The sequence below is a fragment of the Asticcacaulis sp. P4_H10 genome, from assembly GCF_056400965.1.
Genome location: NZ_JBFUKH010000002.1, coordinates 338,752 through 396,422 on the forward strand (window position 1 = coordinate 338,752; position 57,671 = coordinate 396,422).

The following is a 57,671-nucleotide window of genomic DNA, read 5'->3' on the forward strand; positions in this document are numbered from 1 at the left end:
CAGGATCGAGCCGGTCAAAGCCGTCTTACGGCCATAGCGGTCGGCATACATGCCCAGAAGCCAGCCACCGATCGGCCGCACCAGAAAGCCCATGGCGAAGATGGCAGCCGTGTTCAGCAACTGCGCCGTCGGATCGTCCTTCGGGAAGAAGGATTTCGAGAAATAGAGGGCGAAGGCCGCATAGGCATACCAGTCGTACCATTCGACCAGGTTGCCGATGGTGCCACCCAGCATGGATTTCAGTTTGTTCGCTTTGGCCATGCCCGGAGACTTTCACACACCGGCGTTTCCGACAAGGAAATTGACGAAAGGACCGGCTTTGCTTAAGGGTTGAGCAGGTTCATCCGCAGGTCCGAATATCCATGAGCGCCATCATCCCGCCCCCCGAAACCATCTATGTCGACGGCCACAAGGTGTCGTGCAACGGCGGCGGTGGCGCGCTGGGCCATCCGCTCGTCTATCTGGAGCTGGGCGAGGACGGCGAGGTCGAATGCGGCTATTGCGACCGCAAGTTCGTCCATAAGGACCACGCCCACGACTATGTCGATCCGGCGCCCCGTCCGGAAGGCGATCACTGATGCGTTTCCTGCATACCATGGTCCGTGTAAAGGACCTGGATGCGTCGCTGCGCTTCTACTGTGACGGCCTGGGCCTGAAGCAGGTTCGCCGCATGGACAACGAAAAGGGCCGGTTCAGTCTGATCTTCCTGTCCGCCGACGAAGACGCCCATATGGGGCCGCACGATGGTTTGCGTGGACAGGCCGAGCTTGAACTGACCTACAACTGGCCGGACGCAGACGGTAATGTCGAAGACTATGGCGGCGGACGAAACTTCGGTCATCTGGCCTATGAGTTCGACGACCTCTACGCCATATGCCAGCACCTGAGCGATATGGGCGTGGTCATCAACCGCCCGCCGCGCGACGGCAGCATGGCTTTTGTCCGCTCACTGGATGGCATCAGTATCGAACTGCTGCAAAAGGGCCCGGCGCTTGCACCTGCCGAGCCCTGGGTCAGCCTGCCGAATATCGGCAGCTGGTAATCCGGTCTAAGTTTTTGCTTTGTCGCGATATTTAAGGCAAAAACCCAGAAGCGCTTCTTGGCACTTTTTGCCATATCGCTCTAGGCGAACTCCGCGCCGCGCCAGAAACCCACGCTGTCAGCCGTCACCACGCTGGCGAACGGACCTGAGAGCGTCGCATTGTGATGCGCGATAATCATGTCGGCGGGCAGTACCTCGCCATCAAACGTCGTGTGGGCATCCCCCGCCAGAACCACGTCAAAGCCGAGATCGGCTGCCGCCCGGCATGAGGTGTCGATAGAGGTATCGGTGCGCGCGCCGGCCAGAATCAGGCGCGATATGCCGACGGCCCTTAACTGCGCGGCCAGATTGGTGCCATGGAAGATGCTGGGGCGCGTCTTGTCGATAACCCAATCAGGAAAGCGTGGCTCCAGCGGAGCCAGCAACCGCCAGCCAGCCGAGCCACGGGGATAGGCGTCCGACACATTCTGGACGAAGACGATCTGCACATCATCGCGGCGCGCCCGGTCGATCAGCGTGCACACCCGACGGGTGACGAAGTCTGCGTCGTGCGGCGGCACGTGCGCGGCGAACACGGCGCGTTGCATGTCTATGACGATCAGCGCGGATTGAGGGGTGCGTTGAGAGGGCATGCGTGGCTCCGGAGCAGTGCGGCCGGAGCGATCCTTGCGTCCCCGGCCTTTTCGATGAAAGGAACGGGGAGTTTGCGAAGAGTGCTTTAGCTCGAGGCCATGCACCAGCAAAACGCCCCGCCACTGGCGGCGGTCGTTGTTGCGGCTACTTTAAGGGCTCGGCTGTTCAGCATGGCATTAAGGTGGCACAGGGATGTGTCGAGGTCAATGGGCCTGATGGTACTGCGCCGCCAGCAGACCAGACTACTCCCCCAGGCCCGTCTGGCTGGCTGACGGCTGGCCGCTGAGGTTATGGGCCAGTATGGCGTCGAGCCGCTCCGGATTGAACGGCTTGGACAAATAGTCGTCCATGCCGACGTCGAGGCATTTCTGACGGTCGCCATTCAGCGCGTGCGCCGTCATGCCGACGATCTTGACCGCCTGCATCTGGCCTGCCGCCTGGAGCTTGCGGATCAGGGCTGTGGCCGTATAGCCGTCCATGACCGGCATCTGCACGTCCATCAGCACCAGATCGAAGGACTCGGTCTCAAGCTTCGAAACGGCCTCCTTGCCGTTATTGGCGACAACGACCTCGTAGCCGGCGTCCTGAAGCAGGGTCAGGGCGACAATGACATTGCCTTCATAGTCTTCCACCAGCAGGATGCGCTTACGGTGGCTGGTCTTCCTGAGCGCGTTCTGGACCTCCGCCGGTGGCCGGCTTGTGCGGAAGCGCGGGTCGTCGTCGTTCTCGGCTATGTGTTCGACGTGTTGCAGCGGCAGGCCAATGCAAAAGCGCGACCCCATGCCTTCCTGGCTCTGGACGTTGACCTCGCCGCCCATCATGGTGACGAGGTTCTTGACGATGGCCAGACCCAGCCCCGTGCCGCCGAAGCGCCGGGAAATGGTCTCGTCGGCCTGGACGAACTTGTCGAAGACGCGCTCCATCTGCTCCTTGGTCATGCCGATGCCGGAATCGACGACATCGATGCGCACGCGCTGCTCGCTTTCGATCTTGACCAGGATATTGACGAAGCCTTCTTCGGTGAATTTCAGCGCGTTCGACACCAGGTTCAGCATGACCTGGCGGATGCGCGTGACGTCGCCGACGAAGTTCATCTGGGCGCGCGATGGCGCCTTGATCGATAGCAGCAGATCCTTCTCGACGGCGCGGACATTCATGATCGAACGCACCTCTTCCAGCAGGTCCGACAGGTTGAAGGGCCGGTTCTCGATCTGCATCTCGCTCGATTCGATCTTGGCGATATCGAGCAGGTCGTTGATCAGGTTCAGCAGGGAACCCGAGCTGACATTCAGGGTCGAGATGAACTGGCGCTGTTTCGGCGTCAGGCTCGGGTCGCGGTCGAGAATATTGACGATGCCGATAATGGCGTTCATCGGCGTGCGCAGTTCGTGGCTCATATTGGCCAGGAATTCGCTCTTGGCCAGGCTGGCCTCTTCGGCCGCCATGCGTTCGGACTGATTGAAGATATGGATGATGGACTGAGCCATCTCGACATCGTCCCGTGCCCATGGCCGGGAACGGCTCTGGACCTCCTGCTTCCACAGGTCGAACGATGCGCGCGGGACCAGACGGTGGCCGGCCTTTTCCTCGACTGCTTTTTTCTCCGGATTGCCCGCCCAGTGGACATTCTTGGCGATGGCGTCGCGGAACCATACGACATAGTCCTTGCGCATATGGCTGATCGGCGCGGCCAGGAAGCCGCCCTTGAGCCCTTCCAGGCCCGGAACGCCGGCGCAGAAGGTTTCGGCGTCATTGGTCTTGACGATGCCGCCGGGATGCCGGCGATGCAACCAGTCGGCCAGTCGGACCATGGTCTCTTCGTTGGGCGCGGAATCGAAGCTGTGAACGCGCTTCTTGTACTGGACCGCCATGCCCTGGGCCTTCATGGCGTCGAGCGCCAGTTCCTTCTTTTCGACCAGCAGGTCGTACAGGTCGAAATGGGTGCCCAGCGTTGCCGACAGCCGCTCGACGATCAGCTTGCGCTTTTCGGTTTCGGCGCGATCGACGATCTCCTCCAGCGATGACAGCTGCGCCGAGAAGATGTGCCCCATGATTTCCGACACCAGCCGGATGCGGTATGGCACGTGGTAGGGGCTGTTATGGTGGCAGGCGACCAGACCCCAGAAGCGGCCGTTCTGCATGATGGTGATCGACATCGACGCCGACACGCCCATATTGGCCAGGTACTGGACGTGGATCGGCGACACGCTGCGCAAGGCCGACATCGACATGTCTAGCGGCCGGTTGGTATGCGGATTGAGCGCCGGCAGGACCGGCACCGGCGCGTAGTTGATATCGGCGATCGCCCGGATGAAGTTCTTGGTGTAGAGCGTGCGCGCCTGGGCCGGGATGTCGGACGCCGGGAAGTGCATGCCCTTGTAGGACGCCATGTAGTCGGCGCGGCTTTCGGCGATGACCTCGCCATTCCAGTCCTCGTCGAAGCGGTACAGCTTGACGCGGTCGAAGCCGGTGATCTTGCGTACCTGAGCCGTGACGAAGTTGTAGAGTTCCTCATGGCGGCGCTGATCGCGCATGCCGACGGCGAACTGACGGAGTTCGTCGTAGAAGTAATCGCGCTCAAGCACCTTGGGATCATCGACGACTTCCAGTTCGACGATGATGTAGCCGTCGGACAGGTGCGCGACGGCGTCGAAGGTTTTGCCATTTAGCCGGATGACGCTCGACTGCGTCGGCTCCAGTTCACGGATGACGACGATATGGCGGATGATGTCGGCCTGTTCGGCCCCAAGAATCACGTCGAGTTTGGCGCCCAGTGCTTTGGCGTGCGGGACGCCGGTCCAGGACTCAAGGTTTTCACTGGCCTGCAGGACGATGTGGTCCTCGCGATTGAGAACCAGCATGACGCCGAACGGCTGGATTGAGCCGGGTGTGTGGATAGGCTCCTGCTCGCAACCTTGCAGGGCTTTCTCCAGCTGAGTCTCGGTCAGTTGTTCACGGGGTTTGAAGGGCATCTTCGTCTTTCAGGCGGAGCACGACGTCGCAAATACCGGCGATTCCCTGAAAGCACGCCACAGCCGTCTCGATGGTTTCGTTCGATTGCAAGGAAGGGGCGACTGCGAATAAATTTTCAATAAAGTTTTGCCACCGCTTACCATTTTCCTCGCCATCACCGGCAAAAAAGCGTTGATCTGCCATGGGTTGCAGGCCCAGGTGGCGTCGGAGCGCCTTTGACATTACATTCCCGCCGAGCGTCGATCCCTGTTTGACATAGAGGTAGCCCCATAATTGGGAGGGGGTGGTGAGCCGGGGTAGGGCGATGGGAAAATCAACGGGCGGCAGGTGTTCACGCGCCATGTCGGCGTGAAGCCATTGCAGAACCGGCGCGCCGGGTTCAGTGACCTGAGGCTCCATCGTCCGGTAGAATCGCTCAAAGGCCAGCAGCGCGTAGCGGTAGTCCCGCAAGGTCATGTCCGGTGACACCAGTGGCGCCAGAAGCGGATGAACGTGCAGCGCTTCGTGCGCGTCGCGTGTCTCGGTCCTCAGGCGTTCCAGCAGGGTCATCAGCGTCTCGTGGTCTCCGGCAATTAAACACGATTTCACACACAAACAAAGAGCGGAGGCGACGGTTAAGCCGCTTCCGCTCTTGTCATCTCCGATTCGGCGGAACCGGAGACTTGGCGCTAGAGCTGGTCGTTGCGGATCGTGCCGTCATCGACCAGATCGTTGTTTTCGTCGTTCCAGCGGCGCACCTGAAGCTCAGCTTCGTCCTGGGCTACGCCATAGCGTTCCTGGATTTTGCCGGACAGGAGCTTACGGTTGCCTTCGATGACGTCGAGGTCGTCATTGGTCAGCTTGCCCCAGGCCTTTTGCACGCGGCCCTTGACCTGTTCCCAGCTGCCTTCGATACGATCTTGGTTCATAACTATCTCCTTTGGAAATCAATGTGTTGATCGGAGAGTATCGTTTGCCCGCTAAGGTTTCCACGCGGGAGGCGGCAGTGTTCGTAAAGAATGAATAGTCAGGCTTCCAACGGTAAAGTCAGAACAGTTTCGCCGGCAGGCTCTGCGGTGTACAATAACCGCTTTCGCCGGGATGACTGCCCTTCTTGTTACCGCCGATCAGGCCCAGCACGCCGCTGTCGATTTCTTCGGCATAGAAGGCACCGCGCGACCGGTCGAGCGTGATGCGCAGCGCTGCGCCGCGTTTGGTGACCTTGTTGACAAGGTAGTAGGCGCTTTCGGTCACATTGGCCGAGCACATGGTGTCGAGACAGACCGAGCCGCGGATCAGCGACTTGTGCGCCGGATCGACGAACAGGAATTTGAAGTCCGCATTCTGGTCGGGAAAGACGGCCGACGGGAACAGGTCGATATAGAAGGTGCCGCGGCTGACCATCTGCTTGCCGTCAACAACCTGGGTTTCGCATTTCAGGCTGATCTGCGCCTGGCTTCCGACTGTCGGGGCTGCCTGGGGGATTGCCCGGGCCACGACGGGCGGCGGTGGCGGTGGCGGTGCGGTATCCACTTTCGGTGCAATGGCGACGTCGGACGGCGGGGCGACCGGCACATTGGTCTCGGCCGGCTGCGGCATGACGTCGTGCGTCAGAGCGTGCGCGGGGGGACCGATCGTTACGGGCTGGGCAGTGGGCGCAGGAGATGGCGTCAGTGTCGTGTAGGGTACCGGGCCGGCAGGCTTGGCGGGCGCTGCGGCCTTGGGTTTGGCTTTCTTGCGCGCGACTTTTTTCTTCGCCGGCGCGGAGGCTTCGGGCGCGCCGTCTTCGGCGTGCACGGCAGCAGGCGTCGCGAGCGACAGGGTAACGGCAAGAGCGAGCCAGAGCGGTTTCACGTTACGCCTCTTCGTCGAAGCGGTTGGCGACCAGTTCGCTGAGCGCCTTGACGGCGGCCTCGGCTTCCTCGCCCTCAGCTTCGATTTCGATCAGCGAGCCCTTGGCCGCGCCCAGCATCAAGAGGCCCATGATCGACAGGGCGTCAACGCGGTTGTCGTCCTTGATGACGTGGATCTGGGCTTTTTCAAAGCTCGACGCCAGTTTCACGAACTTGGCCGAGGCGCGGGCGTGCAGGCCCTTGTTGTTGCAGATTTCGACCTGGGCTCGCACCGGTAATGCCGTCTCACTCATTGAACCTCCTTCGGAGGCAGAAGCATTTCCCGGCGAAGTGCCAAAGCGGTTCGCCGTTAGGAAATGCGACAAAACGAAAAATAAGAGCATAGCTTCGCTTCAGCCGAAGCGGGCGATGCTCTGTGTTTTGCCAATGATGCGAGAGTTCTGATTCTGAGTCCAGTCAAAATCCCGTACTTGGAGTCTCAGAGATGGCTTAGTTATCGCCCGACAGCACGTATGAGGCGACAGTGACGTATTTGCGCCCGGCTTCCTGGGCATGACAGACGCAGGCACCCAGATCTTCGTTGCGGCGCAAGGACGCCAGCTTGATCAGCATGGGCAGGTTGATGCCGGCGATGACTTCGGCGCGCGTCTGTTCCATGACCGAAATGGCCAGGTTGGAGGGCGTGCCGCCGAACATGTCGGTCAGCAGGATGACGCCGTCACCTGTGTCGTTCTCAGCCGTCGCCTTCAGGATTTCCTGACGGCGCAGGCTGACATCGTCTTCCGGCCCAATGCAGATGGGGGTTACCTGGCTCTGTGGCCCAACCACATGTTCCATCGCCGCGACGAACTCTTCGGCGAGCCTGCCATGCGTAACGATCACCAGTCCGATCATGTATGCCTTAACCTTACTGCCGCGCTTATGCGATCGGCCGAATACGCGATATTAGTCCTCTTTGCTTCGCACTGCAAAATGAGAAATTCTGAACTACCCAGCAAAACCCGCACCACAGCGAAAACCGTGTCTTATGTGTCACTTGACGTAGCGGCACGGTCAGGTTGTGTCTGTGCGCCCGCGCCTGTCGAGGCCTGTTTCTCCCGCAATGCCTAACGAAAAACCGCTTACACTTTTTCGGGCATTGCTTAGTTTTGCCGCAGGCGCGTGATGAGTTTGGGCACCGATGACGCTTCACGTGGATTGAGACGGGTCGTCGGGAGGTTCAGTCCCAATATGGGAGTGATCTCGTTCTCCGGCAAGCGGTCGACCGGATCGGTCTGCGCCATGGCCACCAGGGTGATGCGCGTCATGGGGCGGCGTTGTCCCTGGCCGATGATGCCAAGGCCGCGGACTTCCATCAGCCCTTCTATCGTTTCGGGCGGTGCGGCGTAGAGATGACCGCCGGAGACCCAGATACACGAATAATCGTCCGAGACCAGATGGCAGCCAGCTTCGATGGCGCGCAGGGCCAGGTCACTCTTGCCAATACCCGATGGTCCCACGATCAGCACGCCCCGCCAGGTTTGGCCGACGAGCAGGGTCAGGGATGTGGCGTGGAGGATCAGTTTGCTCATGCAGACGCTTAGGATTTCCGGGGTGCAGGGCCAAAGAACGACCTTGGGAACTTACGTTATCTTTCTTTTCTTGAAGCCGCCATGTTGGTGACCTCAAGAAAAGAAAAAAGTTAAGGACTGTGGGGTCGCGGACCCCGCACCCCGGAAATCTTATGCAGCCGGCAGGACAATACTGAATCTCGCTCCCACCACCTTGTCACCTTCTGTCCGGTTTTCCGCCCAGATCTTCCCGTGGTGCGCCTCGACGATCTGCCGCGAAATCGACAGGCCCAGCCCGGAATTGTTGCCGAAGCTCGTGCCCTTCGGCCGTGACGTATAGAAGCGCTGGAAGATGGTCTCGAGGTTTTCCTCCGGAATTCCCGGGCCATCGTCCTCGATAATAACCCGCAACTGCCCGGCCTCGCCCGCAAGCAAGGCCACGCGGACTTCACCGCCCTCGGGCGAGAAAGAGCGTGCATTGTCGATGACATTGCGGAATACCTGGCCCAGCGGGCCTTCACGGCCATTGACGGTTGCGTGGGCGAGTTCACGGCTCAGACGGACGCGGACGCTACCCGTATGCTCATATAGCGACGCGATGTCTTCCATCAGCACGCCGACGTCGATTGCCTTCGGCACATCACGCGACAGTTCGGCATCGAGGCGCGATGCGTTGGAGATGTCGGTGATCAGGCGATCCAGCCGCCGGACGTCCTGATTGAGAACCCCCATCAGCCGGTCCTTGGCATTGTCATCCCTGACGATCGACAGGGTCTCCAGCGCGCTGCGAATCGAGGTCAGCGGGTTCTTGATCTCGTGCGCCACATCCGCAGCGAAGCGGTCGATCTCCTCCATCCGCCGCCACAGCGTGTCGGTCATGCTTTCCAGTGAGCGCGCCAGCCCGCCGATTTCATCCTGACGCTCTTCGAGATCGGGCAGGGAGATGGCACGCGCCTGGTTCGCACGCACCGTATCGGCGGCCAGCGACAGCCGCTGGATCGGCCGCGTGATCAGGAAATGCAGCATGATCGACGAAATAAAGGTCACACCCAAAGCCACCAGGATAAACGGCACCATGGCCTGGCGTTGCGCCTGGACGATCTCATCGACATTGCCGCGTTCCAGCGTCAGCACGCCCAGCACTGTCTTCACCCGCTTGATCGGGATCGACACCGACACGACCTTCTTGCCATGCTCATTGCGGCGGACGTGCGCCACATCGGTGCCGCTGAGCGCCATGGCCAGTTCGTCCTGCAAGTCGGTCTGGCCCTGGGCGCGCAGCCTGGCCATTTCGGACGAATTATCCTTCGGCTGCGGGTCCGTGGACTTGCGCGCCGGCGGCAAGGGCGTGACGTCGATCCGGTCGGACCCGGCCAGGGAATCGGCGATCCACGTGCCGTCCGACACCAGCTTGCCGTTGATGTCGTACAGCCGCGCGCGCTGACCCTGCGGGATAAAGCGGTTCATTACCTGCGCGGCATAGTAGGGCTGGAGGTGTGGGGCTTCGTTCTCTTCGCCCGTCGCCACGGCGCCGATCAGGTTGCCAATCGTCTGGGCCTGCGACTTCAGCGAGTCCTCATAGGCGTCGATCAGGCCGCGCCGGAACTCGTTCACCACCAGAGTACCGCAGACCAGGATCAGCAGGCTGATAATGTTCAATCCGACAACCAGCCGCCCGAGACGCGAATGGATAAACGGCAGCCGCTTGTACCAGGGACCGGTTGTCATCAGATTGTCCTATCGGCCGGAAGCCTGCTCAGGCTTCACGGTAACGATAGCCGACGCCGTACAGCGTTTCGATCGAATCGAATTCCGGGTCGACGACGCGGAACTTCTTGCGCATGCGCTTGACGTGGCTGTCGATCGTACGGTCGTCGACATATACCTGATCGTCATAAGCGGCATCCATCAGGTTGTCGCGGCTCTTGACGAAGCCGGGACGCTGGGCCAGGGCGTGCAGCAGCAGGAATTCGGTGACCGTCAGGCGGACGGGCTTGCCGTCCCAGGTGCATTCGTGGCGAGCGGCGTCCATGACCAGTTTGCCGCGCTTGAGCGACTTGGCGTTCAGCGCTTCCTGGACCTCGGGGGCCTCGCCCTGTTCGATAATGCCGGCGCGGCGCAGCACCGCCTTGACGCGTTCCAGCAGCAGGCGCTGCGAGAACGGCTTGTGCATATAGTCGTCGGCGCCCAGGTTGAAACCCAGGATCTCGTCGATCTCGTCGTCCTTGGAGGTCAGGATGATGACCGGCAGGTTCGACGTCGCCCGGATGCGTTTCAGCACTTCCATGCCGTCCATGCGCGGCATCTTGACGTCGAGAATGGCAAGGTCAGGCGGGTCCTTCTCGAGTGCGGCCAGGCCGGTGGCCCCGTCGTAATAGGCCTGGATCGTATGACCGCCGCTTTCCAGCGCGATGGATACGCTCGTCACGATGTTTTCGTCGTCATCGACCAGGGTGATGCGGGCCATGAATGCTCCGGTTTTCAAGAGATAGAATAGGATACGCCACTGCTACAGTTCTAAGAGCGCAATATAGTCCATTTCAAGGCGTGAACACGGCTCAAAACAGGTCATATCGGGACCGAGAAGCGTCCTCAATGGGATTTTAACCCCATTTGTGTAAATTTTGCAGGAATTTCAAGGCCCAATGGTAGGGGCTGACCAGGAAAACAGATGAGCGGCTTCGCGCACAGTCAGGTCCACTATGAGATTTTCGCGCGCAAGACGCCCTCATCGTCGTGGGCCTTGCAAATGGCGCTGGAAAACCGCGATGTCGCCATAAAGTCGGCTGAGACCCTGCTGGTCGAAAAGAGTTTCGCCGCGGTGATGGTCAGCAAGGAGACGCTAGACAACAATTCCGGCGAATATCGCTCACTGACCGTCTTCACCAAGGGCGCACCCGAAGAGAAGAAGAAGGTCAAGACCGTCTCCTCGGTCGACAGCATCTGCACGGCGCCGCAGGATCTCTATACAGCCATCGCGCGTGAAAAGATCGGCCGTCTGCTCGAAGAATGGCTGAAGCGCAACGCCGTCACGCCGTTCGAACTGCTGCACCGCCCCGACCTCGCCGAACGGCTTGACGCGACGGGCACCGAGCTTCAGCATGTCGTGCAAAAACTAGCCGTGCCCGAAAGTCAGGACACTGGCCAGGACCTGCACGAACTGATGCGCCGCTGGCGCGCCTTGATCGACAAGGCTGTGCTGCGTTTGATCACCGATGGCCGCAAGAAAAGCTTCCCTGACGTCGTACCGTCCAACTGGCTGGGCACGATCGACAAGCTGTCGAGCCATCCTGAAAAGGCCTATATCCTGGGTGGCGCCCTGGCCAAGGTGCTGGGCGAGGACCGGCGTCCATCTGTCAAGCTGGAAAAGCTCCTGCTGTTCGCCACGGTCCTGGCCGATCATATCGATGGCCGCGAGTGGGCGATGCACGTCATCGAAGCGCCTGTGGTCGAAATCTTCTCGTCGCGCAATTCGCTGTCCGATGTCCTGGGCCAGGAAGCCGATCTCGGCACCTCACTTGCGATCATGACCCGCATGGCCGCCGGCCGCGAGGTCGACCTGGTCGCCAGGATCGACCCGCAGGTCGCGCGCGTCATTCCGCCGCTGAAAGACGTACTTGAGGGCTATCACAACCTCATTCTGCGCGATTGCTTCAAAGCCCTGGGAGCCAGTATTTCCAAACGGCTGATGCAGGAGATCAAGGGGTTGCGCCGCCTGAAGCCGGGTGATCCGGAAGGCGAGATTGAGATCCTGCGCGCGCTTGCCATGTGCCTGACGGCCGCCGGCAAGGAAGAGTCGCAGCGCGACGACGTCAAGGACGCCTTTACCGAACGCTCCAAGATGCTGGTGTCGTCGGACTTCGTTGCCAGCCTGACTGGGAACGCCAAGACGTCGGCCGAGGAAATCGAAAAGCTGATCTGGCTGTGTGAAAACGTGGCGGGCGCCGCCAACAAGCGTCAGGCGGCACGTTGGGTCGTCTCGGCGATCACCAGCCTGAAGTTCGAACGCGAAATCCGCAACTCCAATACGCCGGCGCCGCAACGCCTGCAGCATCTGGCCCAGATGCAGAAGAAGGTGCTGAAGGCTGCCCTTGGCGACGCTGACCGCGACGAAATCGTCGGCAAGCTTGGCCAGATCGGCGCTCAGATCGCCAATGACATCCACCTAATTCAGCAGACGCTGAAGGCGCCCGTACCGCCGATGCACAAGGTGGCCATGCTGCTCAACTTTGCCGCCGGCAATGCCGCGCCGCTGGGCCCGGTCAGCGAACAGGCCAAGGCGGAGGTCATGCGCCTGCTGCGGATGCCGCAGATCCGCGAGAGCCTGCTGGGCAATCCCCAGGCCATGGCGGCGCTGAAACCGATGATGCAGGCGGCGGGACTTGCTGCCTGACTTGGCGGCTTAAAGCGATTTTTGGGGTTATCCGCTTTTTGCGGTTGAGTGCGGCCAGGGTTTGGCTTAGGTTCCGCGCCACCTGAGGCCGGCGTCCGGCAAAGCAGGCACCCGTAGCTCAGCTGGATAGAGCGTTGCCCTCCGAAGGCAAAGGTCGTACGTTCGAATCGTATCGGGTGCGCCAGGTTTTCCAAAGACTTAAGATCAATCGTGAGTCTTGTGCTCTTGGTGGAGACACTAGGGGGATGCTATTGTCTTGTTTAGCGCAACTAAAAAAATTCCTAAGCTGTAGCTGCAAGGCTATGAAAACCGCCGCCCCGTCATGCAAAATGGAGAGGGTGCCGACCATCTGCGGTATTTCGACAAGCGGCTGAAACGTACAAGCAGCATTGGCTGCACGTCTAACGCTTGGCGCATGGTTGATGTCAACCTCGGTCGATCGTTCTCACCCTCACAGGCAATTATTGGTAGAAATAAATCATAAAATTATTCTCAGTCGTCGGGGATAATTTTTTGAGCCACGCGAGTTTTCACTGGAACCCATAACGTTTGCACGATGCGTAGTGCACTGCTTTATTTTAATAAATTAGATTACCATTTTTGCGTTCCGGAGGTAAGCAATTAACGATATCGAAGTTGCAATCGCTCAATCTATAATTTACATGTAAAATTTAATTTTGCATATGACGTTTTGATGTGTATCTCTGTTATGGGTCTAACAATAAGGCCCGCCTTTGGTAGGGAGTGTCGACCCTAGTCCTCTTGTGGTCGTGCGCCTGCTTCGGGCTCAAAAAAACAGGAAGGACGTCATGAAAAAAACCTGCGTCATGCCCTTTTAAAAGGGCTGGCTGTCAGCCTGCTTGCCATTTCGGCGGCGGCGATTTCCACAGTGTCCCCCGTCAGCGCACAGAGCTACACCTGGCAGACCGCAAAGATCGGCGGCGGCGGTTACGTGCCCGAAGTCATCGCCCATCCGGGCCAGCAGGGCCTGTTTTATGCCCGTACCGACGTGGGCGGCGCCTATCGCTACAATTCGTCGAACAGCACCTGGGTACCGCTGCTCGACTGGTTGACCCCGGACCAGGCCTCCTACGACTTCGTCGAAGCGATCGCCGTCGATCCCAACAACACCCAGAAGCTCTATATGGTTGCCGGCGGCGGCCATGACTGGCAGACCAACTGCTGCGGCGCCCTGCTGATCTCGAACAACCAAGGCGCCAGTTTCACCATCTCGCCGTTCACCTTCGAGGTCAACGGCAATGAGGCCGGCCGCAATGTCGGCCCGCGCCTGGCGGTCGACCCCAACCTGGGTTCGGTACTGTTCTACGGTACGGCCAACACCTCGGCCTGGGCCTCGAGCAACGGCCTGTGGAAGAGCACGAACAGCGGCACGACGTGGACGAAGGTCACGGGCTTCCCGGCCATGTCCAATAACGACACCGGCGCGGGCGTCAGCTTCGTCGCCATGCACAAGCCGTCCAGTTCGTCGGGCCAGAACACGAAGACCATCTTCGCCGGTGTCAGCACCCCGGCCGCAGCTACCAATGGCGCCACGCTTTACCGTAGCACAGACGGCGGCAATAGCTGGTCGCTGGTTTCGGGCGCACCGACGGGCCTGATGCCGCAACAAGGCCAGATCGGTCCTGACGGCAACCTCTACATCACCTATTCGCGGCAGGCTTCGGGGTCGAACGGCGGCGGTCCCAGCGGCTTGGACCATGGCCAGGTGTGGAAGTACAATGTTGCCGGCGGCAACTGGACCAACATCACGCCCCCGAACGACAGCCAGCAACTGGCCGGCTGGTTCGCTGACTATGGCTTCTCCGGTCTGTCGGTCGATCCGGCGCATTCGGGCACTGTCGCCGTCATGAGCGTCAACCGTTATGACGGCCACGGTGAGTCCCTGCATCGGACCACCAACGGCGGCCAGTCCTGGGTCGACGCCACCGCCAATGTCAACGTCAACCTCACGGCGGCGCCCTGGAACGGAACCCGCGCCTATATCGGCAACTGGGCCGGCGTGGCGCTTGATCCGTTCAACACCAACCACGCCTTCGTGACCTGGGGGGGCGGCATCATGTCGACCCAGAACTTGACGGCGTCGGCCAGCGGTGGGACCGTCAATTTCGCGCTCGATGAAAATGGCGTCGAAGAAACCGTCCCACTCAGCCTGGCGTCTCCGAGCACCTTCCCCTGGGGTGGTTCGGTGCCGTTGGTGAGCGGGATGGGCGACGTGTGCGGCTTCTTCCACTCCAGCATGACACAGGCCCCCGCGGCCGCGCACTCCAATCCCACCTGCGGCAACACCACCTCACTCGACTGGGCCAAGAGCGCCTCGAACATTATGGTGCGGGTCGGCATATGGGGCAGCGCTCCAGGCGCCATCTCGTATAATGGCGGCTACAGCTGGTCTCCCTTCACCAGCACACCGGCCGGTGTCACGAATGACAGTGGCGGCACCATCGCAATCAACGCCGACGGCAGCTCCATCGTCTGGGCGCCCGGTGACAGCGGCGTCGTGCCGGTCGTCTCGACCAACAGCACCTACAGCTGGTCTTCGACATCGTTGCCCGCAGGCATCGCCGTGGTGGCCGACGGCGCGAACGTCAACAACTTCTATGCCTACGATCGCTACACCGGCAAGGTCTATGTCAGCACCAACAAGGGCGTTAGCTGGACCCAGCCCGTTACGCCGATTGCGTGGCACACTATGATCACGCCGTTCGGCAAGTCCTGCGACGTCTGGCTCTACGGCTACAGCGGCCTGATGCGTAACACGACCTGCGGCTCGGGCACCTGGAGCCAGGTCTCCGGTCCGACGAGCATTCAGGCCATGGGCTTCGGTAAGGCGGCGTCCGGCCAGTCCTACCCGGCCATGTACGTCGCCGGCACCTACAACAATGTCAAAGGCGTCTTCCGCTCGGTCAACGGCGGCAGCACCTGGGTGCGGATCGACACCGCCCAGAATCAATACGGCGGCTTCCGCATGCTTGTGGGCGACCCCAAGACCTTCGGTACGGTCTATGGGGCCACCAATGCCGGCCGTGGCGTCGTTTACGGAACGTCTCCGAACTGACCCTGATACCCGGGACCAGCGGCCGCCGCGCCGCTGGTCCCATCCCCTGCTGCGACACGCAATCCACAAGTTCTTACCTGAGTAAAACCTATGAAAGCGATACAACACTTGTCGGGCACCATTCCGGCCCTGGCCCTGGTTGCCCTGCCGGCCCATGCCCAGGCTTACGCGGATCCTGAAGGCTCGGGCGCGATTGTCGGCGCCCTCCACTGGATCCAGGGAACCTTGCTGGGCACGACGGCGACCGTGGTTGCTGTGATCGCCGTGGCCTTCTGCGGATATATGATGCTGACAGGCCGGTTGAACTGGCGTCACGGCGCTGCGGTCATCCTGGGGTGCTTCATCCTCTTCGGTGCGACCAGCATCGTCGCGGGCATTCAGACAGCGGCCAGCGGCGGCTTTTGAACCATGGACACGCTCGACCGCGACCGCCTTTTCGTAGCCCTGACCAAGCCGCAGATGTTCCTGGGCGTAACCTACAGCTTTTTGATAGCGAACGTCATCATCACGACGGAACTGTTCCTGGTCTTCAAGTCGCTCTGGGTCATCGCCGCCGCTCTTGTCATCCATGCCATCGGCTGGGTCGCCCACCTGTACGATCCGCGCATTTTCGATATCTGGATCGTTACGAGCTCACGCTGTCCGCACATCGCGAACCGGTCGCTATGGGGGTGCAATTCCTATAGTCCATGACCAGAGTAGCTTACGAAAAAGAAACCCGTGGCGGCGATCGCCTGCCGTATCTTGCGCATGTCGACGACAATACGGTGATGCTGCACGACAGGCGTCTGATGCAGACCATCGTCCTGAAGGGACTGCTGTTCGAAACCGCGGACACCAGTGAACTCAATTATCGCAAGGACCTGAGGGACGCCGCGCTCAAGGCGCTCAGTGCTTCGCGCTTTGCGCTATATTACCATATCGTCCGCCGGCGCATCGAACCGGCGCTTGATGCCTCTTACGACGACGCATTCAGCCGCGCCCTGAACGACCGGTGGCGCAAACGGCTGGACGCCAAGGCGCTCTATGTCAACGATATCTATGTCACGCTTCTGCGCCGGCCGACCCAGGGCAGCAAGGGCCTGGTTCAGCGATTCTTCGAAAACGTGTCCGCTGACGCCGGCCGCGCCGACAGCGAACTGCGCGAAGGCCTGCGCGACTTGAACGAGGCCCGCGAGGTCCTGATGGCTTCGCTTGCGGCCTATCGGCCGCGCGTCGTCGGCGTCTATGCGCGGGACGGCAGGCGCTATTCCGGAATTCTTGAATTCCTGGCGCAGATTTACAACGGCTTCAGCCAGGCACGACTGCTGCCGGAGGGCAAGCTGGCAGCGCACGTGCCGGCCCGCCGCCTCAGCTTTGGGCGCATGACCGGTGAGCTGGCCCCCTATGCCGAACAGGACCGACGCTATTTCGGCATCCTGTCGATCCGGGACTATCCCGGAACGTCGCGGCCGGGCATGATCGATGAATTGCTGCGGTTGCCGGCCGAATTCGTGCTGACCCAAAGCTTCGCCTTCGTTGATCGCGACCCCGCACTGCGCCGCGTCAACCTGGCCCTGCGCCGCATGCGCGCCAGCGACGACGAGGCGATCACCTTGCGCAATGAACTGGCTGGCGCCAGTGACGACCTGGCCGCGGGACGTGCGATCTTCGGCGAACATCATATGACCCTGATGCTCAGCGCCGCCGACGAAGGCCAGGTCGCGCAAGGGTTGGCCGACGCCCAGGCGGTGCTGGCGGACCTCGGCATCGTCGGTGTGCGTGAGGACCTGGCGTTGGAGCCAGCTTTCTGGGCACAGTTCCCCGGCAATATGCAGTTCATCACCCGGCGCGCGCTCATTGCGGGACGCAATTTCGCCAGTTTCGCGTCGTTCCACAATTTTGCGATTGGCGAGCCGCGCGGTTACTGGGGTGAGGCGGTGACCGTCCTCGAAACGACGGCGGCGGGACCCTGTTTTTTCAACTTCCACCACGGCGACCTCGGCAATTTCAGCGTCATCGGCCCCTCCGGCTCGGGCAAGACGGTGGTGCTGAACTTCTTGTTGGCCCAGGCGCTGAAGTTTCGGCCACGGCTCGTCTTCTTCGACAAGGATCGGGGCTCGGAAATCTTCATCCGTGCGGTCGGCGGTCGTTATCGCAGTTTGCGCCCCGGTGCGCCCTCAGGCCTGAATCCCCTGGCCCTGGAGGCATCTCCGGCGAACCGTCGCTTTTTGATTGAATGGGTATCGCGCCTGGTCTCGGCGGACGAGACACCGAGCGCCGAGGACCTAACGGTGATCGAGGCGGCGGTCGACGCTAATTTTTCGGCGCCGCCCAGCCTGCGCCGCCTGCGTGCCTTCGCGGACCTGCTGCGCGGCGCGGAGCGGCCGAGGGCCACCGACCTCCATGCCCGGCTGCGTCCCTGGTTCGGTACCGGAGAGCACGCCTGGCTGTTCGACAATGCAGAGGACGAGGTCGGACTGGATGCGGCGGTCGTTGGCTTCGACATGACGCAATTGCTGGACGCACCGGCGACGCGGACGCCGGCCATGATGTACCTGTTCCATCGCGTCGAAGAACGGCTGGATGGATCGCCGGCGATTATTGTTGTCGACGAGGGCTGGAAGGCGCTGGATGACGATATCTTTGTGGCCCGCATTCGTGACTGGGAAAAGACCATCCGCAAGCGCAACGGACTGGTGGGCTTCGTCACCCAGAGTGCCCAGGACGCTTTGGCCAGCCGCATATCCTCGGCGATCGTGGAGCAGGCCGCCACGCATATCTTCCTGCCCAATGCACGTGCCCAGGCGGCAGACTATGTCGACGGGTTCGGGCTGACCCAGCATGAGTTCGACCTGGTCCGGTCCTTGCCCGATCACGCCCATTGCTTCCTGATCAAGCATGGCCGCGAAAGTGTCGTGGCGCGCCTCGACCTGACCGGCGAAGCGGAAATGCTGCACGTTCTGTCCGGCCGCGAAAGCGCTATCCGACTACTGGATGAGGTGCGTGCCGCTGTCGGCGACGACCCAGGCGACTGGATGCCTGTCTTCCTGGAGAGACTGACATGAGCGGTGCCTGTCCTGCCGTGGCCGATGGCGCCGGTGTTGTCGAGCGCCTGGCCAGCTATGTCGAATGCCAGTCGCGGCAGATCGAACTGGCGGGCTTCCACGGAGGCCTGTGGCATGGCCTGCCGACGGCCCTGGTTGCGGTGTTGCTGGTGCTCTATGTCGCTGGCATTGGCTATCGCCTGATCCTGCATCATCACCTCGATGCCGCCAGCCTGGTCTACGCGGTGCTCCGGCTGGGTTTTGTCATTGCCGCGGCAACGAGCTTCACCACCTATTCCGCGCTGGCCTATACGGTCTCTACCCAGGGGCCGGGGGAATTGGCGGCCATGGCCCTGGCTCCCACAGGATTGCGGGCGCCTTCGCTGACCGAGGCCAGCCACGCCGCGGCCGGTTATCTGGACGCATTGGCCGCGCCGGCCCAAGCGGTGCCGGTCCCTGTGACGCCGCAGCCCACGGGCGGCGATCCGTCCGTTGCCCCCGCCGTACCGGGGCCTTCGCCTGCCACTCCGGGCCAGGACCTAGGTAATGCCATATTGATGCTTTCTTGCGTCGGGTTCAGCCTGGCCACGCGGCTGGCTCAGGCGATCGTACTGGCCGTCGGGCCGCTGTTCATCGCCGCCGCCCTGTTCGATATGTCGATTGGACTCTTCGTCGGGTGGCTGCGGGCGATGATCGCGCTATTTGTGGCCCAAACAGGCTATGCGGTGAGTGCCGCACTCGAACTGTCTTTTTTGACAGGAGATCTGTCGCGCCTGTCGCAGACGTCTCCTGATGCCGGCGCCCCGTTGCTTATCGGGCTGTTTTTCCTTGCAGGGTGTGCAGCCATAACCGTGGTCGCGGTGCTCGCGGCAGGTGGGTTCCTGCCTGTCGACCTTATCCGGCGCGCCGGCACCTTCGTGACCGCGCGAACGGGAACCGAAGCACCGTCGGTCCCACGATCTCCCTGGCCGGTCCCGGAAATTCGGACCGATCCCCCGGTTTCGCGGGCGCAGCGCGTGACGGACGCGGTCGGCGCATTGGCCGTGGCCGACGAGCAGCGGCAGAACAATAGCCGGGGAGGGGGCGGCGGCGGCGCTTCAGCTTGGGCCGGCTCCACGGAATCTTTGGCAGGTGCGGGGCCGGGATTGCGGCGGCCGACACATATGCGGGCGTCAACAGGTGCGGCGAAGCGGGACTTGATTTCATGAAAACAGACACGCAATCCTACTATCCGGACAGCGCGAGCTGGGCGCAAAGCGAGGCCGACGGCGCGCGGCGCGCCCGTAACCGGGCCTGGCTCGTTGCCGGCGCGGCGGCCCTGATCGCTGTTGCCGAAGCTCTCGCCCTGGCCAGCCTGGTTCCGCTCAAATCGACAAATGTCGTGCCGGTCCTCGTCGACCGGCAGACCGGATTTGTAGAGGTGCTGGACAAAGACGGCAGTCAGACCCTGCGCGCCAACACCGCCCTCACGCGTTCAATGCTGGCGCAGTATGTCGTCGCCAGGGAAGGGTTCGATATTACGGCCCTGCGCGCCGACTACCGCAAGGTAATGCTTTGGTCGGGCGGCCAGGCGCGTGGCGAATATGCTGCCCTGATGCCCGCGCAGAATCCGCAAAGTCCCCTCAAACTCTATCCGCGTTCAGCGGTGGTGGCAGTCAATATCGAGTCTATCTCGGAACTGGGGCCGAAGACGGCTCTGGTGCGTTTCACCACGACCCGAATGAACGAAGGCACCGCAAGCGGGACATACGGTTATTATTCTGCAGTCATCACCTATCAGTTTTCCGACGGGCCGCTTAGTGCAGAGGACCGGCTGGTCAATCCGCTGGGCTTCCAGGTAACGCGCTACAGGCGCAGCGACGAGACCGCGCCGCGACCGACTCAGGGCTTCACAATGGCGATACCCCTCGAGGCGCCTGATGTGGCGACAGCCCTAAGCGACATTCCGCCGTCCGAAGATAGTACGGCTTCCCCTACGAGCGTGAGAGAGCCGTGACGATACGCCGCTATCTCCTTGCCATGATTGCTGTTCTGTCGGTCGCCGTCGGTGCTCCTGCTCAGGCGTCGGTCACGCCGACCCCGGGCGTTAAGGACCCGCGGATACAGACGGTCGACTACGATCCGGACGAGGTCGTTATCCTGCGCGTGGCGTTGGGCTATGCCGTGGCCGTCGAGTTTTCATCGGACGAACGCATTGAAAACGTGGCGCTTGGGAACAGCGCCGTCTGGCAGGCCGTGGCCAACCATCGGGCTGATCGCCTGTTCATCAAGCCGATGCAGGGCGCGACCAACACCAATCTCACCGTCATCACCGATAGCCGCGAATATAATTTCGACCTGACCGCGATTCCGACTCCGGACGCCGCGACGCCGATATCGCTGCGTTTCGTCTATCCGGTATATCTGGACCAGTCGGCTCCTCAGGATACGCCGAGGTCGGACTTTCGCTTCACAGGGGCCACGTCTTTGCGTCCGTTGTCCATGTATGAGAACGGCTCTGCGACCTTCGTGGAATGGCGCAGCGAAGGCCAGGTTCCGGCCGTCTTCATGATCAACGACCAGGGGGCCGAGGTCCTGATCAACGGCGCCATGCGTGATGGCAAATATGTCATCGACCTCGTCGCCGACCGGTTCGTTTTCAGACTTGGGAATCAAAAGGCGACAGCGACACGCGTTATCGAGAAGGGACGGAAATGACCGGTACCGGCACGCAAGGACCCGACGATCGTGCGCCCCGGGTGACCCTGCCGAAAGCGGGGCCTTCACCGGTCATCGTGGCCGCACTCCTTTGTCTCATAGGTGGAGGGGTGATCTGGGCCAGCCAGGCCCATATCGGCGGACGCAAGATGGTACCGCGCACCGTACCGGCTGCCATGACGGTTCCGCCGCCTATTGCGCCATTGGTCATTCCGCCGCCGCCGCCCGAGCCGGCTTCCCAGTCGCTCCCTGAAATTCGCTATGTCCCGGCTCCACCGCCGCCGCCGGTCATCCAGTATGTCGAGCGCCCCGGTCCGCCTCAAATACCGCCGGCGCCCGAACCGCGGCTGTCCGAGCCCGTCATGACGATCGACCTGCCTTCCGCGTCGCCGGCCGAGACCCCGGCGCCGGACGACACGCCAGCGCGCGCCGTGATCATGCGCAATCGCGCCATGCTGGTCCCCCAGGGTGCACTTATTCCAGCCGCGATCGAAACGCCGGTCGATTCCAGCCAGGGCGGCGCCGTGCGCGCCATCACGACGGGTGACACACGCGGCTTTGACGGAACGCGCGTTCTCATCCCGCGTGGCAGCCATCTGATCGGCGAAATCCGTGCCGGGACACAGGCCAATCAGAGCCGTGTCGCGATCCAGTGGACACGCCTGATCCGGCCCGATGGCGTTGCCATCAAGCTGACGGCGCCGGGAGCGGACCTGCGGGGTGGAGCAGGTGTTGCGGGGAAGGTCGACAATCACCTGATGGCGCGCATCGGGTCCGCCACTCTTCAAACGGTCCTGACGGTAGGCATCGCGTTGGCGTCGCGCCCTGGCGATGGTTCCGTGGTTCTGGGCGTTCCTGCCCAAACGGCGGGCAACGTCGCCCAGGCAGGTTCCCCACAAGGCGTAAATGCGCCGACGGTCAGGGTCGAGGCCGGAACGCCGATCATGGTCTTCGTCAACCGGGACATGGACTTCACGGGGGTCTTGCCAAGACGATGACCGGTCAGGTGAACATCGATTACCCCGGCGACTATCTCAGTCACTATCTCGAGCCGCTTCGGCCATTGCTCGCCGATGCGGAGACGACCGATATATATATCAACCGGCCGGGCGAAATCTGGCGGGAGCGGCTGGGAGGCGACATCGCGTGCCTGCCCATGCCCGTACTCGATAGTGACTACCTGCAGCGCCTGGCCCGTCAGGTTGCCGTTTATTCGCACCAGGGACTAAGCCGGGCCCACCCGCTGCTCACCGCCAGCCTTCCGGACGGCGCGCGCATACAGATCGTCATGCCGCCGGCGACGCAAGCTCATATCGCCATGGCCATCCGCCGACATCGCACGGCAGTGATGCCCCTGACCGCTTATGCACTTGAGCCGGCACAGCGTCGCAGCGTTGTGCCCGCCCCTACTGGCGAACTGGCGGCGTATCTGGCCGGTGCCGTCCGGCAAAGGCGTAATATTGTTATCTCCGGCGGGACATCGAGCGGCAAGACAACCCTGCTCAACTCATTGCTGGCTGAAATCCCGCTGTCGGAACGGTTGATCACCATCGAAGACGCGGCGGAGCTGCGGCCGGGTCACGCCAACAAAGTCCAATTGATCGCCACCCGCGGCGGACAAGGCGAGGCGAGCGTGACGCCGAACGACCTGCTGGAGGCCGCCCTGCGCATGCGACCGGACCGGATATTGCTCGGGGAAGTGCGTGGTGCCGAAGCCTATACCTTCCTGCGCGCCATCAATACGGGGCATCCGGGCTCGATGACGACCGTCCACGCCGACAGTGCCGAAGGCGCCCTGAGGCAACTGGCAATCATGATATTGCAGGGCGCGTCCAACCTCGACTATGCCAATGCTTATGTGCTGGTGAAGTCGATGGTCGACATCGTGATCCAGATAGATCGGACGGACGGGCGCCGTTGCGTCTCCGAAGTCCTGAGCCTGGGCGCCAGTGTCGGAACATGACGATCGACGGTTAGGCGGCTTGCAAAGCTGATCCAATGTGTACCAGGCAACATGATGACTCCCGAATGTCCGCTTTCGGGCGTCGTTTGAAGAAGCGGGCCTATTACAATTTTACTTCCGCCTTTGGCGCTTTGTTGAATTTATCTCTATGTATGCGCAACAAGAGATGTGTTATTAATCATAGGGTTATGGTGAGGCGAAAGTTCTCATTTTCATTGTCCCCGGTGCGCCAGGTTTTTCAATGACATGGTTGTCTTAGTGACGTGCTGGAATGCCAATCCAGCGCGCAGTGTCACGTGCACACCCATATGGTGGTGCGGGCCGGTTAAATTCCTACTCAATCACATGAGAATTTCTACATTGCCAAATCAACACCAAATTTATAGAGTTTAGATGTCGCGCTAACGCACATACGAAGCGCAGCCAATTGACCGGCTGGACCACGGGGTCGCCGTCACACACCATCACCCATTCCCGAAGCTGCGCGGCCAGATGAGGCCGCGTGAAAGCCTCCCCACACGCTTCGAAAGGTTTTGCCATGAGCGCGACCTACAATCTCCCCAATCTCTGGTATACCCGCTGCCCGGTGCCGACGCCGCTGGGCCTGGCCGTTCAGCTTGGCTACTTCCGTGATGAATTCGCCCCTGAGGGCCTGGAACTCAAGTCGCTTCAGGAAAGCCTCGATCCGGCAATCAAGGAATCGCACTTCGACCACACGCTTAGCAATTCCTTTCGGCAGGGTGGTAATATCCCGGCCATCTGGGCACGCGCCAATGGCCGCCAGACGCGGGTCATCGGCCTGAACTGGACTGACGAGTCTCTCCTGGTTATTACCCTGCCGGGTTCGGGCATCAAAGGTCCGAAGGACCTGAAGGGTCGCCGCCTGGCCCTGCCGGTCAATCACGGCTCGATCGACTTCAACCGCGCCACCGCCCTGCGCGCCTATGACAAGGTGCTGGAGCTGGAAGGCCTGGCTCTGAAGGACGTCCAACTCGTCGATGTCGTAGCCGCGCCGCAAGCCGAGGGCGGCAGCGATGTCGATGCTTCGGGCAAGCGCATCCGTCGCCGTTCGGGTTACCGGGCCGAAATCCGCGCCCTGCTGAATGGCGAAGTCGACGCCATCTTCGTCAAGGGCGTCTACGGCGTCGAAATTGCCCGCGCCCTGGCCGCGCACATTGTCACCGACATCGGCTTCCATCCCGATCCGAAGGTGCGCATCAATAACGGCGCGCCGCGTACCCTGACGGTCGATCAGGACCTGCTCGATGCCCGCCCAGATATCGTCGTCCGCTTCCTGAAACGGATCGTCGAAGCCGGCGAGTGGGCGCGCAGCCACCCGGCCGAAACGCACAGTTTCATCGCCAATGAAACCTCCAGCTTCCCGGATCTGGTCCGGGCCGCCTACGGCGAGAACGTTCATCAGAACCTCGATACCTTCCTCAATGCGGAATCAATCGATGCTCTGGTCGACTTCAAGGACTTCCTCTTCCGCCATGGCTTCCTGAAGGCCGATTTCGATGCTCGCCAATGGGTGTCTTACAAGGCCATAGAGCAGCTCGAGCCGGCCATAGCCGCACAGTAATTTTCTCAAGAAAACAAAGACAAAATGACCTCCCTCCTCCCCGGACGGCGGGCCCTGTGGCTCGCCTCGGCAACGCTGCTTGCCTCCACGTCTCCCGTATTCGCTGCCGACGTCGTGGCGGATAGCGCCGTCGCCGACGACCAGTCCATCACCCGCCAGGCCGCCGAAGCGGCCGAGCTTCGCCGCAACGACAAGGACGGCTCCGTCGAGACCGTCATCGTGACGGCCAACAAGCGTTCGGAAAGCGCGCAAAAGGTGCCGACAGCGCTCAGCGTTGTGTCGGGCGCTGCCCTGGAGCGCCAGGAAATCCGCTCGGCCGCTGACGTCGTGCGTTTCATCCCGAACGCCTCGGCGGCGCAGACCGAGTCGCGTAACCGTCCGCGCTGGTTCATCCGTGGTATCGGCTCCAACGACCCCGGCGCCAATGTCGTCAATCCGGTCGGTGTTTATATCGACGAAGTCTATCTCAACGCGCCGTGGTTCCAGGCCTTCCCGGCCTTCGACCTCGACCGCGTCGAAGTCCTGCGCGGCCCGCAAGGCACGCTGTGGGGCAAGAACACCGTCGGCGGCGCTATCCACTATATATCGCGCAAGCCGCAGTTCACGACCGGCGGCTTTGCCCGCGCCGGCATCGGCAACCTCGAATCCTATAATGCGCAGGGCGCCGTGACCGGCCCGCTGTCCGACAAGCTGGCGGCGCGCCTGTCGTTCGCATCCGAAAAGCGCGGTGGCATCGCCACGAACGCCGTCACGGGTGAGGATGATTTCGGCAAGATCAGCGACAGCGCGGCGCGCTTCCAACTGCTGTATCGGCCCAATGACGACTTCGAAGCCCTGCTGTCCTTCCGCGCCCGCAATTCTGACGGCACGCCGATTGCGCGCTACATCGAGCCGGCCTTTCCCGACAACGCGACCTTCAAGGGGGCTTCAGCGCCGTTCGACGACTACGGCAATGCTGCGACAGATGCCCCCAGCATCGGTGCGTCCAATGTCGACGGTTCTTCGAAGACCGAACAGACGGGCGCGACCCTGACGCTGAACTGGGATCGCGGCGGCTATACCTTTACCTCGATCACCGCCGCCGACAATGGCCGCCAGGTGTCGAAGTCCGACGGCGACTTCACTGCCTTCGAAGGTTCGCGCTCCTTTGCCGACATCGAAAGCCGCCAGTTCACCCAGGAATTCCGCATCACTTCGCCCAAGGAAGGTCTGTTCGACTGGATTGTCGGCGCTCATTACTTCCATGAAGACTTCTCCTCGGACTCCTCGACCGCAACCATCCAGACGACGGCCTATCTCGATCGGGGCACAGGTGCCCAGCGCTGGCGTCACACCTACTTCCAGAACGTCAAGTACGACCAGGTCGCTAAATCCTATGCGCTGTTTGGATCGGGCACGTTCAACTTCACAGACAAGTTCTCGCTGACCGGCGGCCTGCGCTACACGTCCGAACAGCGTGACGCCCGCATCGATATCCTGAATGGCGTGGGTGAGGCGGCCAATCGCCGCCTGAACACGGTCGATCCGGCGACGGCACCGACCACTGCACGTCCGCTGATCACCTTTACCAATACCGGCCAGTGGTGGCTGCGTTCGTCGGTGACTTCATCGACGCCTTACGTGCCGTTCGTGTCCGAGCCGTCGAAGACCTGGAACCGCTGGACCTGGGACATCACCCCGCAATACAAGGTCTCCGAGGATTTCCTGGTCTACGCCAAGCACGCGCGCGGCTTCCGTTCCGGCACCTTCCAGGCCAGCGCCACGCAAGCCAACCAGTTCGACGCCAACGGCATCGAGCCGGAGGACCTGTTCTCCTACGAAGGCGGTTTCAAATCGCAGTGGTGGGACAAGAAGCTGCGCGTCAACCTGTCGGCCTTCTACTACGACTACAAGAAGGCCCAGGTCCTGGTGCAGGGCGTGCCCATCGTCACGGCAGGAACCACCTCGTTCGCTGCCCGCCTGATCAATGCCAAGGGCTGGTCGAAGGGGCTTGAGCTCGATATCTCGGCGCGGCCGACACCCAACCTCCGCATCGACGCGGCGCTGGGCACGCTCAAGACTGAATATACCGAAGACTTCATCCCGAACAATCCGAACACCGGTCTGTTGTTCGGCAGGGGCAACGAGTTTACCCGCGCGCCCGATTTCTCAGGTGCGGTGGCGCTCGAATATCGCATCCCGACCAGCTTCGGCGACGTGACCCTGCAAACCGACTGGAGCTATCGCACCGACCAGTGGTTCACCGTCAACGCTCAGGAAAGCGACCCGTCCAAGGTCGACTACCTGGTCAGCCAGTACCAGAAGCAGGCGGGCTATGCGCTCGGCAATGCCCGCGTCACGGCGGCGTTTGGCGAGCGCTACGAGGTCTCGGCCTATGTCCGCAACCTTACCGACGAAACCTACAAGATCCTGACCTTCGGCACCCAGCAGGGCGCCCGCCTGACCACCTATGGCGAGCCGCTGACCTACGGCCTGACCCTGTCGGCCAAGTTCTAAGGAGAGAATGCAATGCTCAGACGTACCTTCATAGCGGGCCTGATGGGCACTACGGCGGCGCTGACCGCCTGCGAAAACAAGGGGGGCGCCGTGAAAACGGCGTCCGCCCTGCCGCAGACCGTAACCATCGCCGCCATCTCCTACCCCTTTCAGGGCAAGCAGACCTATAACGGCCTGACCCAGGTCGTCATCGAACAGGGTTGGCTGGAAAAAACACTGGCCGACAAGGGCGTGAAACTGGCCTTCTTCCCGGTGTCGACGGCGGTCGGCGGGCCTTTGATCAACGAAAGCTTCGCCGCCAAGCGCATCGACTTTGCCGGCTATGGCGACTTCCCGGCGCTGATCGCCAAGTCTGGCGGCGTCGACATCCGCGCCATCACCTCATCGGGCCCAGGCAATAACGCCTACCTGATCGTGCGCAACGGCCTGAACGCCACCTCGATCGAGGACCTGAAGGGCAAGTCGCTGGCTATCCATCGTGGCCGCCCGTGGGAACTCACGCTTGCCAAGCTTCTCGACTCCAAGGGCCTGAAGCTTGACGATTTCAAGATCTACAACCTGAACCCTCAGGCGGCCTATTCGGCGCTGGCGGCGGGCAAGGTCGATGCCGTCTTTACCCTGTCCGAAGCCATCCTTCAGGAAGACAAGGGCGCCGGCAGGATCATCTGGTCGACGACGCAGAATCCCGACTGGAAGATGCGCACCGGTATCTTCGCACGCACCGCCTTTACCAATGAGCATCCCGAACTGACCCAGAGCGTTGTCAACGCTTACATCAAGGCCGCGCATTGGGCAGCGCAGCCGGAAAACCGTCAGGCCTATCTGGAACTGGCGTCGCGCGGAAATAATCCGACCTCCGTGGTTGAGCGCGACCTGGCCAATAAGGGCGGAGAATGGCGCGACAACTTCTCGCCGGTTATCGACCGCAACTTCGTCAGCCATTTCGACGACGTGTCGAAATACACTTTTGCCAACAAGCTGGTGCAGAACCAGGTGGCGACGCGCGACTTTGTCGATCCGCGCTTTATCAATGCCGGCCTCGACGAACTGGGCCTGAAGGGTTTCTGGAAGGAAACCCCGGTGGCAGCGGTATGAGCGCCGACCCCGTAGCCCCGGATGCGATTGCTGTGACGGCTGAGGCCGGGCCGTCGCCGTGGAGCTTCCTGGCGGGCTTTACGACTCTGGCCCTGATCAGCGGCATCTCGATTGGTCTTGGTAAGGTGGTGACGCAGTTCTTTGCCTTGTCGATCGGCGCCGATGCCTTCCAGATCGGCCTGATCATGGCGATGGAATCGATCGGCATGGTGTTGGTCACCGTGCCGGCCGGCTTTGTCATCGCCCGCTTCGGCGCCCGTCGCGTCTACGCCGTCGCCTCGACCGGGCCGCTGATCGCCAATCTGCTGATGCCGTTTGCCGGCAATTGGATCGCCCTGGCCGTGGCGCGGTTGACCATCGGCCTGTGCATTCCGTTCCGTATCGTGTCGATGAATTCGACCTTCCTGGCTCAGTTGCAACGCATCGGTGTCGGCAAGGCCGGGTGGTATCGCGGCGCACTGACGGCGGGTCTGGCCCTGATCGGTCCGGCGCTGGCCACTGTCCTCGTCGCCAACGTCAACTACGTCTGGGCTTTTGTCGTTATCGCCGCCCTGTTTGGCGTCATGGCGATCGGCTCGCTCTACTTCTTCACCGACGAAGCCGCGCCTCCGCAAAAGGGCCTGACGGCCGGGCACATCTACGACGAAGCCCGCACCCTGCTGCGCAACCGCAATGTCTCGGAATCCTGCCTGATCGAGTTCATCTCGTCGGCGACCGGGTCTTTGTTTGGCGCCTTTGTCATCATCGTCGCCGCCCAGATCCACGGCCTGACCAAGGAAGACGGCGTGCACATCATGCTGTTCCACGGCGCCACGACCGTGCTGGCCCTGTTCGGCGCCGGCCGCCTGACGCAAGGGCTCAACAAATGGCTTGCCTACGGCGGGGGGCTGATGCTGGCCACGGCGGCCTTGCTGTTGCTCGGCACCGCCCAGAGCTTCGGGCAACTGGCGTCGGGCGCGGTCCTGCTCAGCGCAGCATCTTCGCTGGTCCACCTCGTCAATATGCGCCTGCTCAGCGACCACCCCGGCGAAAAGTCGAAGATTTCCGGCCTCTACAACCTGTCCTCGATGACGGGTTCCAGCCTCGGCGCCCTGGCCGGCGGCTTCGTCTCCAAGGTCGTCGCCATCCAGACCGTCTACCTCCTGTGGCTACCCGTCCTGTGGTTGGCCGCTGCCGTCCTCTACTTCGTCATCAAGGGAACAAACCCCGATGCCTGATATCAAACTCAATTGGCGCGTCATCCTGTCGGTCGGCTCGCCCCTGGCCCTCCTGCTGCTGTGGCAGGTCGTCACCGCGCTAAAACTTTTTCCGCCTGAAGTTCTGGTGTCGCCGGCCGCAGTCGTTGCCGCCTTTGGCGAGATCGTCGCCACGGGTGAGCTGCAACGCCACCTGTCCGAAAGCCTTACACGTCTTGGCTGGGGCTTCGGTTTTGGTGCCACCTTCGGCCTGGCCTTCGGTGTGGCGCTGGCTCTGTCCAAGACGGTCGAGCGCATCTTCGGGCCAACCTTTCAAGCTTTGCGTCAGGTGCCGGTCCTGGCCTTCATTCCGATGCTGATCCTGCTGCTGGGTATCGATGAGGTCTTCAAGGTCGTCATCATCGCCAAGGCCGCCTTCTTCCCGGTCGCTTTGGCTGCCTATGACAGCATCAAGGGCCTGCCCAAGAGCCATTTCGAAGTGGCGGCGCTTTACAAGACGCCGTGGTGGGTTCTGGTCGGCCGTATCCTGATCCCGGCGACCCTGCCGAACATCCTCGCCGGGGCGCGCCTCAGCCTAACCCGCGCGTGGCTGGTTCTGGTCGCCGCCGAACTGATCGTCGCCGACTCCGGTCTGGGCCAGATGATGGAGATGGGCCGCCAGATGTTCCGGCTCGACATCGTCATGGTCGGCGTCATCGTCGCCGGCGTCATCGGTTTCGGGCTCGATCGCCTCTTCCAGCTTATCCAGTCGCGCGCCCTGCGCTGGAAGACAGCGTGAGGCCGTCATGAAAACCGATCTCTTCAAACCCAAAAATCTCGTCTGGCTGTTCGGCTTCATCCCGCCGGTCCTGTTCCTGCTGTGGTGGGATCATCAGGCGAAACAGGGCGGTACCAATGCCCACATCTATGTCTCGCTATCGCAGATCTGGCAGGCGCTGACTGAGACCTTCACCTCGGGTGAACTGACCGGCGCCTATGCCGCCAGCATCACGCGCGCCTTTGCCGGCCTGTTTATCGGCGGCATCTTAGGGACCACGGTCGGCGCCTTTATGGGCCTGTTCAAGCCGGTCGAGTGGGCGCTTCAGCCCGTCTATAACAGCTTCCGCCAGGTGCCGATCCTGGGCTGGCTGCCTTTGATCGGCCTGTGGTTCGGTTCCGGCGATGGCTCGAAACTGATCATAGTGGCGCTGTCGGCCTTTTACCCGACCGTGCTTTTTACCTTCGAAGGCCTCAAGCAGGCCGATGCGGCGCTGCTCGATGTCGGCCGGGTCTATCGCCTGACGGCCTGGCAGACCTTCTGGAAGGTGCGTCTGCCGGCCGCGCTGCCGTCGATCTTCACCGGCCTATTCCAGGCCCTGGCCTTTACCTGGATATCGACTATAGGCGTCGAACTGCTGTTTGCTTCTGGCCTTGGCCTCGGCTCGCTGATGCAGAGCGCCCAGCTTCAGGCGCGGCTCGACATCGTCGTTGTCTGCGTCCTGTTCGTCGGCCTGACCGGCATCCTCCTTAACACGCTTATCCGCCAGCTCAGCCAGCGCCTCCTGGCCTGGCGCTCCGTTAGGACCTGACCCATGGACTACGTATCTCCCTCGCAACTGACCGCCTCGACCAAGCCGACAGGGTCCTTGACACTTAAAGGGATCCGCAAGCAGTTCCAGTTCAAGGACCGCGAACTGAAGGTGCTGTCGGGCTTCGACCTCAACGTCAATCCGGGCGAATTCGTCTCGATCGTTGGCCCGTCGGGCTGCGGCAAGTCGACCCTTCTGCGCCTCATCGCCGGGCTCGACGACACCTATGAAGGCGTCATTACGCTCGACGGCCAGCGCGTCGCCGGCACCTCGCTGGAACGCGGCCTGGTCTTTCAGGATCACCGCCTGTTCCCGTGGATGACCCTGGAGCAGAACGTCGCCCTGGCCCTGACCAACCGGCCGCTCTCCAAGGCCGCCAAGGCCAAGTTGGTTGCCGAACACATCGCTCTGGTCGGTCTGAAAGGCTTCGAGAAGGCTTGGCCGCATCAACTGTCCGGCGGTATGGCCCAACGTGCCGCGATTGCCCGTGCCCTGGTCAATGAACCCAAGGTCCTGTTGCTCGATGAGCCGTTCGGTGCGCTTGACGCCCTGACGCGCGTCCACCTCCAGACCGAGCTGCAACGCATCTGGCTCAGCAGCGGCGCCACCATGATCATGATCACCCACGACGTCGAAGAGGCGATCTATCTCGGCGACCGCGTCGTGGTCATGCAGGCCAATCCCGGCCGCATCGTCCACACCGTCGATGTCGGCCTGACCCATCCGCGCGACCGCGCGTCCCCCGTTCTCCACCGTCTCAAGGACGAAATCCTGGCTGAGCTGACCAATCCACCGGTCGAAACCAGCTCCGTCGTCCAGCTGCGCAAGGATCAGGAATAATGAGCTTCGATACTGCCGATACTGCCCGCCGGTCCGATCATCCGGTCCATTCGTCCTTCGTTGAGCGCTGGTCGTCGCGTGCCCTGACGGGGGAGGCGATCCCGCAGGACGATCTCCTGACCTGTTTCGAAGCCTCCCGCTGGGCGCCGTCCGGCTTTAATGCCCAGCCGGTGCGCTTTGTCTACGCGCATCGTGACAGCGACGATTTCGCCAAGCTTTTGGGGCTGCTCAACGAAAAGAACCGGAGCTGGGCGCACAAGGCCTCAGCCATCATCTTCGTCCTGTCACGCAAGGACTTCGTCTTCAACGGTCAGACCGTCCAGGTCAACAGCCATGCCTTTGACGCCGGCGCGGCCTGGTCGGCCTTTGCCCATCAGGCGCACCTGCTCGGCTATGCCACGCGAGCGATCGGCGGCTTCGACCACAAATCAGCGCCGCAGGTTCTGAACTTCCCTGAGACCTATGCCGCCCACGTCGCTGTCACCATCGGCCGCCGCGCAGGTCTCAGCGACCTGCCCGAAAACTTCCACGCGCAGGAAACGCCGTCTGCCCGACGCCCCCTGCACACCTTCATCCATCAAGGCCAGTTCCAAGGAGAGTCCGAATGAGCCTGTTTCCCCCGCTTGTTCCCGCCGATACCCTGTGGATCACCCGCTGCCCGGTGCCGACGGCGACCGCCATCGGCCTCAATCAACGCTGGTTCGCCGACGTCTTCGCCAAACGCAACTACCAGGTCCATACGCTTCAGGACACCAATGACCCGAACCTGCGCGCCCAGCATTTCCATCACGAGCTGAAAGCCCTGTTCCGCGAAGGCGGAAATGTTCCCGCTTTCTGGAATCGTGCGCGCAACCTGTCGGCCAAGGGCTACGACAATACGGTCGTCGTCGGTCTGACCTGGGTCGATGAGGTCCAGCTTCTGCTGGCGCGCCCGGGTGCGAACCTGACGCCTGAGACCCTGGCCGGCAAGGTGCTGGGCCTGTCGAATGCGCCAGGCGCCGTCGATATCTGGCGCGCCATGGCCCTGCGTGGCTACGACACCGCGCTGAAACTGGCCGGCCTGACCCTGGGTGACGTTGTCCTGAAAGAGCTGGTGGCGCCCGAGGTCAACTGGAACGGCCAACGCCGGGGAGGGACGTGGTCGCAGGCCAGCGAAGAGGCTCTGCTGAGCGGCGAGGTCGACCTTATTTACGCCAAGGGTGCGCCTGCCGTGGCCCTGAAGGAAAAGCACGGGCTTGAGGTCGTGCTCGATCTCAACACGCTCGAAGATCCGGCCCTGCGCATCAATAACGGTACGCCGCGGCCAATCACGGTGCATCGTCACTTCCTCGACGACAAGCCGGAACTGGTGGCGCTGTACCTCCAGGTGCTGAACTACGCCTCTGACTGGGCCAGGGCCAATCCGCACCGCGTCGCCGACATTGTCGCCGCCGAGACCAATACGGCGGCCGATGCGGTGCGCCAGGGCTATGGCGACACACTGGCGCGCAGCTTCGACGTCAGCCTGGCGCCTGAGCGCGTCGCCGCCTTCCAGAACCAGGCTGACTTCCTGCGCCGCCATGGCCTGATCAGCGCGCCCGTCGATGTCGCTGACTGGATCGTCCATGCGCCGTTGAAAGCGGCATTGGCCGAGCCCCTGTCTCTTCCCACCTTCGAAACCGCGTGAGGTTCCCCATGACCGAATTCTATTGGCAATTGCCGGTCGCCGGCGACAACCGCTCTGGCGCCTTCGACCAACTTAGCCGTAATGCGCGCCCTACGCCGAACGCCACCATCCGCGATCTGCGTCGCGACCGGTTCAACAATTTCGACTATTTGAGCCAGATCGCCCGCGCTGCTGAACTGGCCGGATTTGATGGCCTCAGCATTCCGGACGACATCGACGGGGAATCGTCGTGGATCGTTGCTGGCGCCATCGCCCGCGAAGTCCGGCGGCCCAAGCTGGTTATTGAATTCAGCCCCGGCCTCGGTTCGGCGGTCTATGCCGCCAAGCAAGCCGTGACCTTCCAGCGCTACAGCAATAATCGCCTGGGCTGGGCGTTGGCCAGCGCGACCGATGGTGCCGCCCGCCGCGCACTTGGCGACTTCGTTGACGATGCAGACGTGGCTGCGCGCCTCGAAGAGTTCCTGACGGTGTCGAAGGGCGTCGCCAGCCAGACCGGATTTACCTTCAAGGGGCGGTTCTTCGAAGTGCTCAACGGTGGCTTTGATGCGCCTTTGAGCAGCCTCGACCTGCCGGAAATCACGCTTTCGGGTGGCAGCGACGAGGCGCTTAGCGTCTCGGCAAAACACGCCGATGTCCATGTTTTCGCGCTTGGCACCTACGATCTCGAAGCGCGTGTCGCGACGCTCAAAGCGCAGGCTGCCGAGCTCGGCCGGACCGTGAAGATCGCCGTCAAGGCGCGCGTCTTTACCCACGATGACGCCGACCGCGCCCGCACCGACGCGGAACGCGCCGGCTTCAGCGAGGACGCGGACACGCTTGCCGGCGACTTCGCCGGTGTCGCCTCGGAACTGGCGCGCCTCGGCGCCGACCGCTTCATCCTCTTCGCTCCCAACAGCATCGAGACCGCCTATCGCATCGGTGAGCACGTCCTGCCGCTGGTGCGCCAATCTCAACGTCAAGCGGCTTAAGGAAGGAACGCAACATGTCTTCCCAAATCGATTTCTTCTGGCGTCTGCCGACCCACGGCTGCTCGTCTTCGGTCCGCAATCCCGACCTGTCGCGCGGCGACTGGGTGCCGCTCAGAGAAGGCAATCAGGCGCCCGGCCTCTACGACGGTGTCGCCGATGGCACCAGCTATATCGACCACGTCGCCCAGATCGCCAAGGCGGCCGAAATTTCGGGCTTCCACGGCGGATTGATCCCAAGCTTTCCGGGGACGGATGATCCGTGGGTGATCTCATCGCACCTGGCGCGGGAAACCAAGACCTTCCGCTTCATGATCGCCTTCCAGCCGGGCTTTATCAATCCGGTCGAAACCGCGCGCCTGACGGCATCGCTGCAGCGCGCCACCGGCGGACGGGCCCTGTTCAACATCATCACCGGTGGCGGTGGCCCGTCACAACTGTGGTGGGGCGACAGCTTCGCCCACGACGACCGCTATGGCCGCACTACCGAGTTCCTCGATATCCTGAAGGGCGTCTGGAAGGATGGCCCGTTCAGCTATGACGGCCGTTTTTATTCCGTCGAAGGCGGCGCGCTTCCGCCTGCCCTGGCGGTGACCGACCTGCCGGAAATCTACTTCTCGGGCTCATCGGACGCCGCGCTGGCCTCGGCTTCGAAACACGCCGACTTCTACCTGACGTGGCTCGAACCATTCGAGCAACTGAAGGCCAAGTTTGCCGCCGTCAAGGAAAAGACCGATGCCCTGGGGCGCCGCATCAAGTGCTCGATCCGCGTCGACCTGATCGCCCGCCCGACCGAAGAAGAGGCTTGGGCCGATGCCAAAGCCGGTTTCGAAGCTACGGCGCACAAGCGCAGCGACAGCTTCCGTCAGGCGTCGGATTCGGTCGGCGCCGCGCGTCAGGCCGCCTTCAAGGCCTCTGACGCCAAACACTATGACGACCTGATCATCGGGCCGAACCTGTGGACCGGCTTCTCACTGCTGCGCGGCGGCCCGGCGCTCGGCATCGTCGGCTCCTATGAGCAATGCGCCGCCCGTCTTGATGAACTGATCGGCCTCGGCGCCGACGGCTTCATCCTGGCCGGCACGCCACACCTCGAAGAAGCCTACCGTGTCGGCGAAGAAGTCCTGCCGCTCGTCCGTGGCCGCCAGGCCAGCCTGTCCATTGCTGCTGAATAACTTGTTTTTTGTCGCGATATTGATCCGAAAGCCGCTTCACACTTTTCGGATATCGCTCATGAAGGAATTTTCCCATGACCCAACTGTCTGAAACCGTTCTCGCTTTTGTCGAACAGGTCAAAAAGGACGCCGCCACGGCGTTCCGGGGCCTGCGCGACACCCACACCATCTCGCCGGCCGGCACGGTCAACTTCGTCGAGCGCGTGCCCGGCGAACAGCTGATCGTCTCGATCGGCTATCCCGGTCCGTTCGCGCCCGACGCCGAGCTGAAGCCGGCCGTCTACGACTTCGATAACAACCTGGTTTACGGCGAAGCGAAGAACGCCGGCGGCGGTGGCCGTTACCTGCCGATCTTCCGCAAGCACGACGACATCACGACCGTCAGCCACGTCCACTCGGTCTATCTTGGCGCTTGGTCGCAGGCCCATCGCCCGCTGAAGATCTCTTACGTGCCGGTCCAGCGCTGGACGCGCATCCGCGAACTCCCGGTCTATATCGACCGCCGTCAGGGCGAGGCGAACTACATTCTGGAGCGCCTGGAAGAAGACAAGAGCCATTTCGCTATCCTGGAAGCCAATGGCGGCTCGACCGTGTGGGGCCGCAAGGGCATCCTGTCGCTGGCCAACACCATCGTGAATCTGGAAGAGGGCGCACGCCTGCAAGCCATCGCCGAAACGCTGGGCGGCTCCAAGACCTATGGTCCGGGCGTGCTGGAGCAGCAATGGAAGATGAGCGGCCTGTGGACTGCCGAAGACGAGGTCAATATCGCGGCCCAATGATGCGGCGAAGCTGTGCGGCGCAAAACACGCCGTACAGCTTGCGCTTTCAGCGGCGGGTCTGGCTACGCCTGCCGCTGCGACTATTCGAAATGCCCGTATCTGGCAGCGCCGGAATGCCGGCGGTCAGGCCGTCAGAACGTGCGGCGCGTTTGCCGGGGCTTGCCGTTGCTGAGTGCCGACAATGGTCATCAGGGAGCGGATCAGCATTTCCATCTGCCACCTGGCTTCGGCGTCGTCCTGGCGGTCGATGGCTTCGACGATGCGGGCATAGCTGCTGGCCGAGCTGCGGACATCGACATTAAGCGCGGCGCGGTAGGTTTGAGACCAGCTAATCGACGCTTCGATCGGATCGATCAGCGGCACGAAGGTCTGGTTCTTCGCGGACTTCAGGATCGTGGTGTGAAACTGCAGGTCGGCGCGTCGTGCGGCTTCCTCCGTGCGGCCCTGCGACTGGATTACCTCCAGAAATCTCTGCAAAGCCTCGACGTCCTCGTCGCTGCGGCGCTTCGCGGCCAGGGCGGCGGCCTGGGGTTCGATAATATATCGCAACTCGAGCAGCGCGCGCATAAACGGCTCGTCCGGATCGCTGAGCCGCATCCACGACAGGAGGAGCGGGTCGAGCAGGTTCCAGCGTGCCCGTTCGGTTACGATCGTCCCGGCCTTGGTCCGCGTTTCCACCAGGCCCTTGGAGGACAGGACGCATATGCCTTCACGGACCGCCGAGCGCGAAATATTCCAATGCTTGGCAAGGGTCATCTCGGTCGGCAGGGCTTCGCCGGGGGCATAAAGCCCCCTGACGATATCGACCCCCAATTGCTGCGAGATAAGGTTTGAAAGGCGCGGCAGAGGTGGGTAATCGGTCATGATGTGACCGGTACCAACCTTCTCGGACTTGGCCATTTTCAAATTTTTATGCAGCATGATCAGGTGCTAACGAACCAGACGAATATTTGTATGAGTATAAAGCCTGAAAATCGGACACATTGAAAGCTTTTATTTACGGGGAAGAATATGGGATAACAATTTCGCGAAAACCTGCCTCCAGTATTCCGATGTGCCTCGGAATCCGAATACAGCAAAGCCTTCCAGCAAAAATGGGCAGGCGTCGCGACCGGGAAATGGCTGTTGCCACGGGACGAACGCCGTCGCAAAGCCACCATGTTATAACATGACCTGCCCGGCATAGGACATCGCCATGGACCTCGGGTGCAGGAGCCGGTTCAGTTTGTAAGTTGTTGAAAAAACAATCAGGCTTTGCCCATCTGGGCCGGGAAATGCCCTAGGCCTTTGCCAGTGGCGCCGTCGACATGCGTTCCACGATTTCGAAGGGGTGCATTTCCCAGGTCGGCTCGTAATCCATGCCGCTGCGTTGGGCGCGGATCTGTTGCAGGACAAGATCGACGGCGCGGACAGCCATGTCCTTTGTCGCCTGGCGGACCGTGGTCAGCTCCGGCCAGACGGTAGTGGCGACAGTGGTGTCGTCAAAGCCGACGACTGACAATTCGGCGGGGACCGAAATGCCGAAACTGTGCGCGTTAGCCAGGACGCCGGCGGCCATATCGTCATTGGAGGCGAATATGGCGGTCGGACGCTTGGCCAGTCCCAGCAACTCGGCCGATGCCTTGAAGCCGGAATGATAATCGAAATAGCCCTGTACAATCAGCTCCGGATCGGCGTCGAGGCCGGCCGCGTTCATGGCGGCCATGAAGCCTTCGGCGCGGAAATCGCTGGCCCGGTTGTTCGGGTGTCCCTTGATGAACCCGATGCGCGTGTGACCAAGCGCGATCAGCCGCATGGTCATGGCGTAGGCGGCCGCGCGGTCGTCGATGCTGACAATGGTGCGGCCTGTCGGTTGCTGCGCGGCGGCAATGCCCACGGAAGCCAGGCCCAGGGTCTCGAGTGTCGTCGCGACTCGGTTGTAGTTGGATAGTGGCGCTGGGAGGATGACGCCGTCTATGCCCGACCGGCTGAAATGCTCCAGTGCGTCTACAGCCCCGTCAACGTCCGGACAGGGCTGAAGGCTGACGCGGCAGCCGCAGCGGCCGCTTTCCATCAAAACACCGAGGAGGACTTCGTTGAGATATGCCGTTGACGGATTGGAATACAGGACGGCCAACTGGATGGTTTCGCGGGTGGCCAGGGTGCGCGCTGTCGGGCTGGGTGCGTAGTTCAGTTCCTTGATCGACGCCAGGACCTTTTGGCGCGTCTCATCACGCACATTCTTTTCGCCGTTGATCACCCGCGACACAGTCATGGAGGACACGCCGATATGCCTGGCTACATCATGGATAGTCACTACATTGCGGCCACGTCGGGCTGCTTTATGGTTTGTGTCAGTATCCATGGTCCGGCGACGAACTATTCCATCTGTAATTTCCGGATAATAGCCTCATTACCTGCATTTATTAAATTGGTTTTTTGCCGCGAAGGTGTGGCGGCGTCATGCTGTCCATTAAAGAGCGGTTATGCGGAGATGCTGTCTCGCTTTTATCTGCTGGCGGCCCCCTTGATGAGGACCGCCATAGAGGCTGTATTCACAGCCCACGGCTCTTGGCATATCGCCTTAGAAATTTGGCCGGGTGACCTGCGGCGTATTTTGGTTCGGGACGCGGACTGTCGTCAAAGGCTGCAGCACAAAGGTGACAGACTGTTCAAACGGCGTGCCGGCCGGTGAACCGACCGAAGCCGTCGCGATCGTCGTCCGGAAGCTCTTGGTAGTGCATCCCGCCGCTTCTGTGGCGTGCAAGGGTAGTTCGAAGGTCGTCGCGCCTGCGGTTGCCGTCAGCGTACCTGAAGTCTGGGTAAAGCAGTTGGCGGGTGCGCCATCAGTGGGCGTAAGCCGCCACGCGAAGGTCTCGCCTGTGCCCGCCGCCTGGTAGGTCGTGACCTTCAATGCCAGGTCGGAGCTCAAGCGCCCGATATTGGGGTTGATGACCGGCGCGGCGATGATCTTGGGGCCATAGGCGGGCTCGGACTTCAGTGTCAATTTCAGCCGTGCGCCGGATCCCGGCGTGATGTCGATGTCGAAGCTTTTGCGCCCGACAAAGGTCTTCAGCACCTCGTCGTCGAGCGTGATCAGCCCACTCCTGTCCTTGCGACCATCCTGTTGGCGAAAGCTGGCTTCGAGCCCGTTCGATACCGTCATGCCAAGCGTCGGTGACGGACCGGAGAGGGTCGTGGCGTCATTCACGCCCTTGGTCACAAAGCTGGTCAGCAGATGGCGGTTGTAGCACTGTTCGATCGCGCCGGTGCGAACCAGCGGCAGGGTCAGGGTCAGGTCTCGCCCGGCATTGCTGATCTCGCCCTTCATGCCGTAGGCATCGGCGCACCGGGGCAGGGTGCGCGTGTCGGGACTCGTCCCCGTCGTGCCGGAGGACAATGGTGCCTGGACGCTGTTGGAAGGGCCGGGGCAGCCGGGGCCGGTACAGTTGGCGTTGCTATTATTGCCGGCGGTCGGAAGCGGCGGCGGGGGCGGCGCAGCGCTACCCGTAGTAGTGCCGCCTGAGGCGCGGCCGTCCGCGCGGTTGGCCTCGTCCCATTCGGCATTCTGGGCGACGCGCGGTGTAGCGGCGAAGGCGATGGTTTCGCTGCCGATGCGCAGGGTGCCGTTATTGGCGGAACCGACGCCCGGCAAGTCGATCTCGACGATGATCGAACCGATATTACCGCAGCCGCGTGCGCCATTGACCCCGCCGCCGCGACCTTCGACGCGACGGGCCGAAGCGCCGCTGATCCCGGTTATCTGGGCGTCCGGTGAGGTATCGATGCCGTGGCCATAGAACTCGAACTTCGCCTTGCCTTCGCCACCGATGACCAGCCGGCCATTCGCCGGCCGCCACAGGGCGAAATTATTGTTCTCCTGGGCCGTGGCGCAGTTGCGATCGCCATCGCGCGGTGTTGCCATGCTTTCGACGGAGGCGTGGGCCTGGGACGCCACGGCTGGAAGGAGCAGGGCGCCCGCAAGAATAGTCAGTGTACGCATGATCATCTCCTTGTTGAGATTTGAATATGATTACTGCCTGGCCGCTGTGGGTGCGCGCTTCTTGCCTGGGACGGTAGGGGCGGCGCCGTCGTCACTGTTGGACGTGGCGGGGCGGCTGGCGCCGGTCTGGCTCGATGACGAAGACGAACTGGACGAGGATTGCGACGTGCCTGAGGTGCTGCGGCCGCGTATCTCATTGCCAATCAGCGCGGTGTGCAGGTCATTGCCGGTCTTGCGCGTTTTGCCGGTGTCGTAATTCTGGGTGTAGGTATCGCCATTCTTGGCGCCCGGCATCTTCTTGCAGTCGATGAAACCCGTCATTTTGCCACCGCCCGTATTGACCCAGACGTCGCCATCGCCGTCCTCGTCGCCATCGCTTTCATCAGAGGCTTCGGCGACGTCGGCGGGAACGCCAACCAGCTTCATGATGGCGACGCATTCCTGTTTGGCTTGGGCAGGGACGTTGCTGAGCAGACTTATGGGCAACAGGGCAGACAGGACGGCCGGTATGATAAGCACTTTACGCATGACATTTTCCTCCGGTTTATAGGGTTCAGGGGATAAGCAGGTCCTTGACGATTTCGCCCTGGTCGCGCGGCAGGCTGGGCCAGGTCAGGCGGGCGTCATCGCGACGGCCCCGCGTGAACAGGCGGGCGTGTTCCAGCTGCCGGGTAATGGTGGCGGCATCGCTGCCGGGAGCGACGACTGTGCTCCACAGGCCGATCAGGCGCTCGACATCGGCCGGGCGGGCCCACGGGCGGGCGTCGAACGCGGTGACGGCCGACGGCGTCACCAGGATCAGCACGGCGTCGCGTTTATCGGTGGTGATGCGACGGTTGAACAGTGAGCCGACGATCGGCGCATCGCCGATGACGGGTGTCTTGGTCGCGCTCGAATCGCGCACGCTTTCGGACAGGCCGGACAGGATCAGTGTCTTGCCGAAATCGACCTCGACCGTGGTCGACACGGTCTGGCGCCAGGTGTTGACCGACTCGTTGAAATTGCCCGCCGGCTCACCCGACAGGAAGGAGCGCGTCACCTCGATCTTCAACCGGGTGCGCTCGGGCGTAATGTCTAGCGGCGTCACCTTGACATTGGTCCCGATGTCGATCGATTCCAGTTGCGAGAAGTTGACGCCCGACACAGCGACCTTGGCCGAGCGGCCGACGAAGAAGTCGGCGGGCTCACCGCGATAGGCGCTCAGCATTGGCCGGGCGACGACCTGGTAGTACTGGCCGAAGCGATTGAAGAGATTGAGATTGTAGGTCAGCTGCGGGATGGTAATCGCCTGGGTCACTGTGCGCGCGATATTGCCGCCGCCGCTATCGACCGTCTCCTCGCGGAAGCCGTACTGCGCCTGCAGGCCTTCCAGCAGGTTGAGGCCGATACTGTCGCGTTGTGAGGTCTGCGACAGGATGATGGCGACGTCGACGGACACCTGGTCGGGTGTGGCGGGTGCGGCCTGCGACATGGTTGCCGCGGCGGGCTCGGCGGCACCTGTGCGCGTCAGTTCGTTGATGCGTGTCAGCACGGCCGGCGCTTCGTCGGGCGCCAGCGCCTGGAACTGCGCCAGAGTCGCGCGCGCCTCGGCATCGCGGCCGGTTGCTGCCGAAGCGAGCGTGGTGATTTTTAGAGCGTCCTTCCGCACGGTGGCGTCGGGCGAGCGCGCGGCCTGGGCGGCGCTTAATGACGCCAGTTGCGGATCGCCGGCCAGGTAGGCGGATATGGCCAGGGACAGCAGGGCGCGGTGGTCGTCCGGGCGCATCAAAACGGCGCGGGCGAAGTAGGACTGTGCCTGGGCATAGCGGCCACGATCGTGCGCGGCTTTTCCGGCCAGGACCGCCGCCCAATAGGCGTTCTGCGAACTGCGCAGCGCCATGTCGTAGCCAGCGGTGGCGACATCCTGGGCGCCAGGGTCGCCGCCTGCCGCCTGTTGCGAGGCCAGGGCCAGCAGGGTCTGGCGGTTGGCGTCGGACGGATTGCGCGCGGCTGCATCGCCAAAGCCGCGCACGGCCTTGTCCGTGTCGCCCGCCAGCAGAGCCCGTGCGGCCGTATCTAAGCCACCGTCCGTCTCATGTGCGGCAGCAGTGGTCCCGCCGGTGGTGGCGCAGGCCGACAGGCTGACCAGCATCAGGGTGCAGGCGAGAATATGGGATGCACTCTTGGTCATGGTAGTCTTGGTCATGGCGATCTTGGTCATGGATGTCCCTCCAGAATCCAGTGGGCGCGGATGTCTCCTGCGCTGAAGGCGTAGGCGCCGGACCGGGCGTCGTAGCTGAACGACCAGGCGGCGAAGAACGGATCGGTAGAAAAAGACAGGCGCGTCGCCGTGTCCCCCGCCACCGGCACGACGGTGAAGGCGTCGGCAGGGTCCAGCACGGCCATGGCACTGTAGAGGACGTAGAATCCGGCAGCGCGCGCCGTGCCGTTGACGCCGGTGTCGAGACCACCAGCGGCAGCGATCAGCCGGTTGAAGTCGACCGGCGCGACGTTACGTACGCTTTGTGACCGCGCAGCGTCCTTGCGTTGATAGATGCCATTGCGCCGGGCGTGGACCTCTATGGGTGCGCCGTTGACGCACAGCAGAAGCGTCTCGATGACGCCCAGTTCGGCGATGCGGAACAGTCCGGTCTGGCGCAATTGCAGGGCCGCCTTGACGTTCGCATAGGGGATAAAGCGCGCAGCGGCCCTGGCCGTTCCTGACGCCAGAATGGCAGTCGCTCCGGCGCCGATCAGCGCCCTGCGGGTCAGTCTGGCGGTGGGATTGGCCATGCGTCACGGCTCCACGGTCCGGGGGTTGCAAGTCCCTGAAAACGTGAGCGCTTTTTGGCGACATAGCCATGTCGCAATGTGTTGCAAACAAGGGTTTGTGGTGGCTTCCGCCCCGTCGTAAACGGAGGTGCGGGCGTGAATCAGATCACCGACGCTGCCTTGCGCCGCCGGACCAACTGGCTGATCTCGGCATCACCCATCCACAGCCGGAGGATTCGCGCCGTTACCCCGGCGTCACCCCAGACCTCGCCGCGCGCGTCGGCGGCCTTGAGCAGGGTCAGGGTTTGCTGGCGATCCTGCGCCACCGAGGCCAGAAAGACCGGCCAGGCGTGGGTACGCCGTGTGCCGGCGGCCACCTCGGCCATGGCGCGCGCCATCAGCATGCGCTGGACTTCGGTCGCCCCGACCTTGAGCGCATCGCGTAGGCGCGCAGCATGACCCATAAGCTCCGCGTCCTGGCGCAGGCGCGCGTGTTCGCTCAAGGACTGGACGTAGCCGACATAGTCGCCGTCAGCCAGGGCCATCTCGGACATGCAGTCGTGGATGACCGGAAAGTCGGGGTGGGTCCTGGCCAGTTCGGTCAGCGCAGTCTGTGCACCGGCCTCGTCGCCGGCCGACCAGCGTGCCCAGGCGACGTCGGTCTGGATGGCCACCGATCCGGGCTCGATCAGGCGGGCGGCGTTGAGCTCCTTTTGCGCGGCGACGTGCTGGCCATTGTCAGCCAGGATGTTGCCATACCAGAAATGGCTCTGCGCGGACGACGGATCGAGTTCCAGCGCCCGGCGGAAGGCGCGGCCAGCTTCGGCAGGCTTGCCTTCCCACCAGTAGAGGATAAAGCCCAGCGCCCGGTGCGCGCCCGGCAGGTTGGGGTCGAGCGTAAGGGCGCGTTCGGCGGCGGCCTTGGCCTTTGGAAAGGCGTCGCGGTCGGCCATGGCGCCGAACTCCCGCGACAGCAGGTAGGCGTCGGCCAGCCCCGACCAGCCGGGCGCGAAACGCGGATCGCGGCGCGTCGTTAGTTCAAAACCGGCTATGGCGGCGGCCAGGCGTTCCGGTGTCCGCTGGGCCCAGTCGTCGCGCGCCTTGAGATAGGTGGCGCTGACGGCAGGGTCCGAAGGCAGGGCGGTGTGCGATGGTGCGGGACGGCCCATCAGGATCGTTGAGAGAATGATGGCGGCCAGGACGACAGCGGCGACGCCGCCGATCCACATTTGCCGCGCTGTCAGGTGAAACCCGGCGGGTGGGGCAGACGTCTCCGCGCCGTCTTCGCTGAGATTGGACTGGCTGGCGGCCCAGCGGTCGAGCTCTTCCTTGACCGCATAGACGGTACCGGTTTTGCCGCCCGGAATGCGCTTGACGGGCAGGCCGCGTTCACGCGCCCAGCGCATCACAGTTGTCCGGTCACGCCCGAAGTGCGCGCCGATGGACTTCCATCCATCTAACCGACTGCTATCCAAGCGACTGGTCGACACCGCATAGCCCTTTCCCGGCATGGCATGAGATGCACTACGAGCACGGAATATACCAATGTTCGGTTACAGCAACAGGTCTTTTTGCCACCGGCCAGAGATCGTGGGGCAGATGCTTCAGGCGGGACACACCTTGTTCCAGCCGTGACTATTCTGCGCGGGATTCGCCTGGCCCGCAGGAAATAAAAAGGCGGCTCTGAAACAGAACCGCCTTTTTCCTGTTTTGTCGAAGGGGTTTAGAACTTCGACCCCAGCCTGAACCCGAAGGTGCGCGGCGTATTGGTGATGACGTAGTTGCGTTCGTAGCACGAGCCGCATTGCTGATAGCGGCCCAGTTGCGCGCGCTCGTCGGTCAGGTTGGTGAGGAACAGTTCCGCCGTCCAGCTGTCCCATGTGGCGCCAATAGCGAAGTCGATCGTCGTATAGCCTTTCAGCTTGCCGATCTTGTCCGCCGGATTGACGAAGGCAAAGGTGCCGATCTCGATCGCCTGGGTGCGGATGTCCGACGTGGCGTCCGACTGGTGTGCGACCTTCACCTGCCAGTACGGCGCGTACTTGCCCATCTCCCAGCCGTAGCGGGCGACGGCGCTGAGTTTCAACTCCGGCGTGATGGGCAGGCGCGTACCCTTGGGTGCGGCGATGTAGTTGTCGTTGTCTGTCGGGGTCAGGACGGGCGAGCCGGTATCGTAGCGCGTCTCATAGGTGGTCACGACGCCGGTGCAGGTCGGGTCGTTATCGTCCTGGAAGCCGCACAGGTTTTCGGTCGTCTTGGCGTCGGTATAGGCGCCGCTGGCCGTAATGGTCAGGCGGTCGCTGGCTTGCCAGACGACGTCCGTCTCAATGCCGTTGATCGTGGCGTTTGGTCCGTTGTGCACTTCGGTGAAGCTGTTGGCGCCCAGGAAGGAGAACTGGAAGTCCTTCCATTGCTGGGTAAAGACAGCGCCGTTGAAGCGGACCTTCTTGTCGAACAGACTGGTCTTCCAGCCGAACTCGTAATTGGTCAGGAAATCGGCCTCATACGGCGCGACCGTGCCGCGTCGGTTGATGCCGCCCGGACGGAAGCCCTTGGAATAGGTGCCGTAGATCATGGTGTCAGGCGTGGTGCGCCAGGTCAGGTTGATCTTGGGTGAGAAGCCGTCGCCCTTGGCGTGCTTGGGGCTGACCGACTTGTCGGCGTTCTGGACACCGAGATTGGTGCAGGGCGAGCCTTCGACCGCGGCAGCAATCCAGGTACCGGTCGGATCGCGCGGATTGACGGCGCCAACGGTATCTGTGGTGAAGCAGCGGCGCGCGCCCGATGAGCCATAGACGGCATTGGGCGGGGCGCCATTGACGAAGTCCGGATTGAGGCCGAAGCCGAAGAAGCCGATCAGCGAATTGTCGTAGCTGAAGGCGCGGCCACCCGCGGTCAGGGTCAGGTCCGGCGTAATATCGAAACTTAGCTCACCGAAAATGGCGCTATCGCGGTCGATCCGCTCCTGCTTGGTCAGCCACAGCGTGCCCGGATGGCCATTGACCGATACGGCGGCAGCCAGGCCCGGCACCTGGTAGTCCTGCAGGATGTCGTGGGTCTGGTGCTGGAAGAACAGGCCGCCGACGAAGCGCAGGCGTTCCTCGCCCGGCGTCGCGAAGCGCAGTTCGTGGCTGGTCTTGGTATACTTGTCCTTGGCCACGATCCATTGGCGCGGATCGGTGACATCGCCGTTATTGTCGTAGAAATAGAAATAGCCGGCATTGCCGCCACTGCCCGAATAGAGCTGGTCATAGGCTTCGGCGTAGTCGGTGTAGTCGGATTCGGTGTCGACCTTGCGCTCCATGTAGGCGCCGGCATAGGTGACGTCGAAAATGCCGACCTTGCCCTGGACCGTCAGGGCGGCCTGGGCGAAGCGGTCGTGGCCCGACTGCGGGAAAAAGGCCTGGACGGCCAGGTCGCCAACGCTTTCGTCAAAGCCGCCTGCGCCGTTGCGCTTGGCGTCCTGGCCGATCAGCGATGCGTTGACGGTCCAGTTGTCGTTCAGGTCGATCAAAAGGGCGGCGCGTCCGCCGACAATATCCTTGTCGTTATAGTCTTCTTCTACGAATGCGTCGTTGTCGACGACAATGCCGCCCGGGACCGGCAGGAAGGCGCGCGTGCCGGGGACATTGTCGATGAAACCGGCGTCGTGCTGGGCCCAGCCGACGAGGCGCAAGGCGGCATTATTGCCGATCGGCGTGTTGAACATGCCTTCCAGCTTGCCGCCCGTGCCGCCATGGGCGACCGAATTGGCTTCGACGTCGAAGCGGCCGAAAGTCCCCGAACGCGTCGGCTTGTTGGTGATGATGCGGATGGTGCCGGCTTCGGACGAGGCGCCGTAGAGCGTGCCCTGCGGTCCGGCGAGGGATTCGATGCGCTCGACGTCATAGATGTGGACGTCCAGCGCGCCGCCGATCGTCGTTACCGGCTGTTCGTCGAGATACACACCCGTCGAAGGTTGGGAGCCCGAGTGGTTGCCGTCGCCGCCCGAGGCCACGCCGCGGAAATAGAGGCTTGAGCCCTGATAGGGGTTGTTCTGGAACGACACCGACGGCAGCAGGGCGACATAGTCGTTGACGTCGGCGACATTGAGCTGGTCCAGCTTCTTGGTGCCCAGCACCTGGATGCTGATCGGCACGGTCTGGAGCTTTTCGGAGCGTTTTTGCGCCGTGACGATGACCTCGCCCTGGTCTTCGCCGGCGGGCGCTGCCTGCGCGTGCGCCAGAACCGGAAGGGCACTCAGCATGGTGGTGGACAGCAGTGCTGCCGTAAGTGTGCGTGACCGCATGATAACCCCGCATTGTTGCTTAATGCGGAGGATAGAGGCGTATTGTGATCACGCGTCAATTGGTATGCGAGGCAACCGGATTGTCGTGACAATACCGTGTCACTTTTGCCACGATCGTGCAATTGCACATTTATCTGTATACGGATGAATGTGGAGGGCGAATATTGACGCCAGGGAAACGGTGTTATGGTGCTTCTGGATAGGCATTCAGTACCGGGCCCAGCGCCTGCTTCAGCGGCTCTAGCCACGGCTCAAAGCCTTGCCAGGTATCAGTTCCATCGCGATTGATCGGGCGTCGGACCTGTTCGGACGAGGGCGTGCGAACAGCGCGCTCGGTTTCGAAAAAGCGCAGGGTGCCCTCTTCGAATTCCAGCCCGCACGCTGAAATCAGGGCGCGGATTTCTCCCTCGGTATTGTCGATCAACTGCTCGTGAATTGTGCGGTGCACAAAATTTGGCAAGCTGGTGTCGAAGTGTTTCATGAGCCGGACATAGTCGGCATAATACCGGCCCATGTCATCGAGTGAATAGCTGAAGTCCTGGCCGCGCGCGAAGTGCTGCTTGAAGTTCGAAAAGCCGCAAGCGAGGGGATGGCGGCGCGCGTCTATGATCGTGGCATTGGGCAGGATCAGCCGGATAAAACCGGTATGACCCCAGTTGTTGGGCAGCTTGTCGACAAAATGCGGCCGGCCGGTCTTGCGATGAATGCGGGTGCGGGCAAGATACTCTTCGCCCAGTTCGCGGAAGCGCTCTGGCGGCAGGTCCTTGAGCCGCTGCGGATAGTTGCCGCCGCGCCGGGCCAGGGCCGGAATGTCCGGCAGTTCCTGCGTGCCTTCGATCTGGCTGTGGCTCGCCAGGATCTGCTCGATCAGGGTCGAGCCCGAGCGCGGCATGCCGACCACGAAGATCGGGTCTGAGGCCTCGCACCCCCAGCCGTGCCGTTCGGCGAAAAACTCAGGCGTGAACAGGGCGATGCATTCATCGACATAGGCCGCCGTGTCATCGGCCTTGTAGGTGTTGGTCTTGCGGCGGATTGCATTGCCGCTGTCATAGTGCGCGAACGACGCTGCATAGTCCTTGCGGTCCTCCAGCGCCTTGCCGAGCGCGAAGTCGAGATGCAGCCGGTCGGTGTCGCTCAATTCCGGGTCGGCCAGAGCCTTTTCCATGGCGGCAATATCATCGCCGGCGAAACGCACGACCTTCAAATTGGCCAGGCTCCACCACACTTCGCCCAGGTGCGGTGCGATCTCCAGCGCCCGGCGGTAGGCTTTGACGCCGTCATCCGTCCGCCCGACGGTTTTCAGCGCGTGGGCGTAGCTCATCCACACCTTGGGCTGGTTGGGCTGTTCAGCCAGAAGCGCCTCGTAGATGGCAATACCTTCCTCAAACTCGCCAATGCGACCAAGAGCGGCCGCCTTGAGATTGGCGGCGCCGAAGGTCTCGGCGTCGATGGCGTCACCCATCAACTGGTCGAGTTCGGCAATGGCGTCGGCCGGGCGGCCCTGACGGTAGAGGACGGTCGCCAGGTTGGCACGTGCTGCCCCGAAGCCCGGTGCCAGCTCCAGCGCCCGGCGCAGCAGGTTTTCCGAGTCGCGATAACGGCCGATGCGCGCGGCGACCTCGGCCAGCATGCGGATGGCTGCCACGTCGAACGGATTGTCCTTCAGATGCGCCCGCAACAAGGGCTCGGCTGCGTCGATACGGTTCTCCTGAAGCGCCACGGCAGCGGTCATCAGTCGGGGGTTGCGCAGACCGGCGCTGATGGCGCGGGCCGATCGGGAATCGAGCAAATGTGGGGAGGATCTAGACATTGCCAAATACTTGCCCCGTCGCCGCAGGATTGTAAATCGCTCTTACGGCCAGGTGAAATGGGAATGCCCGGCGCGATAAAATAAAAAACGGGCTGGAGTTGCCGGGAGGCCTCCAGCCCGCGATGGCGGGTCGTGCTTTTTAACGAAGCGCGTTTAGCCCTGCCATCCTCCGCCCAGGGCGCGGATCAGGCCCACCGTGGACTGATACTGCGCCGCGCGGACCCTGAGTGCCTGTCGCCGGATCGCCAGCTGCTGGCGCTGGGCGTCCAGCACCTCCAGCTGCGACGACTGGCCATTCTTGTAGCGCGATTGCGACTGGGCAAGCGCCCGGGTCGCCGCGTCGACAGCCTGGGCTTCGGCGCCCTGCTGCTGTTGCAGGTAGGTGAGGTCGGACAGCTGGTTTTCAACGTCCTGGAACGCCACCAGGACCTGCTGCTGATAGCCGGCAAAGGCGCCGTCCAGTCCGCCCTTGGCGTAGTCGACGCCGGCATTCCTGCGGCCGCCATCGAACACGGCCTGGGTCAGGATGGCGGCCAATGACCAGCCCTCCATGCCCTTGTCGAACAGGGTGTCGAGATCGCTTGAGGCATAGCCTCCGGACGCCGTCAGCCGCAAGGTCGGGAACCACGCGGCTTTAGCCACGCCGACTCTTTTTTGCGCAGCATAAAGCGAGGCCTCGGCGGCGATGACGTCCGGCCGGCGTTGCAGGACCTGGGACGGCACGCCTGCTGGGATGACCGGCACGGCACTGGCCCAGGGCTGGGTACCCCATGAAGACGCAGCCAGTTCGAACGTTGTCGCTGGTTCGCCGATCAGCACCGCCAGGGCATTGGTCAGGTTGGCGCGCTGTTGATCCAGGGCATAGGCCTCGGACTGGGTGCGCGCCACTTCGGTCTCAAGGCGTGCGACGTCGAGCTGTGCCACATCGCCTTCTTCGTAGCGGCGCTGCGTCACCTTCAGGCTGGCGCGATAGGCGTCGAGCGTGTCGGCGACGATGGCGCGGTCTTCGTCGAGGGTGCGCAGGGCGAAGTAGGTCTGGGCGACGCGCGACTGGATGATAAGCCGTGTGTCGTTCAGCAGGGCTGCGGTCGCATCGGCGTCGAGCTTTGCGGCTTTGGATGCCTTGGACAGCCGCCCGAAGACGTCGATCTCGTAGCTGAGGTCGAGGCCGAGGTCATAGGCGTTGGCCGCCTTGGGGTAGGTTTGCTGCGCCGTTGAGCGTGCGGCGGTCAGGCCAGCGCCTGCTTGCGGCCACAGGTCGGCGCGCGCCGATTTCAGCAGGGCGCGCGCCTGGGTCAGCCGGGCGGCGGCGATACGGATATCGCCGTTGTTGCCTGAGGCCTTGGCTTCCAGCTCGGTCAGGACCGGGTCGGAAAAGACCAGCCACCAGGCGCCGGCCTGTTGTACCTGCGCGGCAGGGCCGGTCGCAGTCTGGCCCTTGAAAGCGGCCGGTGTTGCCACCGAAGCCGTTTCGAGCGGGGCCGAGGCGCAGCCGCTTAACAGTGCGGCTGCCAGGGTAAGAGAGACGATTAAGCGGGACATTTATGCCTCCTCGGTGTGACGTTGGGCGGCGGGAGCAGGTGCGGCATGCGCATCCTCCAGCCCCAGTGTCGAGGTGTGTGCTTTGAGCGGCCTGTTGCCACTGATGGCGCGCAGCAGGACATAGAAGAAGGGCGTCAGGAACAGGCCCAGCAGGGTCGCACCGATCATGCCGGCGAAGACCGCCACGCCCATGGCCCGGCGCATTTCGGCGCCCGCGCCCTGGCTGGTGACCAGCGGCAGCACGCCCATGATGAAAGCGATCGAGGTCATCAGGATCGGACGCAACCGCAGGCGTGAGGCCTCGATGGCGGCCTTAGCGGGCGGGAAGCCGGCCAGTTCCAGTTCGCGGGCGAACTCGACAATCAGGATGGCGTTCTTGGCCGACAGCCCCACCAGAACGAACAGGCCGATCTGGGTGAAGATGTTGTTGTCGCCCTGGCTGAGGAAGACACCGACCATGGCGGACAGCAGGCCCATCGGCACGATCAGGATGATGGCAGCCGGCAGGACGACGCTTTCGTACTGGGCAGCCAACACAAGAAAGACCAGCAGGATGACCAGGACAAAGATCAGGGTCGATGAGTCACCCGCCAGGATCTGCTGATAGGTCAGGTCGGTCCATTCGAAGGCGATCCCCTGCGGCAGGACTTCGGCGGCGATCTTGGTAATCGCGGCTTCGGCCTGGCCGGAGGAATAGCCGGGGGCGGGACCGCCCGAGATATCGGCCGACAGGTAGGAGTTATAGCGGCTGGCTGTAACCGGGCCGAAGCTGGGGTCGACATTGAGCACGGCCGACAGCGGGATCATCTCGCCGGTGTTCGAACGGACCTTGAGGTTGCCGATGTCTTCCGGTTGGGCACGATAGGCAGCGTCAGCCTGGACACGGACCGAGTAGGTGCGGCCGAAGCGGTTGAAGTCGTTGACATATTGCGAGCCGAGATAGACCTGCATGGTATTGAAGATGTCACTGACCGAGACGCCCAGTTGACGCGCACGGGTGCGGTCGATGTCGGCATAGATCTGCGGCGTATTGATCTGGAAGCCGCTGAACACACCGGCCAGTTCCTTGGTCTGGTAGGCCTTGGCGACCAGCGCCTTGGTGGCCTTGTCGAGCTCGGCGTAGCCGAGGCCGGCGCGGTCTTCGAGCTGAAGTTTGAAGCCACCGGTCTGGCCCAGACCCATCAGGGGCGGCGGGGGAAAAACGATGACATTGGCCCCCTTGATGCCGGCGAACTGCTGGTTCAGGGCGCCGGCGATGGCGCCGGCGCTTTCGGCATCGCCATGACGGTCATGGAACGACTTTAGCGACAGGAAGACGACGGCGCTGGACGACGAGGTGGTGAAGCCGTTGATCGACAGGCCGGGGAACTGGATAGCGTGGGCGACACCCGGTTGCTTGAGGGCGATTTCGCCGACCTTGCGGCTCAAAGCCTCGGTGCGGTCGAGCGTGGCGCCTTCGGGCAGCTGGATCATGCCGACCAGATAGGCCTTGTCCTGCTGCGGGATGAAGCCGCCGGGCACGACGTTGAACATGACGAAGGCCAGCGCGGCCAGGCCGGCATAAAGGCCCAACATCAGGCCCTTGCGCTTGACGACGCCGCCAAGGCTGTTGGCGTAGCGGTCGGAACCGCTACGGAACAGTTTGTTGAAGCCGCCGAAGAAACCACCCAGCCACTTGTCCATGAAGCGGGTCAGGCCGTCCTTGGGCGTGCGGTGGTCCTTGAGGAGCAGGGCCGCCAGGGCCGGCGACAGGGTCAGCGAATTGACCGCCGAAATCACCGTCGAGATGGCAATGGTCAGCGAGAACTGACGATAGAACTGGCCCGACAGGCCGGTGATGAAGGCCAGCGGCACGAAGACCGCGACCAGCACCAGCGCGATGGCGATGATCGGGCCGGAGACTTCGCGCATGGCCTGATAGGTGGCTTCACGCGGCGTCTTGCCGGCTTCGATATTGCGCTCGACGTTTTCGACCACGACGATGGCGTCATCGACGACGATACCGATCGCCAGCACCAGGCCGAACAGGGTGAGGGCGTTGATGGTGAAGCCGAAGAGATGCATGACGGCAAAGGTGCCGATGACCGAGACAGGCACGGCCAGCAGCGGGATGATCGACGCCCGCCAGGTTTGCAGGAACAGGATGACGACCAGGACGACGAGCAGGATGGCTTCGAGCAGGGTATGGATGACCGAGTCGATCGATTCCTGGACGTATTCGGTGGTGTCGTAGACGATGCGGTAATCGACGTCTTCCGGCATGGACTTTTTCAGGTCGGCCATGATGGCCTTGAGGTCCTTGGCCATCTGCAAGGAGTTGGCGCCGGGATTTTCAAAGATTGGGATTGCGACCGCCTGCTTGTTGTCGAGCAGCGAGCGCAGCGAATAATCCGATGCGCCCATCTCGACGCGCGAGATGTCGCCGAGACGCGTGACCGAACCGTCGGTGCCGGTCTTGACGATGATGTTGCGGAAGTCCTCTTCGGACTTCAGGCGGCCTTGCGCATTGACCGACAGCTGCAGCGCCTGGCCGGGCAGGGCGGGCGAGCCGCCGATGATGCCGGCCGCGGCCTGGACGTTTTCGGAGCGAATGGCTTCGGTGACGTCGCCGGCGGACAGGCCGCGCGCGGCGACCTTTTGCGGATCGAGCCAGACGCGCATGGCGTAATCGCCGCCACCGAACATCTGGATCGGCGCCACGCCCTTGACGGCCTGGAGGCGGTCCTTGACGTTCAGCATGGCGTAGTTGCGCAAATAGGTCGCGTCGTAGCGGCCGTTTGGCGAAATCAGGTGGATGACCAGCGGCAGCGAGGTCTGGTTTTTCTGGGTGACGATGCCGAGTGCGCGCACGTCGGACGGCAGGCGGGCTTCGGCCTGGCTGACGCGGTTCTGGACCATCTGCTGGGCCAGGTCCGGATTGGTGCCCAGCTTGAAGGTGACGGTCAGGGTCATGACGCCGTCGGTCGTCGTTTGCGACGACATGTAGAGCATGTTTTCGACGCCGTTGACCGCTTCTTCGATGGGCGCAGCGACGGTTTCGGCGATGACGGCCGGGTTGGCGCCCGGATAGACGGCGCGCACGACGACCTGCGGCGGCACGACTTCCGGATATTCCGACAGGGGCAGGGCGCGCATAGACAGCAGGCCCGCGATGAGGATGAAGAGCGACAGGACGCCTGCGAAGATCGGCCTGTCGATGAAGAACTTGGAGAGATTCATGATAGCCCTCGGTGGTTGGGCGTGAGTGTGTTTGGGCAAAGAAACCCCACCACCATTCGCTTGAAGCGAATGGTCCCCCTCCCCGACACGTCAGGAAGGTATAAGGGTAAGTGATTTTCTATACCTCCCTGACGTGTCGGGGAGGGGGACCGCACGAGGCCGCGGTTACGCGGACGGGACGTGGTGGTGGGGTATCTTAATTAAGCGTTCGGCGCGGCGATCTTATCCATCGGCACGGCCTGGGCGGTGACAACCGTACCCGGTCCGACCTTCTGGACGCCGTCAACGACGACATTCTCGCCGGCTTTCAAGCCCGTCTTGACGACACGGAGATTGCCGACCGGCGCACCCAGGGTGACTTCCCGATAAGCGACCTTTTTATCCGTGCCGACGACGTAGACGAAACGCTTGTCCTGGTCGGTACCGATGGCCAGTTCCGAAACCAGCAAAGCCGGCTTGGTGACGGCCGCGCCCATATGGACACGGACGAACTGACCGGGGATCAGCTTGCCGTCGGCGTTCGAAAAGACAGCGCGGGCCTTGAGGGTACCCGAACCATTATCGAACTGGTTGTCGATCAGCTGAAGCTTGCCTTCGATCGGCGCTTCGCCGGGCGTGCCGGTTTCCAGCTTGACCGGGATCTGGTCGATCTGGTTGCGGCCGGCGGCGCGCAGGTCTTCCAGCGTGCGATTAACGACGGTTTCGTCGGCGTCGAAGCTGGCATAGATGGGGCTGACCGAGACAAGCGTCGTCAGGGTCTGGGCCTGTGGGCCCGAAGCAACGAGGTTGCCGACGGTGACTTCGATGCGGCCGACGCGGCCGGAAACCGGTGCGCGAACCTGGGTGTAGCTGAGGTTGAGATTGTTGATCTGCAACTCGGCGCGGGCGGCTTCAAGCTGGGCCTGGGCGGCTTTCAGCTCATTGTCGCGGGCTTCGACATCGGCGCGGGAGATTGCCTGGTCGTCCCACAGGCGCTGGGCGCGTTCCTGATTGGAGCGGGCAAGCGTCAGGCGGGCTTCGGCCGAAGCGACGCTGGCCTTGGCGCGGTTGACTTCGGCCAGATAGGGCGCCGGATCGATGGTCACCAGCAGGTCGCCTGTGTGCACCAGAGCGCCTTCGCGGAAGTGGATCGCCTTGACGGCGCCGGCGACGCGCGGGCGGATTTCGACGCGTTCGACGGCCTCGAGGTGGCCGGAAAAGTCCGTCCAGCTTTCGACATTCTGTTCGGAGACGGTGGCGACCGAGACAGGCACGGCCTGGGAAGCCGCCTGGCTTTCGGCCTTTGGGGCAAAGGCGATGGTGGCGATCGCGCCGGCGCCAAGAACGGAGACGGCAGCGAAGGCGAGCAGGGTTTGACGGCGCGCCCGATGGACGGACGCGAGAATTTCGGTGGGCAGCATGACAGCATTCCTTTGGGGAGAAAGGGTACGCGGAACTGGCGGGTCTTGCGGTTCTGCCGCGAGGCCCTATTTATTGCGAACTCGCAAACAAATAATCCTCGCCTGACGTTTTGTAAACACATTTTTATGCGACATCGCAAATAAACATGCTAAGCTACGAAAACGCGGGTTAACGGGTAACCTTCGGCGGTCCGCAAAAAGCGGACTTTCCACGCGCCATGAACGGCGCTACTCTGATGATAACAAGTGCAGGGTATCTGACTTCCTGCCAGAAAGTGTCACCAGCCTGCGGTGTGTAGCAGGCGCGTAGGAAATGCCATGGACGACCTCAAGGCCGATCTGAAGCTTGCCGACACCGACTATTGTTCGGGTCACGGTATGGACATCGCTGCCTGTTCCGCCAAACGCCGCGGCCGGCCGCGCGCCTTCGATCCGGACGCCGTACTCGAAAAAGTGCTGAAGATGTTCTGGGAGCGCGGTTTTGCCGCCACCTCGCTCGACGACATTGCGCTGGCCACCGGCGTCAGCCGCCCCAGCCTCTCTGCGGCGTTCGGCGACAAGCAGGCCCTCTACATCAAGGCCATGGAGCGTTATCAGGATGGCATCAAGGCGCGGCTCGACACCGTCTTGACCTGCGACGGTACCTGCACCTGCCTGCGCGATATTATCGACCGCTATTTCGACGTGGTCATCGGCGCCTATACCGGCGAGAGCGAACATCCGCTCGGCTGCGCCTTCATGTGCACGGCGCTCAATGAGGCGCCGCAGCATGAATCCATCCTGGAAATGCTGCAGGGGACGATCGAAAGCTTCGATCGCCGCTTCGAGGCCTTCTTCACGACGGCGCGCGACAAGGGCTTCCTGCGTACTGACGCCGATCCCATGGTCCTGACCCAGATGATCAGCGGCCTGACCTCCAACCTTCTGGTACGCGCCCGCGCCGGCGCCAGCCGCGACGAATTGCGCAAGATCGCCTCCGGCACGACGGCCTTCCTGTTCGGTTAAGGCACCGTTCTACGGTGTCACCAGTATCGGCACGGTTACACTCGACCCCATTTCGAACGTCTTGGACGTAATGAAGGGCGCATAGACCATATAGGTGTAGGTCCAGGTGATGCGCTTGAGGTGCTCCTTCTGGGTCACCGTCTCATCGGTGATGGCCAGGCTCAGATTGGTCATGGGCACCTGGACCAGTTTTGATGTCACCGTGGCCTTCAGGGTGTTGGCGGTGGTGTTCGGATTGAACATCAGCACGCGCGACGACTCCTGGACGGCATGGCGGACAGCCGCGCCGCAGTACAGCGCGAACCCCATATTGAACACGCCGAAGATCAGGGCGATGAAGACGGGCGAGATCAGGGCGAATTCCAGCGCCGTGGCCCCGCCCCGATCGCCCGCCAGCCTGCGCAAGATCCGTCTGTTCATCTGACGCGGACATCCTGTTCGGCGTGCAGTGTCGTGTCAGCGAACCAGCCGTCGAAGGTGTCGGTGGCCGCGATCTTCACATAGGCCGAAGGTACGGTTTGGTCGCCGCACAGCGTCGAACAGGTCGCGGTCGTCGCGGCGCAGAAACAGTCCTTGCTGGCGGTCACGTTGCTCTGCTCAGACCGGCCCGCCCACGACGACAGCCCGATCTGGCGGGCGGTCGACAGGTCGGCGCCGCCGCTCATGATATATTGCGCGCTGCTGTTCAGGCCCGAATTCATGGCGTTATTGTGCAGAAGGTAGCCGGCGCCGTCGCTGATTCCCGCCAGCGCGACCAGCAGCACTGGGGCGATGATGGCGAATTCGACCAGGGCTGCGCCGTTGCGGCTTCGGCCGAAACGGACGGTCAGGCGACGGAAGGCAGTTCCGGTTCTCTGTGACTTTGTCATTTCGTTACTCCGCGAGTTTGACCACCCCGCCGACGGGGAGGGGGCTCATGCCGTGTGCGCTGCAGTCGGCTGCCAGGTTTGAATTTCCGCTCCATTGGATGATGCGCGCGACCAGTTGCGTGCAGCCGTTGGCGCCCTGGAAATTGCCGATGTAGGACACGACCTGATTGGGGAAATAGATGGCGCCGGTCATGACCGAGGCCGCGTTGCCGTTCAGGGTAATCGCCGTATTGGCGGCGTTGGCCCGGCTGCCGAAGA

At 62.4% G+C, this 57,671-nt stretch carries 51 protein-coding genes and 1 tRNA gene (2 of these 52 only partly in view); 26 read left to right on the forward strand and 26 right to left on the reverse strand.

Annotated features, from left to right (window positions below; translation table 11 throughout):
- Positions 1-261, reverse strand: the start of a protein-coding gene (locus AC1DON_RS05690) for an MFS transporter (RefSeq protein WP_476933785.1). 1,020 nt of this gene lie to the left of the window's left edge; the window shows 261 of its 1,281 coding nt (coding positions 1-261); the start codon lies at positions 259-261; the stop codon falls past the left edge of the window.
- A 101-nt stretch (positions 262-362) separates the two neighbouring features.
- Here AC1DON_RS05690 and AC1DON_RS05695 point away from each other — a divergent pair, with 101 nt between their 5' ends.
- On the forward strand, positions 363-578 hold the full coding sequence (locus AC1DON_RS05695) for a zinc-finger domain-containing protein (RefSeq protein ID WP_476933786.1): 216 nt from the start codon (positions 363-365) through the stop codon (positions 576-578).
- Positions 578-1,042 (forward strand): VOC family protein, encoded by a 465-nt coding sequence (locus AC1DON_RS05700; protein ID WP_476933787.1) that lies wholly within the window; start codon positions 578-580, stop codon positions 1,040-1,042. Before AC1DON_RS05695 ends, AC1DON_RS05700 begins: the two co-directional genes overlap by 1 nt.
- Before the next feature lie 80 nt (positions 1,043-1,122).
- On the opposite strand, the gene AC1DON_RS05705 is transcribed toward AC1DON_RS05700, so the two are convergent.
- The 10 genes from AC1DON_RS05705 to AC1DON_RS05750 form a co-directional block, all read right to left on the reverse strand.
- Positions 1,123-1,674, reverse strand: coding sequence for an isochorismatase family protein (locus tag AC1DON_RS05705; protein WP_476933788.1), 552 nt, complete (start codon positions 1,672-1,674; stop codon positions 1,123-1,125).
- Positions 1,675-1,917: 243 nt separating this feature from the next.
- Positions 1,918-4,647, reverse strand: a complete 2,730-nt coding sequence (locus AC1DON_RS05710) for an ATP-binding protein (protein ID WP_476933789.1) — start codon at positions 4,645-4,647, stop codon at positions 1,918-1,920.
- On the reverse strand, positions 4,628-5,197 hold the full coding sequence (locus tag AC1DON_RS05715) for a biliverdin-producing heme oxygenase (protein ID WP_476933790.1): 570 nt from the start codon (positions 5,195-5,197) through the stop codon (positions 4,628-4,630). The genes AC1DON_RS05710 and AC1DON_RS05715 overlap by 20 nt, the downstream gene beginning before the upstream one ends.
- 119 nt (positions 5,198-5,316) lie before the next feature.
- On the reverse strand, positions 5,317-5,556 hold the full coding sequence (locus AC1DON_RS05720) for a CsbD family protein (protein WP_476933791.1): 240 nt from the start codon (positions 5,554-5,556) through the stop codon (positions 5,317-5,319).
- A 118-nt stretch (positions 5,557-5,674) separates the two neighbouring features.
- Positions 5,675-6,481, reverse strand: a complete 807-nt coding sequence (locus tag AC1DON_RS05725; RefSeq protein WP_476933792.1) for a hypothetical protein — start codon at positions 6,479-6,481, stop codon at positions 5,675-5,677.
- Position 6,482: 1 nt separating this feature from the next.
- Positions 6,483-6,773: an HPr family phosphocarrier protein gene (locus AC1DON_RS05730; protein ID WP_476933793.1), complete on the reverse strand. Its 291-nt coding sequence runs from the start codon at positions 6,771-6,773 to the stop codon at positions 6,483-6,485.
- Between the two features lie 196 nt (positions 6,774-6,969).
- Positions 6,970-7,374, reverse strand: coding sequence for a PTS sugar transporter subunit IIA (locus AC1DON_RS05735; protein ID WP_192622214.1), 405 nt, complete (start codon positions 7,372-7,374; stop codon positions 6,970-6,972).
- 248 nt (positions 7,375-7,622) lie between these two features.
- Positions 7,623-8,051: an HPr kinase/phosphorylase gene (locus AC1DON_RS05740; RefSeq protein ID WP_476933794.1), complete on the reverse strand. Its 429-nt coding sequence runs from the start codon at positions 8,049-8,051 to the stop codon at positions 7,623-7,625.
- Positions 8,052-8,201: 150 nt separating this feature from the next.
- The gene (locus tag AC1DON_RS05745) at positions 8,202-9,758 is read right to left on the reverse strand and encodes an ATP-binding protein (protein WP_476933795.1); all 1,557 of its coding nucleotides are present in this window, start codon (positions 9,756-9,758) and stop codon (positions 8,202-8,204) included.
- A 28-nt stretch (positions 9,759-9,786) separates the two neighbouring features.
- Positions 9,787-10,497 (reverse strand): response regulator transcription factor, encoded by a 711-nt coding sequence (locus AC1DON_RS05750; protein ID WP_476933796.1) that lies wholly within the window; start codon positions 10,495-10,497, stop codon positions 9,787-9,789.
- Between the two features lie 204 nt (positions 10,498-10,701).
- Here AC1DON_RS05750 and AC1DON_RS05755 point away from each other — a divergent pair, with 204 nt between their 5' ends.
- The 23 genes from AC1DON_RS05755 (at position 10,702) to AC1DON_RS05865 (ending at position 36,547) form a co-directional block, all read left to right on the forward strand.
- On the forward strand, positions 10,702-12,423 hold the full coding sequence (locus tag AC1DON_RS05755) for a hypothetical protein (protein ID WP_476933797.1): 1,722 nt from the start codon (positions 10,702-10,704) through the stop codon (positions 12,421-12,423).
- Between the two features lie 107 nt (positions 12,424-12,530).
- Positions 12,531-12,607, forward strand: a tRNA-Arg gene (locus tag AC1DON_RS05760).
- Positions 12,608-13,312: 705 nt separating this feature from the next.
- Positions 13,313-15,499, forward strand: a complete 2,187-nt coding sequence (locus AC1DON_RS05765) for a beta propeller repeat protein (RefSeq protein WP_476933798.1) — start codon at positions 13,313-13,315, stop codon at positions 15,497-15,499.
- 90 nt (positions 15,500-15,589) lie between these two features.
- A complete protein-coding gene (locus tag AC1DON_RS05770; protein ID WP_476933799.1) occupies positions 15,590-15,904 on the forward strand; it encodes a TrbC/VirB2 family protein in 315 nt (104 codons plus the stop codon).
- Positions 15,905-15,907: 3 nt separating this feature from the next.
- Positions 15,908-16,192, forward strand: coding sequence for a VirB3 family type IV secretion system protein (locus tag AC1DON_RS05775; RefSeq protein ID WP_476933800.1), 285 nt, complete (start codon positions 15,908-15,910; stop codon positions 16,190-16,192).
- The gene (locus AC1DON_RS05780) at positions 16,189-18,546 is read left to right on the forward strand and encodes a VirB4 family type IV secretion/conjugal transfer ATPase (RefSeq protein ID WP_476933801.1); all 2,358 of its coding nucleotides are present in this window, start codon (positions 16,189-16,191) and stop codon (positions 18,544-18,546) included. The genes AC1DON_RS05775 and AC1DON_RS05780 overlap by 4 nt, the downstream gene beginning before the upstream one ends.
- Positions 18,543-19,733: a type IV secretion system protein gene (locus AC1DON_RS05785; RefSeq protein WP_476933802.1), complete on the forward strand. Its 1,191-nt coding sequence runs from the start codon at positions 18,543-18,545 to the stop codon at positions 19,731-19,733. Before AC1DON_RS05780 ends, AC1DON_RS05785 begins: the two co-directional genes overlap by 4 nt.
- Positions 19,730-20,521, forward strand: coding sequence for a VirB8 family type IV secretion system protein (locus AC1DON_RS05790; protein ID WP_476933803.1), 792 nt, complete (start codon positions 19,730-19,732; stop codon positions 20,519-20,521). Before AC1DON_RS05785 ends, AC1DON_RS05790 begins: the two co-directional genes overlap by 4 nt.
- Positions 20,518-21,222 (forward strand): TrbG/VirB9 family P-type conjugative transfer protein, encoded by a 705-nt coding sequence (locus AC1DON_RS05795; RefSeq protein ID WP_476933804.1) that lies wholly within the window; start codon positions 20,518-20,520, stop codon positions 21,220-21,222. The genes AC1DON_RS05790 and AC1DON_RS05795 overlap by 4 nt, the downstream gene beginning before the upstream one ends.
- A complete protein-coding gene (locus AC1DON_RS05800; protein WP_476933805.1) occupies positions 21,219-22,220 on the forward strand; it encodes a TraB/TrbI/VirB10 family type IV secretion system protein in 1,002 nt (333 codons plus the stop codon). Before AC1DON_RS05795 ends, AC1DON_RS05800 begins: the two co-directional genes overlap by 4 nt.
- An 8-nt stretch (positions 22,221-22,228) precedes the next feature.
- On the forward strand, positions 22,229-23,185 hold the full coding sequence (gene virB11 / locus AC1DON_RS05805; RefSeq protein WP_476933806.1) for a P-type DNA transfer ATPase VirB11: 957 nt from the start codon (positions 22,229-22,231) through the stop codon (positions 23,183-23,185).
- Positions 23,186-23,723: 538 nt separating this feature from the next.
- A complete protein-coding gene (locus AC1DON_RS05810; RefSeq protein ID WP_476933807.1) occupies positions 23,724-24,767 on the forward strand; it encodes an ABC transporter substrate-binding protein in 1,044 nt (347 codons plus the stop codon).
- Positions 24,768-24,791: 24 nt separating this feature from the next.
- Positions 24,792-27,263 carry a TonB-dependent receptor gene (locus tag AC1DON_RS05815; protein WP_476933808.1) on the forward strand — a complete coding sequence of 824 codons (2,472 nt, stop codon included), beginning with the start codon at positions 24,792-24,794 and terminating at the stop codon, positions 27,261-27,263.
- A 12-nt stretch (positions 27,264-27,275) separates the two neighbouring features.
- On the forward strand, positions 27,276-28,358 hold the full coding sequence (locus tag AC1DON_RS05820) for an ABC transporter substrate-binding protein (RefSeq protein ID WP_476933809.1): 1,083 nt from the start codon (positions 27,276-27,278) through the stop codon (positions 28,356-28,358).
- Positions 28,355-29,575 carry an MFS transporter gene (locus AC1DON_RS05825; protein ID WP_476933810.1) on the forward strand — a complete coding sequence of 407 codons (1,221 nt, stop codon included), beginning with the start codon at positions 28,355-28,357 and terminating at the stop codon, positions 29,573-29,575. The genes AC1DON_RS05820 and AC1DON_RS05825 overlap by 4 nt, the downstream gene beginning before the upstream one ends.
- Positions 29,568-30,332 carry an ABC transporter permease gene (locus tag AC1DON_RS05830; protein ID WP_476933811.1) on the forward strand — a complete coding sequence of 255 codons (765 nt, stop codon included), beginning with the start codon at positions 29,568-29,570 and terminating at the stop codon, positions 30,330-30,332. Before AC1DON_RS05825 ends, AC1DON_RS05830 begins: the two co-directional genes overlap by 8 nt.
- 7 nt (positions 30,333-30,339) lie before the next feature.
- On the forward strand, positions 30,340-31,122 hold the full coding sequence (locus AC1DON_RS05835; RefSeq protein WP_476933812.1) for an ABC transporter permease: 783 nt from the start codon (positions 30,340-30,342) through the stop codon (positions 31,120-31,122).
- 3 nt (positions 31,123-31,125) lie between these two features.
- Positions 31,126-31,962, forward strand: coding sequence for an ABC transporter ATP-binding protein (locus tag AC1DON_RS05840; protein WP_476933813.1), 837 nt, complete (start codon positions 31,126-31,128; stop codon positions 31,960-31,962).
- Positions 31,962-32,570: a nitroreductase family protein gene (locus AC1DON_RS05845; RefSeq protein ID WP_476933814.1), complete on the forward strand. Its 609-nt coding sequence runs from the start codon at positions 31,962-31,964 to the stop codon at positions 32,568-32,570. Before AC1DON_RS05840 ends, AC1DON_RS05845 begins: the two co-directional genes overlap by 1 nt.
- The gene (locus AC1DON_RS05850; RefSeq protein WP_476933815.1) at positions 32,567-33,628 is read left to right on the forward strand and encodes an ABC transporter substrate-binding protein; all 1,062 of its coding nucleotides are present in this window, start codon (positions 32,567-32,569) and stop codon (positions 33,626-33,628) included. Before AC1DON_RS05845 ends, AC1DON_RS05850 begins: the two co-directional genes overlap by 4 nt.
- Before the next feature lie 8 nt (positions 33,629-33,636).
- Entirely contained in the window at positions 33,637-34,596 is a 960-nt protein-coding gene (locus tag AC1DON_RS05855; RefSeq protein WP_476933816.1) for an LLM class flavin-dependent oxidoreductase, read from the forward strand.
- A 14-nt stretch (positions 34,597-34,610) separates the two neighbouring features.
- Positions 34,611-35,768, forward strand: a complete 1,158-nt coding sequence (locus AC1DON_RS05860; protein WP_476933817.1) for an LLM class flavin-dependent oxidoreductase — start codon at positions 34,611-34,613, stop codon at positions 35,766-35,768.
- A 74-nt stretch (positions 35,769-35,842) separates the two neighbouring features.
- Entirely contained in the window at positions 35,843-36,547 is a 705-nt protein-coding gene (locus tag AC1DON_RS05865) for a class II aldolase/adducin family protein (RefSeq protein ID WP_476933818.1), read from the forward strand.
- A 123-nt stretch (positions 36,548-36,670) separates the two neighbouring features.
- On the opposite strand, the gene AC1DON_RS05870 is transcribed toward AC1DON_RS05865, so the two are convergent.
- The 12 genes from AC1DON_RS05870 to AC1DON_RS05925 form a co-directional block, all read right to left on the reverse strand.
- Positions 36,671-37,447 carry a FadR/GntR family transcriptional regulator gene (locus tag AC1DON_RS05870; protein ID WP_476933819.1) on the reverse strand — a complete coding sequence of 259 codons (777 nt, stop codon included), beginning with the start codon at positions 37,445-37,447 and terminating at the stop codon, positions 36,671-36,673.
- A gap of 379 nt (positions 37,448-37,826) precedes the next feature.
- Complete coding sequence (locus AC1DON_RS05875; protein WP_476933820.1) at positions 37,827-38,891, reverse strand: LacI family DNA-binding transcriptional regulator; 1,065 nt, start codon at positions 38,889-38,891, stop codon at positions 37,827-37,829.
- A gap of 219 nt (positions 38,892-39,110) precedes the next feature.
- Positions 39,111-40,529, reverse strand: a complete 1,419-nt coding sequence (locus AC1DON_RS05880; protein WP_476933821.1) for a hypothetical protein — start codon at positions 40,527-40,529, stop codon at positions 39,111-39,113.
- 30 nt (positions 40,530-40,559) lie between these two features.
- Positions 40,560-41,057, reverse strand: a complete 498-nt coding sequence (locus AC1DON_RS05885; protein WP_476933822.1) for a hypothetical protein — start codon at positions 41,055-41,057, stop codon at positions 40,560-40,562.
- Positions 41,058-41,082: 25 nt separating this feature from the next.
- Entirely contained in the window at positions 41,083-42,729 is a 1,647-nt protein-coding gene (locus AC1DON_RS05890; RefSeq protein WP_476933823.1) for a secretion protein, read from the reverse strand.
- Positions 42,726-43,301 carry a hypothetical protein gene (locus AC1DON_RS05895; protein WP_476933824.1) on the reverse strand — a complete coding sequence of 192 codons (576 nt, stop codon included), beginning with the start codon at positions 43,299-43,301 and terminating at the stop codon, positions 42,726-42,728. The genes AC1DON_RS05890 and AC1DON_RS05895 overlap by 4 nt, the downstream gene beginning before the upstream one ends.
- 140 nt (positions 43,302-43,441) lie before the next feature.
- Positions 43,442-44,686: a tetratricopeptide repeat protein gene (locus AC1DON_RS05900; RefSeq protein WP_476933825.1), complete on the reverse strand. Its 1,245-nt coding sequence runs from the start codon at positions 44,684-44,686 to the stop codon at positions 43,442-43,444.
- A 317-nt stretch (positions 44,687-45,003) separates the two neighbouring features.
- Positions 45,004-47,568, reverse strand: a complete 2,565-nt coding sequence (locus AC1DON_RS05905; RefSeq protein ID WP_476933826.1) for a TonB-dependent receptor — start codon at positions 47,566-47,568, stop codon at positions 45,004-45,006.
- A gap of 184 nt (positions 47,569-47,752) precedes the next feature.
- Entirely contained in the window at positions 47,753-49,378 is a 1,626-nt protein-coding gene (locus AC1DON_RS05910; protein ID WP_476933827.1) for a sulfotransferase family protein, read from the reverse strand.
- Between the two features lie 153 nt (positions 49,379-49,531).
- Positions 49,532-50,920 carry an efflux transporter outer membrane subunit gene (locus tag AC1DON_RS05915; protein ID WP_476933828.1) on the reverse strand — a complete coding sequence of 463 codons (1,389 nt, stop codon included), beginning with the start codon at positions 50,918-50,920 and terminating at the stop codon, positions 49,532-49,534.
- Positions 50,921-54,139 carry an efflux RND transporter permease subunit gene (locus AC1DON_RS05920; protein ID WP_476933829.1) on the reverse strand — a complete coding sequence of 1,073 codons (3,219 nt, stop codon included), beginning with the start codon at positions 54,137-54,139 and terminating at the stop codon, positions 50,921-50,923.
- A 200-nt stretch (positions 54,140-54,339) separates the two neighbouring features.
- Complete coding sequence (locus AC1DON_RS05925; RefSeq protein ID WP_476933830.1) at positions 54,340-55,539, reverse strand: efflux RND transporter periplasmic adaptor subunit; 1,200 nt, start codon at positions 55,537-55,539, stop codon at positions 54,340-54,342.
- 318 nt (positions 55,540-55,857) lie between these two features.
- Here AC1DON_RS05925 and AC1DON_RS05930 point away from each other — a divergent pair, with 318 nt between their 5' ends.
- Positions 55,858-56,544: a TetR/AcrR family transcriptional regulator gene (locus tag AC1DON_RS05930; RefSeq protein WP_476933831.1), complete on the forward strand. Its 687-nt coding sequence runs from the start codon at positions 55,858-55,860 to the stop codon at positions 56,542-56,544.
- A gap of 9 nt (positions 56,545-56,553) precedes the next feature.
- Here the strand turns inward: AC1DON_RS05930 and AC1DON_RS05935 are convergent, their stop codons facing one another.
- The 3 genes in view from AC1DON_RS05935 to AC1DON_RS05945 are tightly spaced (at most 4 nt apart) and all read right to left on the reverse strand, a layout consistent with a single transcriptional unit that may run on beyond the window.
- Positions 56,554-56,964: a TadE/TadG family type IV pilus assembly protein gene (locus AC1DON_RS05935; RefSeq protein ID WP_476933832.1), complete on the reverse strand. Its 411-nt coding sequence runs from the start codon at positions 56,962-56,964 to the stop codon at positions 56,554-56,556.
- On the reverse strand, positions 56,961-57,413 hold the full coding sequence (locus tag AC1DON_RS05940) for a TadE/TadG family type IV pilus assembly protein (protein ID WP_476933833.1): 453 nt from the start codon (positions 57,411-57,413) through the stop codon (positions 56,961-56,963). Before AC1DON_RS05940 ends, AC1DON_RS05935 begins: the two co-directional genes overlap by 4 nt.
- Positions 57,414-57,417: 4 nt before the next feature.
- On the reverse strand, positions 57,418-57,671 hold the end of the coding sequence (locus AC1DON_RS05945; RefSeq protein ID WP_476933834.1) for a pilus assembly protein TadG-related protein. It continues 976 nt past the right edge of the window; the window shows 254 of its 1,230 coding nt (coding positions 977-1,230); the start codon falls outside the window, past its right edge — the gene reads right to left on this strand; it ends in the stop codon at positions 57,418-57,420.

Bases quoted from the DNA above. Each gene is read 5' to 3' on its own strand.
- AC1DON_RS05695 (WP_476933786.1), top strand. From the start codon at position 363: ATGAGCGCCATCATCCCGCCCCCCGAAACCATCTATGTCGACGGCCAC.
- AC1DON_RS05700 (WP_476933787.1), top strand. From the start codon at position 578: ATGCGTTTCCTGCATACCATGGTCCGTGTAAAGGACCTGGATGCGTCG.
- AC1DON_RS05705 (WP_476933788.1), bottom strand. From the start codon at position 1,674: ATGCCCTCTCAACGCACCCCTCAATCCGCGCTGATCGTCATAGACATG.
- AC1DON_RS05710 (WP_476933789.1), bottom strand. From the start codon at position 4,647: ATGCCCTTCAAACCCCGTGAACAACTGACCGAGACTCAGCTGGAGAAA.
- AC1DON_RS05715 (WP_476933790.1), bottom strand. From the start codon at position 5,197: ATGACCCTGCTGGAACGCCTGAGGACCGAGACACGCGACGCGCACGAA.
- AC1DON_RS05720 (WP_476933791.1), bottom strand. From the start codon at position 5,556: ATGAACCAAGATCGTATCGAAGGCAGCTGGGAACAGGTCAAGGGCCGC.
- AC1DON_RS05730 (WP_476933793.1), bottom strand. From the start codon at position 6,773: ATGAGTGAGACGGCATTACCGGTGCGAGCCCAGGTCGAAATCTGCAAC.
- AC1DON_RS05735 (WP_192622214.1), bottom strand. From the start codon at position 7,374: ATGATCGGACTGGTGATCGTTACGCATGGCAGGCTCGCCGAAGAGTTC.
- AC1DON_RS05740 (WP_476933794.1), bottom strand. From the start codon at position 8,051: ATGAGCAAACTGATCCTCCACGCCACATCCCTGACCCTGCTCGTCGGC.
- AC1DON_RS05745 (WP_476933795.1), bottom strand. From the start codon at position 9,758: ATGACAACCGGTCCCTGGTACAAGCGGCTGCCGTTTATCCATTCGCGT.
- AC1DON_RS05750 (WP_476933796.1), bottom strand. From the start codon at position 10,497: ATGGCCCGCATCACCCTGGTCGATGACGACGAAAACATCGTGACGAGC.
- AC1DON_RS05755 (WP_476933797.1), top strand. From the start codon at position 10,702: ATGAGCGGCTTCGCGCACAGTCAGGTCCACTATGAGATTTTCGCGCGC.
- AC1DON_RS05770 (WP_476933799.1), top strand. From the start codon at position 15,590: ATGAAAGCGATACAACACTTGTCGGGCACCATTCCGGCCCTGGCCCTG.
- AC1DON_RS05775 (WP_476933800.1), top strand. From the start codon at position 15,908: ATGGACACGCTCGACCGCGACCGCCTTTTCGTAGCCCTGACCAAGCCG.
- AC1DON_RS05780 (WP_476933801.1), top strand. From the start codon at position 16,189: ATGACCAGAGTAGCTTACGAAAAAGAAACCCGTGGCGGCGATCGCCTG.
- AC1DON_RS05785 (WP_476933802.1), top strand. From the start codon at position 18,543: ATGAGCGGTGCCTGTCCTGCCGTGGCCGATGGCGCCGGTGTTGTCGAG.
- AC1DON_RS05790 (WP_476933803.1), top strand. From the start codon at position 19,730: ATGAAAACAGACACGCAATCCTACTATCCGGACAGCGCGAGCTGGGCG.
- AC1DON_RS05800 (WP_476933805.1), top strand. From the start codon at position 21,219: ATGACCGGTACCGGCACGCAAGGACCCGACGATCGTGCGCCCCGGGTG.
- AC1DON_RS05810 (WP_476933807.1), top strand. From the start codon at position 23,724: ATGAGCGCGACCTACAATCTCCCCAATCTCTGGTATACCCGCTGCCCG.
- AC1DON_RS05815 (WP_476933808.1), top strand. From the start codon at position 24,792: ATGACCTCCCTCCTCCCCGGACGGCGGGCCCTGTGGCTCGCCTCGGCA.
- AC1DON_RS05820 (WP_476933809.1), top strand. From the start codon at position 27,276: ATGCTCAGACGTACCTTCATAGCGGGCCTGATGGGCACTACGGCGGCG.
- AC1DON_RS05825 (WP_476933810.1), top strand. From the start codon at position 28,355: ATGAGCGCCGACCCCGTAGCCCCGGATGCGATTGCTGTGACGGCTGAG.
- AC1DON_RS05830 (WP_476933811.1), top strand. From the start codon at position 29,568: ATGCCTGATATCAAACTCAATTGGCGCGTCATCCTGTCGGTCGGCTCG.
- AC1DON_RS05835 (WP_476933812.1), top strand. From the start codon at position 30,340: ATGAAAACCGATCTCTTCAAACCCAAAAATCTCGTCTGGCTGTTCGGC.
- AC1DON_RS05840 (WP_476933813.1), top strand. From the start codon at position 31,126: ATGGACTACGTATCTCCCTCGCAACTGACCGCCTCGACCAAGCCGACA.
- AC1DON_RS05845 (WP_476933814.1), top strand. From the start codon at position 31,962: ATGAGCTTCGATACTGCCGATACTGCCCGCCGGTCCGATCATCCGGTC.
- AC1DON_RS05850 (WP_476933815.1), top strand. From the start codon at position 32,567: ATGAGCCTGTTTCCCCCGCTTGTTCCCGCCGATACCCTGTGGATCACC.
- AC1DON_RS05855 (WP_476933816.1), top strand. From the start codon at position 33,637: ATGACCGAATTCTATTGGCAATTGCCGGTCGCCGGCGACAACCGCTCT.
- AC1DON_RS05860 (WP_476933817.1), top strand. From the start codon at position 34,611: ATGTCTTCCCAAATCGATTTCTTCTGGCGTCTGCCGACCCACGGCTGC.
- AC1DON_RS05865 (WP_476933818.1), top strand. From the start codon at position 35,843: ATGACCCAACTGTCTGAAACCGTTCTCGCTTTTGTCGAACAGGTCAAA.
- AC1DON_RS05870 (WP_476933819.1), bottom strand. From the start codon at position 37,447: ATGGCCAAGTCCGAGAAGGTTGGTACCGGTCACATCATGACCGATTAC.
- AC1DON_RS05875 (WP_476933820.1), bottom strand. From the start codon at position 38,891: ATGGATACTGACACAAACCATAAAGCAGCCCGACGTGGCCGCAATGTA.
- AC1DON_RS05880 (WP_476933821.1), bottom strand. From the start codon at position 40,529: ATGCGTACACTGACTATTCTTGCGGGCGCCCTGCTCCTTCCAGCCGTG.
- AC1DON_RS05885 (WP_476933822.1), bottom strand. From the start codon at position 41,057: ATGCGTAAAGTGCTTATCATACCGGCCGTCCTGTCTGCCCTGTTGCCC.
- AC1DON_RS05890 (WP_476933823.1), bottom strand. From the start codon at position 42,729: ATGACCAAGATCGCCATGACCAAGACTACCATGACCAAGAGTGCATCC.
- AC1DON_RS05895 (WP_476933824.1), bottom strand. From the start codon at position 43,301: ATGGCCAATCCCACCGCCAGACTGACCCGCAGGGCGCTGATCGGCGCC.
- AC1DON_RS05900 (WP_476933825.1), bottom strand. From the start codon at position 44,686: ATGCGCTGGGCGCGTGAACGCGGCCTGCCCGTCAAGCGCATTCCGGGC.
- AC1DON_RS05905 (WP_476933826.1), bottom strand. From the start codon at position 47,568: ATGCGGTCACGCACACTTACGGCAGCACTGCTGTCCACCACCATGCTG.
- AC1DON_RS05910 (WP_476933827.1), bottom strand. From the start codon at position 49,378: ATGTCTAGATCCTCCCCACATTTGCTCGATTCCCGATCGGCCCGCGCC.
- AC1DON_RS05915 (WP_476933828.1), bottom strand. From the start codon at position 50,920: ATGTCCCGCTTAATCGTCTCTCTTACCCTGGCAGCCGCACTGTTAAGC.
- AC1DON_RS05920 (WP_476933829.1), bottom strand. From the start codon at position 54,139: ATGAATCTCTCCAAGTTCTTCATCGACAGGCCGATCTTCGCAGGCGTC.
- AC1DON_RS05925 (WP_476933830.1), bottom strand. From the start codon at position 55,539: ATGCTGCCCACCGAAATTCTCGCGTCCGTCCATCGGGCGCGCCGTCAA.
- AC1DON_RS05930 (WP_476933831.1), top strand. From the start codon at position 55,858: ATGGACGACCTCAAGGCCGATCTGAAGCTTGCCGACACCGACTATTGT.
- AC1DON_RS05935 (WP_476933832.1), bottom strand. From the start codon at position 56,964: ATGAACAGACGGATCTTGCGCAGGCTGGCGGGCGATCGGGGCGGGGCC.
- AC1DON_RS05940 (WP_476933833.1), bottom strand. From the start codon at position 57,413: ATGACAAAGTCACAGAGAACCGGAACTGCCTTCCGTCGCCTGACCGTC.